The sequence below is a fragment of the Kitasatospora sp. NPDC059973 genome (assembly GCF_042737525.1).
Classification (GTDB): Bacteria; Actinomycetota; Actinomycetes; order Streptomycetales; family Streptomycetaceae; genus Kitasatospora.
The window spans coordinates 1-40916 of sequence record NZ_JBHWUI010000075.1; the positions used below are offsets into that span (position 1 = coordinate 1).

35 protein-coding genes, 2 tRNA genes and 1 pseudogene are annotated in these 40916 nt (G+C 73.9%); 22 read left to right on the plus strand and 16 right to left on the minus strand.

Translation table 11 applies throughout. The annotated features are described in order from the left end of the window. From ACFWA9_RS21080 to ACFWA9_RS21095, 4 genes and pseudogenes are all read left to right on the plus strand, one after another. Positions 1-384: pseudogene (locus ACFWA9_RS21080) on the plus strand (hypothetical protein); the annotation flags it as partial. Positions 385-596: 212 nt separating this feature from the next. Continuing rightward, positions 597-1202, plus strand: coding sequence for a bacterial proteasome activator family protein (locus tag ACFWA9_RS21085; RefSeq protein ID WP_380388862.1), 606 nt, complete (start codon positions 597-599; stop codon positions 1200-1202). Positions 1203-1524: 322 nt separating this feature from the next. Continuing rightward, on the plus strand, positions 1525-2898 hold the full coding sequence (locus tag ACFWA9_RS21090) for a protein kinase (protein WP_352288512.1): 1374 nt from the start codon (positions 1525-1527) through the stop codon (positions 2896-2898). Between the two features lie 111 nt (positions 2899-3009). After that, positions 3010-4830, plus strand: coding sequence for a protein kinase (locus ACFWA9_RS21095; RefSeq protein ID WP_380388863.1), 1821 nt, complete (start codon positions 3010-3012; stop codon positions 4828-4830). 23 nt (positions 4831-4853) lie between these two features. On the opposite strand, the gene ACFWA9_RS21100 is transcribed toward ACFWA9_RS21095, so the two are convergent. Next, positions 4854-5942, minus strand: coding sequence for a phosphotransferase (locus ACFWA9_RS21100; protein WP_352288507.1), 1089 nt, complete (start codon positions 5940-5942; stop codon positions 4854-4856). 67 nt (positions 5943-6009) lie between these two features. Continuing rightward, positions 6010-6669 carry a response regulator gene (locus tag ACFWA9_RS21105; protein ID WP_380388865.1) on the minus strand — a complete coding sequence of 220 codons (660 nt, stop codon included), beginning with the start codon at positions 6667-6669 and terminating at the stop codon, positions 6010-6012. Positions 6670-7048: 379 nt separating this feature from the next. Between ACFWA9_RS21105 and pdhA the strand changes: the two genes are divergently transcribed. Genes pdhA through ACFWA9_RS21120 form a run of 3 tightly spaced genes read left to right on the plus strand, consistent with a single transcriptional unit; the run spans position 7049 to position 10610 of the window. After that, on the plus strand, positions 7049-8203 hold the full coding sequence (gene pdhA / locus ACFWA9_RS21110; protein WP_380388867.1) for a pyruvate dehydrogenase (acetyl-transferring) E1 component subunit alpha: 1155 nt from the start codon (positions 7049-7051) through the stop codon (positions 8201-8203). Further along, positions 8203-9177, plus strand: coding sequence for an alpha-ketoacid dehydrogenase subunit beta (locus ACFWA9_RS21115; protein WP_329488754.1), 975 nt, complete (start codon positions 8203-8205; stop codon positions 9175-9177). The genes pdhA and ACFWA9_RS21115 overlap by 1 nt, the downstream gene beginning before the upstream one ends. Positions 9178-9191: 14 nt before the next feature. Beyond that, positions 9192-10610: a dihydrolipoamide acetyltransferase family protein gene (locus ACFWA9_RS21120; protein ID WP_380388869.1), complete on the plus strand. Its 1419-nt coding sequence runs from the start codon at positions 9192-9194 to the stop codon at positions 10608-10610. An 81-nt stretch (positions 10611-10691) separates the two neighbouring features. On the opposite strand, the gene ACFWA9_RS21125 is transcribed toward ACFWA9_RS21120, so the two are convergent. After that, the gene (locus ACFWA9_RS21125; RefSeq protein WP_380388871.1) at positions 10692-11081 is read right to left on the minus strand and encodes a hypothetical protein; all 390 of its coding nucleotides are present in this window, start codon (positions 11079-11081) and stop codon (positions 10692-10694) included. Between the two features lie 215 nt (positions 11082-11296). On the opposite strand from ACFWA9_RS21125, the gene ACFWA9_RS21130 reads away from it, so the two are divergent. The 3 genes from ACFWA9_RS21130 to ACFWA9_RS21140 all read left to right on the plus strand — a co-directional run bounded on the left by ACFWA9_RS21130 (position 11297) and on the right by ACFWA9_RS21140 (position 15572). Continuing rightward, positions 11297-12529, plus strand: coding sequence for a benzoate/H(+) symporter BenE family transporter (locus ACFWA9_RS21130; protein WP_380388873.1), 1233 nt, complete (start codon positions 11297-11299; stop codon positions 12527-12529). Positions 12530-12832: 303 nt separating this feature from the next. Further along, a complete protein-coding gene (locus ACFWA9_RS21135) occupies positions 12833-14065 on the plus strand; it encodes a M64 family metallopeptidase (RefSeq protein ID WP_380388875.1) in 1233 nt (410 codons plus the stop codon). A 61-nt stretch (positions 14066-14126) separates the two neighbouring features. Further along, entirely contained in the window at positions 14127-15572 is a 1446-nt protein-coding gene (locus ACFWA9_RS21140; RefSeq protein ID WP_380388877.1) for a nitrate/nitrite transporter, read from the plus strand. Positions 15573-15647: 75 nt separating this feature from the next. Here the strand turns inward: ACFWA9_RS21140 and ACFWA9_RS21145 are convergent, their stop codons facing one another. After that, positions 15648-16469: a maleylpyruvate isomerase family mycothiol-dependent enzyme gene (locus tag ACFWA9_RS21145; RefSeq protein WP_352288486.1), complete on the minus strand. Its 822-nt coding sequence runs from the start codon at positions 16467-16469 to the stop codon at positions 15648-15650. A 172-nt stretch (positions 16470-16641) separates the two neighbouring features. On the opposite strand from ACFWA9_RS21145, the gene ACFWA9_RS21150 reads away from it, so the two are divergent. The 3 genes from ACFWA9_RS21150 to ACFWA9_RS21160 all read left to right on the plus strand — a co-directional run bounded on the left by ACFWA9_RS21150 (position 16642) and on the right by ACFWA9_RS21160 (position 19433). Continuing rightward, a complete protein-coding gene (locus tag ACFWA9_RS21150; RefSeq protein ID WP_329488748.1) occupies positions 16642-17439 on the plus strand; it encodes a carbon-nitrogen family hydrolase in 798 nt (265 codons plus the stop codon). Between the two features lie 158 nt (positions 17440-17597). Then, positions 17598-18671 (plus strand): GntR family transcriptional regulator, encoded by a 1074-nt coding sequence (locus ACFWA9_RS21155; RefSeq protein ID WP_380388879.1) that lies wholly within the window; start codon positions 17598-17600, stop codon positions 18669-18671. Positions 18672-18785: 114 nt separating this feature from the next. Next, positions 18786-19433: a hypothetical protein gene (locus tag ACFWA9_RS21160; protein WP_329488746.1), complete on the plus strand. Its 648-nt coding sequence runs from the start codon at positions 18786-18788 to the stop codon at positions 19431-19433. A 127-nt stretch (positions 19434-19560) separates the two neighbouring features. Here the strand turns inward: ACFWA9_RS21160 and ACFWA9_RS21165 are convergent, their stop codons facing one another. Further along, entirely contained in the window at positions 19561-20346 is a 786-nt protein-coding gene (locus ACFWA9_RS21165; protein ID WP_380388881.1) for an SLATT domain-containing protein, read from the minus strand. A gap of 473 nt (positions 20347-20819) precedes the next feature. Here ACFWA9_RS21165 and purD point away from each other — a divergent pair, with 473 nt between their 5' ends. The 4 genes from purD (at position 20820) to ACFWA9_RS21185 (ending at position 26963) form a co-directional block, all read left to right on the plus strand. Continuing rightward, a complete protein-coding gene (gene purD, locus ACFWA9_RS21170) occupies positions 20820-22067 on the plus strand; it encodes a phosphoribosylamine--glycine ligase (protein WP_329488745.1) in 1248 nt (415 codons plus the stop codon). Between the two features lie 544 nt (positions 22068-22611). Then, on the plus strand, positions 22612-24195 hold the full coding sequence (locus ACFWA9_RS21175) for a hypothetical protein (RefSeq protein WP_380388883.1): 1584 nt from the start codon (positions 22612-22614) through the stop codon (positions 24193-24195). Positions 24196-24415: 220 nt separating this feature from the next. Beyond that, complete coding sequence (locus tag ACFWA9_RS21180; RefSeq protein ID WP_352288479.1) at positions 24416-25957, plus strand: N,N-dimethylformamidase beta subunit family domain-containing protein; 1542 nt, start codon at positions 24416-24418, stop codon at positions 25955-25957. Between the two features lie 106 nt (positions 25958-26063). Then, on the plus strand, positions 26064-26963 hold the full coding sequence (locus ACFWA9_RS21185; RefSeq protein WP_380388885.1) for a phosphoribosylaminoimidazolesuccinocarboxamide synthase: 900 nt from the start codon (positions 26064-26066) through the stop codon (positions 26961-26963). A gap of 33 nt (positions 26964-26996) precedes the next feature. Here the strand turns inward: ACFWA9_RS21185 and ACFWA9_RS21190 are convergent, their stop codons facing one another. The 7 genes from ACFWA9_RS21190 to ACFWA9_RS21220 form a co-directional block, all read right to left on the minus strand. After that, positions 26997-27617: a response regulator transcription factor gene (locus ACFWA9_RS21190; protein ID WP_329488741.1), complete on the minus strand. Its 621-nt coding sequence runs from the start codon at positions 27615-27617 to the stop codon at positions 26997-26999. Then, positions 27614-28891 (minus strand): sensor histidine kinase, encoded by a 1278-nt coding sequence (locus ACFWA9_RS21195; RefSeq protein WP_380388887.1) that lies wholly within the window; start codon positions 28889-28891, stop codon positions 27614-27616. Before ACFWA9_RS21195 ends, ACFWA9_RS21190 begins: the two co-directional genes overlap by 4 nt. An 83-nt stretch (positions 28892-28974) precedes the next feature. Further along, positions 28975-29805 (minus strand): ABC transporter permease, encoded by an 831-nt coding sequence (locus tag ACFWA9_RS21200; RefSeq protein ID WP_352288472.1) that lies wholly within the window; start codon positions 29803-29805, stop codon positions 28975-28977. Beyond that, the gene (locus tag ACFWA9_RS21205; RefSeq protein WP_380388889.1) at positions 29802-30806 is read right to left on the minus strand and encodes an ABC transporter ATP-binding protein; all 1005 of its coding nucleotides are present in this window, start codon (positions 30804-30806) and stop codon (positions 29802-29804) included. Before ACFWA9_RS21205 ends, ACFWA9_RS21200 begins: the two co-directional genes overlap by 4 nt. Before the next feature lie 206 nt (positions 30807-31012). Beyond that, positions 31013-31088, minus strand: a tRNA-Gly gene (locus ACFWA9_RS21210). A 39-nt stretch (positions 31089-31127) separates the two neighbouring features. Continuing rightward, positions 31128-31200: transfer RNA gene (locus ACFWA9_RS21215), tRNA-Gly, on the minus strand. Positions 31201-31330: 130 nt separating this feature from the next. Continuing rightward, a complete protein-coding gene (locus ACFWA9_RS21220; RefSeq protein WP_238860361.1) occupies positions 31331-31648 on the minus strand; it encodes an Lsr2 family protein in 318 nt (105 codons plus the stop codon). 467 nt (positions 31649-32115) lie between these two features. On the opposite strand from ACFWA9_RS21220, the gene purS reads away from it, so the two are divergent. The 4 genes from purS to ACFWA9_RS21240 all read left to right on the plus strand — a co-directional run bounded on the left by purS (position 32116) and on the right by ACFWA9_RS21240 (position 36192). Further along, positions 32116-32370 (plus strand): phosphoribosylformylglycinamidine synthase subunit PurS, encoded by a 255-nt coding sequence (gene purS / locus ACFWA9_RS21225; protein ID WP_033250393.1) that lies wholly within the window; start codon positions 32116-32118, stop codon positions 32368-32370. Next, entirely contained in the window at positions 32367-33044 is a 678-nt protein-coding gene (purQ, locus tag ACFWA9_RS21230) for a phosphoribosylformylglycinamidine synthase subunit PurQ (protein WP_329488736.1), read from the plus strand. Before purS ends, purQ begins: the two co-directional genes overlap by 4 nt. Next, positions 33044-35299 carry a phosphoribosylformylglycinamidine synthase subunit PurL gene (gene purL, locus ACFWA9_RS21235; protein WP_380388891.1) on the plus strand — a complete coding sequence of 752 codons (2256 nt, stop codon included), beginning with the start codon at positions 33044-33046 and terminating at the stop codon, positions 35297-35299. Before purQ ends, purL begins: the two co-directional genes overlap by 1 nt. A gap of 65 nt (positions 35300-35364) precedes the next feature. After that, a complete protein-coding gene (locus ACFWA9_RS21240; protein ID WP_380388893.1) occupies positions 35365-36192 on the plus strand; it encodes a sterol carrier family protein in 828 nt (275 codons plus the stop codon). Positions 36193-36215: 23 nt separating this feature from the next. On the opposite strand, the gene ACFWA9_RS21245 is transcribed toward ACFWA9_RS21240, so the two are convergent. The 4 genes from ACFWA9_RS21245 to fbaA form a co-directional block, all read right to left on the minus strand. Continuing rightward, positions 36216-36926: a hypothetical protein gene (locus ACFWA9_RS21245; protein ID WP_380388895.1), complete on the minus strand. Its 711-nt coding sequence runs from the start codon at positions 36924-36926 to the stop codon at positions 36216-36218. Between the two features lie 136 nt (positions 36927-37062). Next, the gene (locus ACFWA9_RS21250; RefSeq protein WP_380388897.1) at positions 37063-38025 is read right to left on the minus strand and encodes a DUF3152 domain-containing protein; all 963 of its coding nucleotides are present in this window, start codon (positions 38023-38025) and stop codon (positions 37063-37065) included. Positions 38026-38240: 215 nt separating this feature from the next. Continuing rightward, positions 38241-38654 carry a DUF3151 domain-containing protein gene (locus ACFWA9_RS21255; protein WP_352288463.1) on the minus strand — a complete coding sequence of 138 codons (414 nt, stop codon included), beginning with the start codon at positions 38652-38654 and terminating at the stop codon, positions 38241-38243. Positions 38655-38797: 143 nt separating this feature from the next. Further along, on the minus strand, positions 38798-39820 hold the full coding sequence (gene fbaA, locus ACFWA9_RS21260) for a class II fructose-bisphosphate aldolase (protein WP_329488730.1): 1023 nt from the start codon (positions 39818-39820) through the stop codon (positions 38798-38800). Positions 39821-40143: 323 nt separating this feature from the next. Between fbaA and ACFWA9_RS21265 the strand changes: the two genes are divergently transcribed. Beyond that, a complete protein-coding gene (locus tag ACFWA9_RS21265) occupies positions 40144-40863 on the plus strand; it encodes a VTT domain-containing protein (protein ID WP_329488729.1) in 720 nt (239 codons plus the stop codon). Positions 40864-40916 lie beyond the last annotated feature (53 nt).

Genomic DNA, 40916 nt, shown 5'->3' on the forward strand with positions numbered 1-40916 from the left:
TCGCACCAGGACTGGCACCCGCGGCCCGGCCCGGCGCCCGTCGGCCCCCGGGCCGGTCACCGGCACCGCCCGGCCTCGGCCCCCGAGCGTGCCGAGCGGGTGCCCGACCGGTCGCAGCGGGGGCCGGAGCAGTCCGTCGAGGCCACGCAGGCCGTCCCGGACGCGGACCCCGGCACGCCGGACGGCGCCGCACCGGCCGAGGACGCCGTGCCGGACGGCGCCACGGTGGCGGCCGGAGCGACCCAGCAGGCCGCCGGGGCCGTCCCGGCCGTACTGCCCGCCCGCTGGCGCGACGCCTCCACGCTCCAGCTGCCGCTGGGCGCCGGCCTCGGCCTGATCGGCTGCGGCCTCGGGCTGATCGGTCTGCGCCTGCGCAAGGGCTGAGCCGCGGCGGCCGGCGCCGGCCGCCGCGCCCCGCGCGGTCTGAGTATCCGTACGGATGCCGCGCCGCCGTGCGGGGGCGTAGCGTCGTCAGCGGAAGCGGGTGCGGTGACCGCGGTGCCGGTGACCGGTGACCGTGGTGCGGGGCGGCGGTGCGGTCGGGGGTTCCACCCGGCCAACCACCCGGCCAACCCCAGTGAGGAAGAATGTTGTTCATGACGAATCCGATGAACGAGCGCTCGCCGCAGGACCTGTACCAGGCCATGGGCGGGCAGTCGCAGGACGGCCAGAAGGTGCTGATCGTCGGACCGGACGGGCTGCCCGTGGGCCAGGGGTTCGCCGGCTCGACGCACGACGACGGTGAAGGGCCGCGCGAGCTCCCGGTGACCGAGATGGTGGAGCAGCCGGCCAAGGTCATGCGGATCGGCAGCATGATCAAGCAGCTGCTGGAGGAGGTCCGGGCGGCTCCTCTCGACGAGGCCAGCCGGGTCCGGCTGAAGGACATCCACGCCAGCTCCATCAAGGAGCTGGAGCTTGGCCTGGCGCCCGAGCTGGTCGCGGAGCTGGAGCGGCTCTCGCTGCCGTTCACCGAGGACACCATCCCGACCGAGGCCGAACTGCGGATCGCGCAGGCGCAGCTGGTGGGCTGGCTGGAGGGGCTGTTCCACGGCATCCAGACCGCGCTCTTCGCCCAGCAGATGGCCGCCCGGGCGCAGTTGGAGCAGATGCGGCGGGCGCTGCCGCCGGGTCTGCACGGCGCCGAGCAGGAGGACGACGAGCCCGGCGAGGGCCGCGGCATCCGCTCCGGCCCGTACCTGTAGGCCCGCCACCGGCCCGGCGCAGCCGCCCCGGTCGGCGCCGCGGACCCCGTGGTGACCGCCCGGTATCGGACGTACCGCCACGATCCGGTGCCGAACGCACGACCGACCCACTACCGTCCGGTAGTGGGTCGCGGCTCGGACACAGTGTCGGCCCTGCGCCGATCACTGTCGCCGTGAGCCGATACCCTGAGCCCCTGTCGCAGGCCGGGCGAGCGCCGCGACAGGGGTCGGGTGGGCCACCAAACCGGGCCCGACCACGCACGGACGAGACCGAACGTCACGGTTGCGGCGGCACGACCGCGCCGAGGGGGAGCAGAGGACCATGAGCGAGCACGGCAACGCGGCGGTCGAGGGCCACTCCCTGGGCAACGGCAGGTACGTGCTGCAGCGGGTGCTGGGCGAGGGCGGCATGGCCTCCGTGCACCTCGCCTACGACAACGTGCTCGGCCGCTCGGTCGCGCTGAAGAGCATGCACGCCGAGCTCGGCCGGGACGAGTCCTTCAAGGAGCGGTTCCGGCGCGAGGCGCAGGCCGTGGCCCGGCTGGAACACGCCAACATCGTCACCGTCTACGACAGCGGCGAGGACGTCGCCGCCGACGGCTCCACCACCCCGTACATCGTGATGCAGCTGGTCGACGGCAAGGGCCTGCGCGAGGCGATCAACGACGCGGTCGCGCAGTACGGCGCGATGCCCACCGAGGAGGCGCTGCGGGTCACCGTCGGCGTGCTGAACGCGCTGGAGGCTTCGCACGACCAGGGGCTGGTCCACCGCGACATCAAGCCCGGCAACGTGATGTTCGACCGCAAGGGCAACATCAAGGTCATGGACTTCGGCATCGCCCGCGCGCTGGAGTCCGGGGTCACCTCGATGACCCAGACCGGCATGGTGGTCGGCACTCCGCAGTACCTCTCGCCCGAGCAGGCGCTCGGCAAGCCGGTGGACGCCCGCTCCGACCTCTACTCGGTCGGCGTGATGCTCTTCGAGATGCTCACCGGCCAGCTGGTCTTCGACGGCGACTCGGCGTTCTCGATCGCCTACAAGCACGTCCAGGAGGAGCCCTCGGCGCCGTCCACCGTCAACCGGGCGGTCAGCCCGGCGGTGGACGCCTTCGTCGCCCAGGCGCTGCGCAAGGACCCGGCGCACCGCTTCCCGAGCGCGGCGGCGATGCGCGACGAGGCGGAGCGGCTGATCGCGGCGGAGAAGGGCGGCGGCAACGGCAACCAGCTGGCCGCGAGCTCGCCGCTGGTGATCACCGACGGTCCGCGCTCGGTGCACGCCGGGCCGCAGGCCCCGCAGACCCCGCCGCCGTTCCAGCAGCAGTACCGGACGCCGCCGCCGGCCTTCCAGACCCCGCCGCCGCAGCACCCGCAGACGCCGCAGCCCTTCCCGCAGCAGTACCAGACCCCGCCGCCGGCCTTCCAGGCCCCGCAGCACTTCCCGCCGCAGGCGCACACCCCGCCGCCCCAGCCGATGCCGATGCCGACGCAGTTCCAGCCGGCCCCCGCGTCGAACAGCGGCGGCTGCTCCACCGCGCTCGTGATCGTCGGCATCATCATCGGCGTGATCGTCCTCGCGATCATCATCATCGCCATCGTGGTGACCAAGGCGGAGAAGACCGGCACCTCCCGGTCCGTCGAGCGGCCCGCGACCGTCCTGCACCTGGACGACCTGCCCGACCGGAATGGCCTGCTCTGACGCGGTGCGCCCGGATCGGGCGTGCTACGGGGGAAGTCCGGAGGCGGTAGCGTTCGGGGACACGAAGCGACAGGGCACCGCGATCCGAGCGAAGGCCCGGGGCGAGGAGCGATGGCACAGACGCAGCGGCCGGACGACGACGAGGGTGCCCGGGCGGCCGGTTCGACCGGCGGGGCCCGGAGGGTGCCCGAGCCCGGCAGCGACAGCGCCGCCACCTCCGCACTCCCGCCGTACGGCGGCGGCCCGCAGACCCCCGGCCGCGGCACCGCGGCCCCGCTCGGCACGGTGGGTGACGGCCGCTACCGGCTGACCCACCGGCTCGGCCGCGGCGGCATGGCCGAGGTGTTCGCCGCCCAGGACGTCCGGCTCGGCCGGACCGTCGCCGTCAAGCTGCTGCGCCCCGAACTCGCCCAGGACGACATCGCCCGGCTGCGCTTCACCCGCGAGGCACACGCCGTCGCGGCGCTCAACCACCACTCGATCGTCGCGGTCTACGACACCGGCGAGGAGTACGTCGGCGACGAGTCGACGCCCTACATCGTGATGGAGCTGGTCGAGGGCCGGACCGTCCGCGAGCTGCTGGTGGACGAGGAGGAGCCGCCGGTCGACCAGGCGCTCATCATCATCGCCGGGGTGCTGGAGGCGCTCGCCTACAGCCACCGGCACGGCATCGTGCACCGGGACATCAAGCCCGCCAACGTCATCATCACCACCACCGGCGCGGTCAAGGTGATGGACTTCGGCATCGCCCGCGCGCTGACCGGCACCGCCAGCACCATGACCCAGACCGGCATGGTCATGGGCACCCCGCAGTACCTCTCGCCCGAGCAGGCCCTCGGCAAGCCGGTCGACCACCGCTCCGACCTGTACGCGGCCGGCTGCATGCTCTACGAGCTGCTCACGCTGCGCCCGCCGTTCACCGGCGACACCCCGCTCTCGGTGGTCTACCAGCACGTGCAGGACCCGCCGGTGCCGCCCGCGCAGGTCAACGCGCGGGTCCCGGCGGCGCTCGACCCGCTGGTGCTGCGCTCGCTCGCCAAGAACCCGGACGACCGCTTCCAGGACGCCGACGAGTTCCGCGCCCACCTCCAGCACGCCCTGCGCGAGATGCACGGCGGGGCCTGGGCGACGGGTGCCGCGGCGGCCGGGCTGGCGGCGGCCGGCCAGGGGCACAGCGGTGCCACCCCCATGCCCGGGGCGGACGGCGAGACGGCCGTCACCGCGCCGTTCGGGCTGGGCGGCCCGAGCGATTCGACGACGGTGCTGCCGTACCAGGTGCCCGGCGGCCCGCACACGCCGTCCTCGCCCTACCCCGGGGCCGGCGGCCCGTACGGCGGCGGCTCGTACGACGGTGGCTCGTACGACGGCGGTCACGGCGGCCCGGGCGGCGACGGCGGCGACGGCGGCGACGACCGCCGCCGGCGGCGCGGGCCCTGGGCCTGGGTGGCCGGCGCCGCGGCGGTGTTCGTCGCGTCCGGTGTCGGGATCGCGCTCGCGCTCAGCGGCGGCGGTGGCGGCGGCGGGACGAAGGACCCCGGCCAGACGCCCGCCCCGTCCGTCTCGGTGGTCTCCTCCTCCGACGCCGGTACGCCCACCGGCGGGGGGATCTCCCCGACCACGGGGGTGCCCAGCCAGACCAGCCGGAAGCCGAACCAGCCGACCGACACGAACAACAACAACAACAACCAGAGCCCGCCGGCCACCGTGCCCAAGCACTCGCCGAGCATGACCCCGACGCCCACCGGTACCAAGCCGTCGTCGACGACGACCCCGTCGTCCACCGGCACGCCGACCGGCGGGGGCTCCGGGACGCCGACCGGCGGCGCGAGCGGGACGCCGACCAACGGCGCGACGGGCACCCAGCCGCCGCCGACCAAGCCGGCCACCCAGCCGACGGGGGCCCCGACCACCGCGCCCGGGGCCGGCGGCTGACCGGCGGCGCCGACCGGTGACGGTCAGTTGGCGAAGGCGTCCAGGACCTGCTCGTACTCCTGGCACCACCACGCCAGCTGGCCGGCCGAGGCGGGGTAGAGCGGGTCGGCCCGGTGGTCGGCCCGCTGGTAGCGCCACTGGAGCATCCAGAAGTCGTTGAGCCGCTCCCACCAGACCCGGTGGACGGCCGCCGCCAGGTGTTCCGCGGTGGCCGCCCCGGTGGCCCGGTACGCCTGCGAGTAGGTCCGGACCCGGACGAGGTCGAGCGTGCCCGACGTCCGGTCGTTGAAGACCAGGGTGGCGGACCGGACCGCCTCCTCGGCGCGCGGCTGCGGGCCGAGCTTGTCCCAGTCCAGGACGGCCGCGATCCGGTCGCCCGCGTGCAGCAGGTTGAGCCCGTGGAAGTCGCCGTGCGTCCAGCCGGTGGGCGGGGCGGCCTGCGGGACGGGCCGGCGGTGGGCGTACTCGGCGAGCAGGTCGAGCCGTTCGGTGAGGCGCCGCTCGACCAGCGCGTCCAGCGCGCCGTACGGGCGCTGCTCGCGGGCGCTGAGCCGGAGTTCGCGGGCCAGCCGGGCGCTGTCCAGCGGGTCGGCACTGTGGTAGCCGGCGGGTTGTGCGAGGGGGGCGCAGACGTCGTCGAGCGCGCCGTGCAGCCGGCCGAGCAGCGCTCCGAGCGCGCCGCACTGCGTCAGGGAGAGGTCGCTGCCGTGCCGGTGCCGGCCATCCACCCAGGGGAAGAGCGCGAACAGCCGGCTGCCGAAGGAGGCCACCGTGCCGGAGCGTTCGGCACACGCCAGCGGGGGAGCGACGGGCAGTCCGAGGGTCTCCAGCGCGGCCATCGCGCGGTGGTGCCCGGCGATCGATTCGCGGTGTGCGGTGGCGGCGTCGACGTAGCACTTCAGGAAGTACGTCCCGGCCTCGGTGGTGACCCGGTAGCCCCGGTTCAACAGGCCCTCGGCGACCGGCTCGGCGGTGAGCAGCCGCCCCACCCGGTAGCGGCGCAGGACCTCGGTCAGGACGAGGTGGGGAACGGGCGGGCTGAGGGTCCCTATCGGGGGTGCGGTGAGATCGGGGCGGGCCGGGGCACAGGCGAGGGTCTGGCTGAAAGTCACAGGCTGAGGTTAGGGCCCCCTGGCGGGGGTCCTTGACAAACCGTCAGAACTGTGATTCCCGATGCTTTCAGTGCTGCTGGTCGGCCTGGTGCCGTGCCACGAAGGCGGCTGCCTGGGTGCGCCGCTCCATGCCCATCTTGGCGAGCAGACTGGAGACGTAGTTCTTGACCGTTTTCTCGGCCAGGTGCAGCTCGTTGCCGATCTGACGGTTGGTCATCCCCTCGCCGATCAGATCGAGGATCCGCCGCTCCTGCTTGGTGAGCTGGGACAGTCGCTCGTCCTCCTTCTCGCCGCCGTCGCGCAGCCGGGCCAGCACCCGGCTGGTGGCCACCGGGTCGAGCAGCGACTTGCCGGCCGCGACGTCCCGGACGGCGGTGATCAGGTCGGTGCCGCGGATCGCCTTCAGGACGTAGCCGGAGGCGCCCGCCATGATCGAGTCGAACAGCGCCTCGTCGTCCGAGAACGAGGTCAGCATCAGGCACTTGATCTCCGGCAGCCGGGAGCGGACCTCCCGGCAGACCTCGACGCCGTTCCCGTCCGGCAGCCGGACGTCGAGGACCGCGACGTCGGGGTGCACGGCGGTGATCCGGGTGATCGCCTCGGCGGCCGTCCCGGCCTCGCCGACCACCTCGATGTCGTCCTCGACCGAGAGGAGATCGTGGACGCCCCGCCGGACCACCTCGTGATCGTCGAGCAGAAATACCCTGATTTGTCCGTTATTAGTCACGTGTAAAGCCTCCCATATCGCCGCAGGGGCGACCTATTGCCCGCACCGCCCCCGGAACGCTATCCGGCCAGATCAGTCGAAAGCGATGCCGGTAACCCCCTTACGAACGGGGCTCCGCCCGGATAACGTGCGCAGGTGTCCTGAAGGCGACCGAATTGAGAGCTGCGCCACACCCGCAGTTGTAGGCCCTGAACAAGTAGGACGTCCTAGCGCAAGCGCGCCAAGGGCTGCCGCTGGGTAACGTTCTCGTGAGGGACGCCGTCGGAACAGGATCACCACCTGCCTTGCAGCCGGTGCGCACACCCACGCGCGCCCCGCGAGGCGGTGACCGGACCGGTCACCGGCGACCCCGGGCGGCCGGACAGACCGAGGAGTGAACGTGACCGTCAAAAGCACGGCGAGGGCCCGCAAGAAGGCGGCCCCCGGCGTCCCTGACACCCTCCGCGCCACGGGTACGGACGCCCAGCCGGAGCTCGTACAGCTGCTCACCCCGGAAGGCGAGCGGATCGAGCACCCGGACTACCCGCTCACCACCACCCCGGACGAGCTGCGCGCCCTCTACCGCGACCTGGTGCTGGTGCGCCGGTTCGACGCCGAGGCCACCGCGCTGCAGCGCCAGGGCGAGCTGGGCCTGTGGGCCTCGCTGCTCGGCCAGGAGGCCGCCCAGGTCGGCTCCGGGCGGGCCATGCGCACCGGTGACTACGCCTTCCCCACCTACCGCGAGCACGGCGTGGCCTGGTGCCGCGACGTGGACCCGCTGAACCTGCTCGGCATGTTCCGCGGCGTGAACCACGGCGGCTGGGACCCGAACGAGAAGAACTTCCACCTGTACACCATCGTGATCGGCGCGCAGACCCTGCACGCCACCGGCTACGCGATGGGCATCACCAAGGACGGCGCGGACGACGCGGTGATCGCCTACTTCGGCGACGGAGCCTCCAGCCAGGGCGACGTCAACGAGGCCTTCACCTTCGCCTCGGTCTACAACGCCCCGGTGGTCTTCTTCTGCCAGAACAACCAGTGGGCGATCTCCGAGCCCACCACCACCCAGACCAAGATCCCGCTGTACCGCCGCGCCTCCGGCTTCGGCTTCCCCGGCGTCCGGGTCGACGGCAACGACGTGCTGGCCTGCCTGGCGGTCACCCGCTGGGCGCTCGACCACGCCCGCAGCGGCAACGGTCCGGTGCTGATCGAGGCGTTCACCTACCGGATGGGCGCGCACACCACCTCCGACGACCCCACCCGCTACCGCCCCTCCGAGGAGACCGAGGCCTGGAAGGCCAAGGACCCGATCACCCGGCTCCGGGCGCTCCTGGAGAAGGAGGGCCTGGCCGAGGAGGAGTTCTTCGCCTCGATCGAGGCCGAGAGCGAGCAGCTGGGGCTGCGGGTGCGCGAGGGCGTGCGCACCATGCCGGACCCGGACCCGACCCTGATCTTCGACCACGTCTACGCCGAGCCGCACACACTGGTCGATGAGGAACGGGCCGAGTACGTCGAGTACGCGGCCTCCTTCGAGGCGGGGGAGAACCTCTGATGGCCGCTCAGCTCAGCATCGCGAAGGCGCTCAACGAGGCGCTGCGCAAGTCGCTGGAGAACGACCCGAAGACGCTCCTGATGGGCGAGGACATCGGCAAGCTCGGTGGCGTCTTCCGGATCACCGACGGCCTGCAGAAGGACTTCGGCGACAGCCGGGTGATCGACTCCCCGCTCGCCGAGTCCGGCATCGTCGGCACCGCGATCGGCCTCGCGCTGCGCGGCTACCGCCCGGTGGTGGAGATCCAGTTCGACGGGTTCGTCTACCCGGCCTTCGACCAGATCGTCTCCCAGCTGGCCAAGATGCACGCCCGTGCGCTCGGGCACGTCAAGATGCCGGTCACCATCCGCATCCCGTACGCGGGCGGCATCGGCGCGGTCGAGCACCACAGCGAGTCGCACGAGGCGTACTTCGCGCACACCGCCGGTCTGCGGGTGGTCTCGCCGTCCAGCGCGCACGACGCGCACTGGATGCTGCGCCAGGCCATCGAGTCGGACGACCCGGTGATCTTCCTGGAGCCCAAGCGCCGCTACTGGGACAAGGGCGAGGTCGGCGACGCCGCCGACCTGGGCCTGTACGACGCCCGGATCGTGCGCCCCGGCACGGACGCGACGCTGATCGCCTACGGCCCGATGGTCAAGGTCTGCCTGGAGGCCGCCGCGGCCGCCGAGGAGGACGGCCGCCGGCTGGAGGTCGTCGACCTGCGCTCGCTCTCCCCGGTGGACTTCGCCGCCCTGGAGGAGTCGGTCAAGCGGACCGGCCGCGGCATCGTGGTGCACGAGGCGCCGGTCTTCCTGGGCATGGGCGCCGAGCTGGCCGCCCGGCTGACGGAGCGGTGCTTCTACCACCTGGAGGCGCCGATCCTGCGGGTCGGCGGCTACCACGCGCCGTACCCGCCGTCCCGGGTCGAGGAAGCCTTCCTGCCGGACCTGGACCGCGTGCTCGACGCCGTCGACCGCGCGCTCGCGTACTGAACCGGGGAGCGAAGATGACCACCGAAGTTCGCTCGCTCCGCGAGTTCAAGATGCCCGACGTGGGCGAGGGCCTCACCGAGGCCGAGATCCTCAGCTGGTCCGTGAAGCCCGGCGACACCGTGACGGACGGCCAGGTCGTCTGCGAGGTGGAGACCGCCAAGGCCGCCGTGGAGCTGCCGATCCCGTTCAACGGGGTGGTGGAGCGGCTGTTCTTCCCCGAGGGCGCGACGGTCGACGTCGGCACCGTGATCATCTCGGTCGCGGTGGCGGGGGAGGCGGGCGCCGCCGCTCCGGCCGCGGCCGCCCCGGTGGCCGCTCCCGCCGAGGCCGAGCCGGCCCGGCGCGAGGTGCTGGTCGGCTACGGTCCGCGGACCGGCGGCACCCAGCGCCGGGCCCGCCGGACCACCACGACCACCGTGGTCGCCCCGGCTCCGGCTCCGGCTCCGGCCGCTCCCGCGCCGGCCCCCGTGGCCGCCGCGCCGGTGGCTGCCGCGCCGGTGGTACTGGCCCAGCCCACCGGTGACCGGCCGTTGGCCAAGCCGCCGGTGCGCAAGCTCGCCAAGGACCTCGGCGTCGACCTGCGGGCCGTCACACCGACCGGCCCGGACGGCGTGGTCACCCGCGAGGACGTGCACGCGCACGTCGCCGCGGCGGCCGCCGTCGCGGCGCCCCCGGCCGAGCCGGCCGCGGTGGCACCGGTGGAACCGGTGGTCGTGGCGACCGCCGGCACCGGGGACGTCCGGGTGCCGATCAAGGGCGTCCGCAAGGCGACCGCGCAGGCGATGGTGGCCTCGGCCTTCACCGCCCCGCACGTCACCGAGTTCGTCCAGGTCGACGTCACCCGCACGATGAAGTTCGTCCGCCGGCTCAAGGAGAGCGGCGAGCTGGGCCGGGACATCCGGGTCAGCCCGCTGCTGCTGGTCGCCAAGGCGCTGCTGACCGCGATCAAGCGGCACCCCGAGATCAACGCCCAGTGGGACGAGGCGGCCCAGGAGATCGTCATCAGGGGCCAGGTGAACCTCGGCATCGCCGCGGCCACCCCGCGCGGCCTGATCGTCCCCAACATCAAGGACGCGGGCGGCCGCACGCTGTCCGGTCTGGCGGCCGCGCTCGGCGAGCTGATCGACACCGCCCGGCTGGGCAAGACCTCGCCGAACGACATGCAGGGCGGCACCGTCACCATCACCAACGTCGGCGTCTTCGGCGTCGACACCGGCACCCCGATCCTCAACCCGGGCGAGGCCGCGATCCTCGCCTTCGGCGCGGTCCGGGAGCTGCCGTGGGTGCACAAGGGCAAGGTGGTGCCGCGCCAGGTCACCACGCTGGCCCTCTCCTTCGACCACCGCCTGGTGGACGGCGAGCTGGGCTCCAGGGTGCTGGCCGACGTCGCCGCGCTGCTGGAGCACCCCAAGCGCCTGATCACCTGGGGCTGACCGGCCGGACCGAGGAAGGGCCCTGCTCCGCACGACAGTGCGGAGCAGGGCCCTTCGGCATTTCCGGACACCGGACAAGCCTTAGCGCGCGCCGCGCAGCCGGCGCCCGGCGTACCGGACGCCCAGGCCGAGCACGAGCAGCACGGCGCCGAGACCGGCCGTCAGGATCCCGACGGCGGTGCCGGTCGGGGCCTGCTCCGGCATGCCGGTCGGCCCGCCGGCGGTGGGGCCGAAGGCGGGCGCGCCGACGGCGGCCCCGGGAGCGCCGAGGGTCGCCGTCGGGGCGGGCGGTCCGGACACCTGCCGGGCGGCCGACGTCCCGGGGCCGGACCCGTGGGCCGAGGCGGTGTCGGTGGCGAGCAGCTGCACGGAGCCGGCCAGGACGACGGCGACGGCGACGGTCGCGAGCCGGCCGCGGGTGGAGCGCGGGTGGGCGTTCTTCGCAGAAGTGGAGAAAACAGGCATGCGCACGACGTGACTCCCCGCAGTCATGAAGCCGGTGGTGGGTGGAGGTGGCCGGTCCTGCCCCCGTCGGCCGGTAGCGCCCCCCGGCGCTTCCCGGCTCGCTCTCCAGCCCTCCACTTCCAAGGACGCGCGGCCCCGCCGGAGGTTGCGGGTGGATCCGGAAGTCCTCCGGGATTCTTCGAAAGGCCCGCCGCCGGTGCCCGCTCCGCGATACTGCCGCCATGGCAGAGGAGCTGATAACCCGTTCGGCGGACAGTCGGACCGACCCCGAGGAGCGCCGCTCGCTGCGGCGGGACGTCTCCCTCCCCGCCCTCCTGGCCGGGCTGGTGTGCATCGCGGTGTCGTTCTCCGGCCCGCTGGTGGTGGTGCTCGCGGCGGCCTCGGCCGGGCGGCTGGACGAGGCGCACACGGCCTCCTGGATCTGGGCGGTGGCCATCGGCAGCGGGCTGCCCGGTCTGCTGCTCAGCTGGTGGACCAGGACGCCGGTGATCACCGCCTGGTCCACGCCGGGCGCCGCGCTGCTGGTCACCAGCCTCGGCGCGTACCCCTACCGGGAGGCGGTCGGCGCCTTCCTGGTGAGCGGGGTGCTGGTGACCCTGTTCGGTGTCACCGGGCTGTTCGGCCGGCTGATCGCCGCGATCCCGGCCGGGATCGTCAACGCGATGCTGGCGGGCATCCTGTTCTCCTTCGGCGCCGGCATCTTCGGCGCCGTCCACGGCGCGCCCGCCCTGGTGCTCGGCAGCTTCGCGGCCTTCCTGCTGGCGAAGCGGCTGGCGCCGCGGTACGCCGTACCGGTCGCGCTGCTGGCCGGCGGGGTGCTGGCGGCGGTCACCGTCGGGCTGCCGGTGCACCTCGGGTCCGGCGGGCCGACCACGCCGGTGTTCACCGTGCCGGCCTTCTCCGGGCCGGCCATGGTGGGGCTGGCGCTGCCGCTCACCATCGTGGCGCTGGCCTCGCAGAACGCCCCCGGCCTGGGGGTGATGCGGGCCTTCGGCTACCAGCCGGACGACCGGCTGCTGATCGGGGCCACCGGCGGCGTCTCCGTCCTGCTGGCGCCGTTCGGCTCGCCCGGGGTGAACCTGGCCGCGATCACCGCGGCGATCTGCGCCGGGCCGGAGAGCCACCCCGATCCGCGGCGCCGCTACGTCGCCGGGATGTCGGCGGGTCTGCTCTACGTGCTGGTGGGCAGTTTCGGTGGGCTGCTGGTGAGCCTGTTCATCGGTCTGCCGAAGGAGCTGATCGCGGTGATCGCCGGGGTCGCCCTGCTGGCCTCGCTCCAGGGCAGCCTGGCCGCGGCCGTCGCCGACGAGGGCGGCCGGGACGCGGCGGTGGTGACCTTCCTGGCCTCGGCCTCCGGGATGAGTCTGCTCGGCATCGGCTCGGCGTTCTGGGGGCTGCTGCTCGGGCTGGGCACCCATCTGGTGCTCCGGGCGGGGCCGAAGCGGCGCGGCTGAGGCGTTGCGGCTGAGGCGTTGCGCGGCCGGGGCGCCCCAGGCCGGTGGTGCGCTCGGCCGGTGGTGTGCTCGGCCGGGGGCGACGGGGTGGGCCGGCTCCGCCGGAGGTGGCGCTGGTGGGTCACGGGCCATCCGGATCATCCACCTGATCGGACTCATAGGTATGACCGGGGTGATCCGGGTCGTTCGGCCAGGGCGGTGACATTTTCGCCGGACGGTGAGGGTGACACGCCGGTCCGGGTACGTCTTCGCGTCCACCACCCGGGCGACGCCGGGTGACCGGATCCCCGAGGACGCACCCGTATGCCGCCTGGCAACCCTGGCCGGCTCGTCCGGAGTCTGGCCGCGCTCGTGCTGGTGTCCACCGCCGTACTGCCCGCCGCCCTGGAGCTGGCCGGTCCCTCGCCCTTCGGGGTGATCGGGCCGGGTGCCCCCGCCGACCGGGCGGTGCCGCCGCACACCGCCCAGCGGGCCGACCTCCGCGCGGCCGGCGCCGCCCCGACCGTCGACATAAGGCGGACCGGGGACCCGGCGAACCGGATCACGCTGGTGCTGCTCGGCGACGGCTACAGCGCGGACGAGCAGGAGCTCTTCCGCGCCCAGGCCGACCGGGCCTGGCGGGCACTGATGGAGATCGAGCCGTTCCGCAGCTACCAGGGGTTCTTCAACATAAGGCGGGTCGAGGTCGTCTCGGCGGACTCCGGCATCGCCGAGACCGAGAGCCGGGGCCGCAACCCCGGGACCCCGCTCGGCATGCACTTCTGGTGCGAGGGCACCGCCCGGCTGCTCTGCGCCGACGAGGCCGCCACCGCGCGCTACGCCGGCGAGGGCGACGGCCCGCAGTACCTGATCGCGCTGGCCAACTCCAGCGAGTACGGGGGTGCCGGCGGCACCGGGGTGACCACCCTGGCCGGCGGCAGCCCGGACGCGGGGCGGATCATCCAGCACGAGATAGGGCACACCGTGGGCGACCTCGGCGACGAGTACGACAGCGCGCCGGACGACGCCGACTACCCCAACCTCGCCACCGATAACGCCGACGACATGCGCCGCAAGCAGACCAAGTGGTGGCGCTGGCTGGGCGCGGAGTCCCCGGACGGCGGCGGCACGATCGGCGCCTACCGCAGCGCCAACGGGATCTACCGGCCCACCCAGGACTCGGTGATGCGCACCCTCGGCGGGGCCTACAACCTGCCCTCGCGGGAGGCGATCATCGAGGAGATCTACCGCCGGATCCGGCCGACCGACACACCCGTGCCCGCCCCGGGCGAGGTGACCGGCCGCCCCCGGCTGGAGGTCCGGCCGCTGCCGCTGGTCGGGACCCGCGCGCTGCAGGTGGACTGGAAGGTGGACGGCGCCGCGGTGGAGCCGCAGGCGCCGGACCGCAGCTGGCTGGACACCGCCGCGTTGAACCTGTTCCCGGGGCAGAGCGCCACCGTCACGGCCACCGTCCGGGACACCACCGACTGGGTCCGGGACGAGGCCTTCCGCGACCGCTACATGACCAGGACGGTCTCCTGGACGGTCACCGGCTGAGCCGGGCCCGCCCCGCCCCGGACCGAGGGTCGAATGATGGGATGACTAATCTGGGGACACTATGTCCGTGGAGCCCGCCAGTTCAGCCCGCCCCCTGTCCGTTCCCGCTCCCCCGGCCACCGCCGGGCCGACGCCCCCGGCGGCCCCCGTGCCCCCGGCGGCCCTCGTGCCCCCGGCCACCGGGATCCCGGCGCCGCCCGGCGGCCGGGCCGCCTGGCTGGCCTGGTCCATCGGCGTCAGCGTGTACGTCCTCGCGGTGATCCACCGGACCAGTCTCGGGGTGGCCGGGCTGGACGCCGCCGACCGCTTCGCGATCGGCGCCTCCGCGCTCTCCACCTTCTCGATCCTCCAGGTGCTGGTCTACGCGGCGATGCAGATACCGGTCGGCCTGCTGGTCGACCGGTTCGGCCCGCGCCGGGTGCTGCTGCTCGGCGTCCTGCTGCTGAGCGCCGGGCAGCTCGCCTTCGCGTTCTCCTCCTCCTTCGGGCCGGCGCTGGCCTCCCGGGCGGTGCTCGGCTGCGGTGACGCGATGACCTTCATCAGCGTGCTGCGGATCGCCGCGCGCTGGTTCCCGGCCGCGAAGAACCCGTTCGTCGCCCAGCTGACCGGCCTCGCCGGGATGGGCGGGAACCTGGTCACCACCGTCGTCCTCGCCGACGCCCTGCACCGGGAGGGCTGGACCCCGACCTTCACCGCGATCGCGCTGCTCGGAGTGGCGGTGTTCGCGCTGGTCGCGCTCTTCCTGCGGGAGGCTCCGGCGGGCGCGCCGCAGCGGGCCGCGGCCGCCGGGCCGGGGGGCGTCGGGCCGGGGAGCGCCGGGCCGGGGGGCGCGCCGCTCCGGCCGGGCGTGGGCCGGCAGGTCCGGCTGGCGTGGTCGGAGCCCGGCACCAGGCTCGGCCTCTGGGTGCACTTCACCACCCAGTTCCCCGGCAACGCCTTCGGCCTGCTCTGGGGGATGCCCTACCTGGTGGAGGCCCAGGGCATGTCGCGCACCGCGGCGGGCGGGCTGCTGACCCTGCTGGTGCTCGCCAACATGTCCTTCGGCCTCCTCTTCGGCCGGGTGCTCTCGCGCACCGCCCGGGCCCGGATGCCGATCGTGCTCACCGTGATCACCGCCACCGCGGTCGGCTGGGCGCTGGTGCTGGCCTGGCCGGGCGGGCACCCGCCGCTCTGGCTGCTGGTCGGGATCATCCTGGTGATGGGCAGCAACGGCCCGGCCTCGCTGGTCGGTCTGGACTACGCCCGTGCGCGCAACCCGGTGGAGCGGCTCGGCACCGCCTCCGGGATCGTCAACATGGGCGGCTTCATCGGCACGATGATCACCCTGTTCGGCATCGGCGTCCTCCTGGACGCCCTCACCCCGGCCGGCACCGGAGGCTACTCCGCCGACGCCTTCCGCTGGGCCTTCTGCTGGCTCTACGTGCCGCTCGCGGCGGGCACCCTGATGATCCTGCGGCTGCGGCGCAAGGTCGCCGAGCGGGAGCGGGGCGCGGCGGCGGGCGTCTGACGGCCCGCCTCCGACAGCCGGCCGGCCGTTCGGCACGGCCCGCGCGGCCGGGGCCGTGCGGGCCGCGCCGGGTCGTCAGACCGTGACGGCGAAGTTGGCCAGCACCCGGGAGGCCAGCTCCTGGTCGCCCTCCACGGTGACCGGGCCCGGGCGGCCGCGGCCGCAGGCGAGCCGGGCGTACGTCTCCCAGTCCATCGTGAGCTGTACGTCGGGGGCGAGGCTGATCGACTCGTCGACCGTGCCGCGGCCGGCGGCGTCGACCCGGACGGTGCGCAGGAACTCGACCGGGCCGGTGACGTCCAGCACCAGGGCCGTCCCGGCCGGGGCGCCGGCCCGGTGGGCGACGGCCTTGGGCAGCGACTCCAGCAGCACGTCCCGGGCGAGCAGCGCGGCCGGGGAGGCCAGGTTGCCCGGCACCGCGAGGGCCCGGCGGAGGTCCTGCTCGTGCACCCAGACGTCGAAGGCCCGGTGGCGCAGCAGCTCGTGGTACGGCACGTCGCGGCTGAGCGGGCCGCCCGGGAAGCGGACCGGCTCGGACGGGGTCTGCCGGGCGTTGCGCAGTGCCCGGGAGCGGCGGATGATCGTGTACTCCAGCTCGCCGGTCATCTCCAGCGCGGTGTGGCAGCGGCGCTTGTCGACCGGCAGCTCGATGTAGCGGGCGAACTCGGTGGTGACGTGGCGCAGGTCGCGGGGGAGCGAGTGGATCGGGCGCGGGTCGCCGAGCAGCTCGGACTCGACGGCGATGACGTGCGAGACGATGTCCCGGACCGACCAGCCGGGGCACTCGGTGGCCCGGTTCCAGGAGCCCTCCGGGAGAGGGGCCACCAGCTCCGATATCGATTCGATGGACTGCGTCCACGCCTCGGTGTAAGCCTGCACGGTCTGGTTGTCCGTCACGGGAATCTCCGGCCCTCCGTCAGCTGCCTTGCCACGCGCGCGCTGTTTTCGGGTCGGACGGGAAAGTCCGGCTTCCGGGCGCACACGCTAACCGCACGTTACGCTGCCGGGTGAGAACAGGGCAGCGCTTTCGAGTGACGATCGTAGGACTCTTGCCGTGGACGGTGGTACTGTGCGCGCTTCATTGATCCAACTCGCGGTCTCCGACGCCGAGCCGCCCGCCGAGCGGCGGGCCCGCGCGGCGGCCCTGGTCCGTGCCCAGCAGGGCGCCGACCTGGTGGTCCTGCCGGAGCTGTGGGCGCTGGGCGGTTTCGCGTACGACCTCTGGTCGGACGGCGCCGAGGCGCTGGACGGGCCCACCTCGGACGCGATGGCCGCCGCCGCGAAGGCGGCCGGGGTCTGGCTGCACGCCGGTTCTATCGTCGAGCGCGACCCGGACGGGCCGATCTACAACACCTCGCTGCTGTTCGCCCCGGACGGCGAGCTGGTGCACACCTACCGCAAGATCCACCGCTTCGGCTTCGACAGCGGCGAGGCGGTGGTGATGGGCGCCGGGCAGGAGATCGTCACCGCCGCCACCGACTTCGCCACGCTCGGCCTGGCGACCTGCTACGACCTGCGGTTCCCCGAGCTGTTCCGGGCGCTGCTGGACGCAGGCGCCCAGCTGATGGTGGTGCCGGCGGCCTGGCCGGCGCGGCGGCGCGAGCACTGGACGCTGCTGAGCCGGGCCCGCGCGGTCGAGGAGCAGGCCTACGTCCTGGCCTGCAACACCGCCGGGACGCACGGCGGGGTCGAGCAGGCCGGCCACAGCATCGTGGTGGACCCGTGGGGCCGGGTGCTGGCCGAGGCGGGTGCCGGCGAGGAGGTGCTGACCGTGGACTTCGACCCCGCGGAGGTGGGCAAGGCCCGCGCCGAGTTCCCGGTCCACCGGGACCGGCTGCTGGGCATCCCGGCCCCCGTCCAGCGGTGACGCCCCCGGCCGGGTGAGCGGGGCTTTCCGGGGCATACGGGAGGCTTGTACGGGGCGGCGGCATTTTTGAGAAGATGAGCCTTCGTCGTGTTACCCGCCGTTCTTCAGCCGGCCTGTCCCGAGGCAGACCGTCGAGCCTGCCCGAGGAGGTCGCGCGCATGTACGGCACCGGCGCAGGCGACACCAGCACCGTGATCCAGCGCAACAGCCTGCGCGAGCAGATCGCCGGCGCGCTGCGCGAGGAGATGATGGCCGGCCGGCTGGCGGCCGGCCGCAACTTCACCGTCAAGGAGATCGCCGAGCTGTACGGCGTCTCCGCGACCCCGGCCCGCGAGGCGCTGGTGGACCTCGGCGCGCAGGGGCTGCTCCGGGCCGAGCACCACCGCGGCTTCACGGTGCCCGAGTTCGGCTGGGCCGACTTCCTGGAGATCTTCGAGTCCCGGGTGCTGCTCACCGACAGCTGCTTCCGCCAGCTCGCGGTCCGCCCGGCGACGCCGGACGCCGCCCGGCTGCCCTCGCTGCGCCGCCGGGCGGACGCGGCGGTCGGTGCGGTCCGGGCGGGCAACCTGGACGTCATGGTGGGCTGCGACCGCCGGTTCTGGCGAGAGGTCGCCGGACTGCTCGGCAACCGCCGGATCGGGGACTACCTGGACTGGCTCCGGGTGCAGTCCTGGATGTTCGCCGCGCCGTACCTGCGGGCGATGCCGACGCTGGGCGGGTTCTGCTGGGACCGCCACGTCGAGCTGGTCGAGGCGATCGAGCGGGAGGACCTCGCGGGCGCGCACCGGATCGTCTGCGAGTACAACCTGTTCACCGTGCGGGCGCTGGCCGGGCTGACCGGGGAGTCGGAGGAGTCGGTGGGAGTGCTGCCGCTGCTGACCGCCGGGCTCGACGCGGCGCCGGTGGCCGCGCCGCCGGCCGTCCGGTCGGGTGGGCCGTCCGGACCGGCTCCCTCCCCGGTGCCGGCCGGCAGCGCGAGGTCCTCGGTCCCTTCGCCGGTGTCGGCGGGTCCGGAGGCGGGCCGCAGGCCGGAGCCGCAGCGGGCGGAGGGCGGCCGCGGCCGCGAACGGGAGCTGGGCCGGGAGCTCGGCCGCGAGCTGGGGCTGGGCCTCGGCCTGGTGCCGCAGCCGCGTTCGGTGCCGTACGGGCGCTTCGGCCGCCGGCCGGCCGACCCGTCGGCCGGCCAACTGTCCGAGGGGCGGCCCGGCCCGCACCGCGCGCCGGGCCGGTAGGGTGGGCGGTCGTCGCCCCGGGCGGTCCCCGTACCGACCGTCCGGACCCCGACCCGCCCATCCGTCGCCCGCTCGCGCGGGCGACTCCGCCGCCCCGAGAGGAAGAGCCGGCCCATGGCCTGCGACCTCTGGCTCGTCCCGCTCGTGGACGTGCTGAGCCACAGCCCCGACAACCCCTTCCGGGACGATCTCGCGCTGTACAACGCCGTGTTGACCGCGCACGGGCTGCCCGAGGTGCCGGTCTACCAGTTCGTCCCGGGGATAAGCGGGGCGGTCGAGCCGATAGCCGCCTTCGACTACGACTCGCTGCACTTCCTGCGCCGCGCCTACCTGCTGGGCCTGACCGGCCTGGACATCACGCCGGTGGACGCGCTCGGCGGCGACTACGAGCAGCTGCTGGAGATGTTCGAGAGCAGCGCGGAACACTCGCACCTGGTCTGGCACTTCGACCACGCCGGGGCCTACGTGCCGATCGAGTTCGCGGCTCCGCTGGTGGACGACGCGCTGCTCGCCTCCGGCGGTCCGCTGGGCTCCAGCCACGGGCTGCTGCGCGAACTCCAGGCCATCGCCCCGGCGCTGGACATCGACCCGGCCGACCCGCCGGACCCGACCCGGCCGCTCGGCCCGACCGGCCTGGAGCAGCCGTTCGGCCCGCCGCTGGACGACCTGCACCCCTTCGCCCGGGAGCGGCACGCCTGGGCGGGCCTGTACGCGGCGGCCACCCGCAGCCTCACCCAGGGCTCGATGATCGTCTTCGCCTGAGCCGACGGGCCCGCAAGCCGCCCGGCTCCGCGGGCCCGTCGGCCTGCGGGCCCGCCAACGTCCGGGCCCGCCGAGAACGTCCTGCCCGCGAGCGTCCGGGCTCGAAGGCCTCCGCGCGCCGCCCCCGCTACCGCAGCGGGCCCTCCGGCGGCCGCTGGCGCGGCATGGTGGGCCGGGTGCCCGGCGGGGGCAGGATCCGCACCTGGGCGCCGATCCCCGACTCGCTGCGGCCGCCCCAGCTGCCGGAGGCCTGGGTGGGCAGCTGGGTCATGCCCGCGCGGAACTCCAGCATCCACTCCGAGGTCTCGGTGCGGACCATGTCCGAGACGTCCTCGCAGAACCGCCGCAGCACCCCGAGGCAGCGTTCGGCCGCCTCGCCCGCGGTGCCCTCGGTGGGGCCGAGCACCTCCCGCACGCACTCCGAGGCCCAGTCGAACTGGAAGGCCTCCAGGCGGCGTTGCAGCGCCTGCGCGGTGGAGACGTCCCGCATCCAGCCGGAGGTCAGCCCGAACGCCCGGTCGGCGCCGTAGCAGGCCGCGGCGAGCGCCAGGCCGACGTAGCCCCAGCTGGTGGCGTTCGCGACGGTGCCGGTGAGGTCCACCAGCGGCGCGGTGACGCCGCCCACCACGAAGCCGGCCGTGCCGAACCTCAGCAGACGTGCCCAGCGGCGCTTCCAGACCCGGTCCCGGCGGTACCAGTCGATCGCCTCGACCGCCCGCTCCTCGGACCAGCGGTAGAGCTCCTCCAGCCGCTCGGCGGGCTCGCCCCAGTCCCCGAGGGGGAACTGGCGGGCGCTCAGATCGGCCCGGCGACGCGTGTCGGCCCGGGGCGCGACTGCGGCGGGGGGCGGGTCCTCCTCGCCGATCTCCTTGCCCCAGGCACTCTCCTCGGGCTGCATTTCCGGCTGGCTCACCTGTGGGGCTCCCTGTGGCGGGCGGACTGCTGGGTCTGACATCGCGTCCTCCAACGCGTCCTCCTGACAAGTCATCGACCTGATGGGCCGTGAAACGCCGGACGACGGATCGGAACACACGGCGCCCCCGGGCGAGTGTGGGTGCCCCGGGACGGCGTACCGGCCGGTGGCCGGCGGTTGTCCATCAGCACTTCTTACCGCCAAATGGCTGACCATGGGGGCGCTTCACCAATGATCGTTACCGGATTCGGGGCCCGGATGCCGAGGTGAGGGGGTTGCGGCGGTCGGCGAGATTTCACCCGTCCGAGCGAGCCCCCGGTGACCCGCTGTCCTGACCCGGGCACCCCGGGTGCACCGCTTCCGCCCCGGCTTGGATGATCCTCCGAGCCCGGCGGCGTACGGACGGCTCCGCCTGGAGGTTCCGACGGGACCGGACGGCGGCGCGAACCGGCCACCGACTACCCTTGCCAACCGTGAAGGTCCTCGTCATCGGCGGCGGCGCCCGCGAACACGCCCTGTGCCGCTCCCTGTCCCAAGATTCCGCCGTCACCGAGCTGCACTGTGCCCCGGGTAACGCCGGGATCGCGCAGGTGGCGACGGTCCACCCCGTCGACCAGCTGGACGGCGCGCAGGTCGCTGCGCTCGCCCGGCGGCTCGACGCCGACCTGGTCGTGGTCGGCCCGGAGGCCCCGCTCGTCGCGGGCGTCGCCGACGCCGTGCGCGCGGCCGGCATCCCGGTCTTCGGCCCGTCCGGCGAGGCCGCCCGGCTGGAGGGCTCCAAGGCGTTCGCCAAGGACGTCATGGCCGCCGCCGGGGTGCCCACCGCCCGCTCCTACCTCTGCACCACCCCCGCCGAGGCCGCCGAGGCGCTGGACGCCTTCGGCGCGCCGTACGTGGTCAAGGACGACGGCCTGGCCGCCGGCAAGGGCGTCGTGGTCACCTCCGACCGCGAGGCCGCGCTGGCCCACGCCGCCTCCTGCGAGCGCGTGGTCATCGAGGAGTACCTGGACGGCCCCGAGGTCTCGCTGTTCGCGATCACCGACGGCACCACCGTCCTCCCGCTCCAGCCCGCGCAGGACTTCAAGCGCGCGCTGGACGGCGACGAGGGCCCGAACACCGGCGGCATGGGCGCCTACTCGCCGCTGCCGTGGGCGCCCGAGGGCCTGGTCGAGGAGGTCCTGGAGACCGTCCTGCAGCCCACCGTGGACGAGCTGCGCCGCCGGGGCACCGAGTTCTCCGGCCTGCTCTACGCAGGCCTGGCGCTGACCTCGCGCGGCACCCGGGTGATCGAGTTCAACGCCCGCTTCGGCGACCCGGAGACCCAGGTCGTGCTGGCCCGCCTGCGCACGCCGCTGGCGGCCGTCCTGCACGGCGCGGCCACCGGCGCGCTGGACCAGCTGGAGCCGCTGCGCTGGGACGACGGCGCCGCCGTCACCGTGGTGATCGCCTCCGAGGGCTACCCGGCGGCGCCGCGCACCGGCGACGTGATCGAGGGCCTGGCGGAGGCCGAGGCCGCCGACGGCACCGCGTTCGTCCTGCACGCCGGCACCGCGGCGGACGAGGACGGCCGGGTGCTCAGCGCCGGTGGCCGGGTCCTCTCCGTCACCGCCACCGGCGTCGACCTCGCCGAGGCGCGCGGCCGGGCGTACGCGGCGGTCGACCGGATCAGCCTCAAGGGTGGTCAGCACCGCACCGACATCGCGCTCAAGGCCGCCCAGTAGCAGGCCTTTTCGCCGCGTTCCGGGGCGCTGCGTCCGAGGGGAAACAACCCCCATGGACGCAGCGCCCCGCGGCGTTTCCGGGCCGGGTGGCACGGGAGCGGTTCCGGGGCCGCCGCACCGTTCGGCGGCCGGAATCCAGCCCATCGAGTGACAGCGGCCGCATCCGGCTGACGCAACCGGCCGCCCGGCCTTATGGTGCGCTGGTCCGCGGTCCCGGGGGCCGCGTCGTGCGCGGCCGCACCGGGTAGCGGCGGTCGCGCGGGGGGATGCTGGACGGCGTCCGGCCGGACCGAGCGCGCCCGGGCCGCATTGCACGGCGCGCGGCGCGGTCGTCCGGAATCCGGGCACCGTCACCGGGACGAGTGGAAACCGGGGCGATCCGGAACACCCACCCGGGCAAGGGCGTCAAGAATGTCAGAAGCGCCACGCAGCATGTACTACCGGGATCGGACGCCGCCGATTCCCGGTCGGAACTGATCGTTTCGAGTCGGCTCAGGGCCCCGTCGCCGGGTGCCCGAGGGCTCCGAAGGGGGTGCCGCACCGTATGGCCGCTGTCGACACCGCGCGCGCTCACGCCCAAGCGGTCCTGCGGGTCCGGGGGATCGCCCTGGCCACCGCCGTACTGCCCGCCGCCGCGGCGGTGGTCCTGCTCGCGGGCCGGTTCACCGGCCGGCTCGGTGCGCCGGGCTCCGCCGACGCCGCCGCCTGGGACGCCGTCCGCTGGGTGGTCTGCGCGGTGGCCGCCGCCACCCTGCTGGTCGCGGGCCTGGCCGCCCGCGCCCACCGCAGGGCCGTCCCGCCGCAGACCCCGGTCGTCCCGCTCGACCGGGCCCAGGCCCCCGAGCTGTACCGGCTGATCGACGAGCTGGCCGACCGGCTGGCGGTCCCCGCCCCCTCGGCGATCGCCCTCACCCCGGACTGCGACAGCTGGCTGGAGGACGTCCCGCCGGCCCGACCGGCCGGCACCGGCCGCTCGTCGCGCCACTCGCCGCGCCACGAGCAGGACCCGCCCGCGCCGGTGCTGGTGATCGGCTCGCCGTTCCTCTGGTGGATGCGGGCCGGCGAGCTGCGGGCCCTGCTCGCCCCGGTGGTGGCCGGTACCGGGGCCGCCGCCGACCCGGACATCGCCGCCGCCCGCCGCTTCCTGCGCGGTCTGGACGCCAGCCTGGACGCCGCCCCCGGGCCCGGCGTGGTCGGCGCCCCCGCGCCCGCCGCCCCGCGCGGGCGCCGCGGCCCGGCCGCGCTGACCGACCGGATCACCCGCCGGCTGCTCCGCGCCTGCCGGGCGCACTCCGCCGAACTCGAGCGGGCCGTCGCCGGCTGGGCCTCCGAGCAGGCCCGGGCGGTCGACTACGGCCTGCGGATCGCCGCCCAGGAGCAGGTCGGCCTGGCCTACGCCGGCTGGGACCGGCTGCTCACCCGGGTCGCGCTGCCCGCCTGGCGGCTCGGCCGGCACCCCGCGCACCTCAACGCCGGGGTGGTCGCCGCGCTCACCGAGCTGTCCCGGCGCGACCGGCTGGCCGACGGGTACGGCAGCCGCCTCGGCGACCGCCCCGCCTGCGACCTGCTGGAGGAGCCGGGCACGGTGGACGAGGCGGTCTCGCTGCTCGCCGCCGAGCTGTTCTTCGGCCGCCCCGCCTCCGGCGCCTGGCGCGAGGTCGAGTGGACCGACTACCCGGCCGAGGTGGTGGACGCCGGCTGGCGGGCCCGCGCCACCGCGCTGCAGTCCGCGCTGGACCGGCTGGCCCCGCAGGCCCGCCCCGGCGCCCCAACGGTGACCAGGCTGCTCGGCCGGCTCGCCGAGGGCGGCGGCGAGCAGCTGGCGGCCGCGCTCACCGCCGAGCTGGCCCGGACCACGGCGCCCGCCCCGCTGCTCGAACCCGTCCGCACCGGGCGGGACCTGCTGGTCGACCACGTCACCGCGATGGTCTGCTGCGCCGCCGTCGACACCGCCGGGGCCACCCCGGGCCTGGACTGGCTGGACGGGCCGGTGCTGCTGATCGGCGGGGTGCGCCGCACCGATCTGGCCGGGCCGATCGCCCAGGCCGTCGAGCAGGGCCAGGACGGCCCGCTGCGGGCCTGGCTGGACGCCGCCGACGTCCGGCTGGAGAAGCCGGTCCGACTCTGAGCCCGGAGGGCGCTCGCTACCGGGGCTCGCGCCCCCGGGCCGGTCACCGGCGGCAGGTCTTCGCAGGCCGGAGCCCCTCCACCGGCGGACCGGAAGATTCCCGGACACCAGTTGCTACCGATGGGTGACGCAGCGCCAGCACTCTGTGGTGTATTTGACCGCACGCACATCCGGGAGGCACATGCCGACCGGCGGAGGGTGCACCTTGTGGGAGGGGCGCGTGGGGACGGAACTCAACCGCCGCTGGGAGTCCGGAACGCACGCGTACAGCGTCTCCGACCCCTTCGGCCAGGGCCCGCTGCCCTGGCTCCGCAGCCCGGACCAGTACCTGGCCGGGGCCGAGGGCGCCGTCCCCTGGTACGTCTCGGTGGACGCACCGGGCCAGCAGCCGCTGGCCGGCGGCGCCAGACCGAAGCCGCCGGTCGGCACCCCGCAGGGCGCCAACGACGTGGTCCAGCAGATCAAGGGGTTCGCCTCGGCGGGCGTGGTCCGCCCCGGCGGCTCGGTGGACTTCCGGGTCACCGTCAACCCGCCCCGCGAGTTCACCGTCGACGTCTACCGGATCGGCCACTACGGCGGCGACGGTGCCCACCACATGACGTCCAGCCCGCTGATCGCCGGACTGGCCCAGCCGGCCCCGCTGGTGGCCGGGCGGACGGTCTCCTGCCACCACTGGTGGCACTCCTGGCGGCTGCAGATCCCGACCCACTGGCGCCCCGGCGCCTACGTCGCCGTCCTGACCACCGCGGACATGCTGCACCGCAGCCACATCCCGTTCACCGTGCGGGACTTCGAGGACCAGGCGCACGCCGCCGAGCTGCTCCTGGTGATCCCGGACGTGACCTGGCAGGCCTACAACCTCTTCCCCGAGGACGGCCGCAGCGGCGCCAGCCTGTACCACGCCTGGGACGACCGGGGCCGGCTGGTCGGCGAGCGGGAGGCGGCCGTCACCGTCTCCTTCGACCGCCCGCACGCCACCGCGGGCCTGCCGCTGCACGTCGGCCACGCCTACGACTTCATCCGCTGGGCCGAGCGCTACGGCTACGACCTCTCCTACGCCACCGCCACCGACCTGCACGCCGGCCTGGTCGACCCGGCCCGGCACCGGGCGCTGGTCTTCCCCGGCCACGACGAGTACTGGTCGGAGCCGATGCGCCGGACGGTCGAGCGGGCCCGCGACGGCGGCACCTCGCTGGTCTTCCTCTCCGCCAACACCATGTACTGGCGGGTCGAGCTGAGCCCCGCGCCGTCCGGCGAGCCCAACCGGCTGCTCAACTGCCGCAAGCGGCAGAAGGTCGAGCCCGGCAGCCCGGCCACCGGGGTGGGCGGCGCCGCCAGCGCGCTCTGGCGGGACGCCGGCGAACCGGAGCAGCACCTGCTCGGCCTGCAGTACTCCGGCCGGGTCGCCTCCCCCGTCCCGCTCGTCGCCCGGCACACCGCGCACTGGCTCTGGGACGGCACCGGCGTCCAGGAGGGCGACGAGCTGCCCGGGCTGGTCGCCGGCGAGGCCGACCGGTACTACCCCAAGGTGGCGCTGCCCCGGCACACCGAGCGGGTGCTGCTCGCGCACTCCCCGTACCGGGACCTCGCCGGCCGCACCCGGTACCAGGAGACCTCGCTGTACCGGGCGCCGAGCGGCGCGTACGTCTTCGCCGCCGGGACGTTCGCGTGGTCGCCCGCGCTGGACCGGCCCGGACTCACCGACGAGCGGATCCAGCGGGCCACCGCCAACCTGCTGGACCGCCTCTGCAAGAACGCCTGAGGGCGCCCGGCCGGGGCCCCGACGGGCGTTCGTGACAGACTCGGGTCCACTGACCTCCCCTTTCGCGCCGCACGCCCGCGAACGACCCCTGAGGACTGAGACAACCTTGAGCGGATTTGTCACCAAGCCCGAGCCGGTCCAGGTGCCCGGCCTGGTCCACCTGCACACCGGCAAGGTGCGCGACCTCTACCGCGCCGAGTCGGGCGACCTCGTGATGGTCGCCAGCGACCGCATGTCGGCCCACGACTGGGTCCTGCCCAACGAGATCCCCGACAAGGGCCGCATCCTCACCCAGCTCTCGCTGTGGTGGTTCGAGCGGATCGCCGACATCGTGCCCAACCACGTGATCTCCACCGAGGTCCCGGCCGGCGCCCCCGCCGACTGGAAGGGCCGCACGCTGGTCTGCCGCAGCCTGGAGATGATCCCGGTCGAGTGCGTGGCCCGCGGCTACCTGGCCGGCTCCGGCCTGACGGAGTACGAGGCGGACCGCACGGTCTGCGGCATCGCGCTGCCCGAGGGCCTGGTGAACAGCTCCGAGCTGCCCGCCCCGATCTACACCCCCGCCCTCAAGGCCGACGTCGGCGAGCACGACGAGAACGTCTCCTACGAGGAGACCGCCCGCCGGATCGGCGCGGAACTCGCCTCCCAGCTGCGCCGCACCACCCTGGACGTCTACGCCCGGGCCCGGGACATCGCCCGGTCGCGCGGCATCATCCTGGCGGACACCAAGTTCGAGTTCGGCCTGGCCGACGGCGAGCTGGTGATCGGCGACGAGGTGCTCACCCCGGACTCCTCCCGCTTCTGGCCCGCCGACGAGTGGCAGCCCGGCCGCTCGCAGCCGTCCTTCGACAAGCAGCTCATCCGCGACTGGCTGGTCTCGCCGGCCTCCGGCTGGGACCGCGCCAGTGAGCTGCCGCCGCCGGAGCTCCCGGCCGAGGTCGTCGAGCAGACCAGGGCCAAGTACATCGAGGTCTACGAGCGGCTGACCAGTACCTCCTGGGCCTAGGGGGTAGCCGTCCGCGCGGGCACGGCCGGGTCCTCAGATCCAGCCGTGCTCGCGCGCGATCCGCACCGCCGCGTGGCGGTTCTCGGCGCCCAGCTTGCCGGCGGCCGAGGAGAGGTAGTTGCGGACGGTGCCCTGGGAGAGTGCCGCGCGCTCGGCGATCCCGGCGATCGAGGTGCCGTCGGCGGCCAGTTCGAGGACGTCGGTCTCGCGCGGGGTCAGCGGGGTCTCGCCCGCGCTGATCGCGTCCGCCGCCAGCTCCGGGTCCACGTAGCGGCCGCCCGCGCGCACCGTGCGGATGATCCCGGCGAGGTCCGCCGCCGAGACGGTCTTCGGCAGGAAGCCCCGCACGCCGACCTCCAGCGCCCGCTTCAGGTAGCCGGGTCGGCCGTGCCCGGTGACGATCATGGAGCGGCAGTCCGGCAGCAGTCGGCGCAGTTCGGTGGCCACCTCGATGCCGTCCAGCCCGGGCATCTGGAGGTCCAGCACCGCGATGTCCGGGCGGTGCGCCTGCGCCATCGCCACCGCCTCCGGGCCGGAGGCGGCCTGAGCGACCACGGTGATGTCGTCCTCCAGGGAGAGCAGCGCGGCCAGCGCCCCCCGGATCAGGTGCTCGTCGTCCGCGAGCAGCACGCGCACGGGGTCGGTCTCGGTCATCGGGGCCTTCTTCCGGACGGGAGCGGTGCGGTGGCGGACGGGGGCCGGAGCGGGACGCTGGCGAGCACCCGGAACCGGCCCGGCCCGGCCTCCGGGAGGGTCAGCTCGCCGTCGTGGGCGGCGAGGCGCTCGCGCAGCCCGTGCAGGCCCGTCCCGCTGCCCTGGGACGGGATCGGCACGGCCGGCACCCCGTCATTCTCCAGCTCCAGCACCACCCGGCCGTCCTCGCGGCGCAGCCGGATCGAGCAGTGCGCGGCCTCGCTGTGGCGCAGCGTGTTGGTGGTGGCCTCGCGGATCACCCAGCCGAGCACCGACTGCACCGGCAGCGGCAGTTCGTGCGGCTCCTCGCCCAGGTCGATCTCGCAGGCCACGTCGGCGGCGCGCAGCACGGCGCGGGCGCCGATCGCCTCGGCGTGCAGGTCCGCTGTGCGGTAGCCGCGGACGACGTCGCGGACCTCGCGCTGGGACTCCTGGGCGATCCGCTGCACCTCGGCCATCTGGTCGGCGGCCTCCGGCCGGCCGCGGCGGGCCAGTTGGGCGGCGAGTTCGCTCTTCAGCGCGATGGTGGTGAGGTTGCGGCCCATCACGTCGTGCAGGTCCCGGGAGAACCGCAGCCGCTCCTCGGCCACGGCCAGCCTGGACTGGGCCTCGCGGGCGGCGTCCAGCTCCCAGACCACGGACTGCAGCCAGGCGAAGCTGCGGCAGCTGGACCCGACGCAGGTGAGCGCGATCAGGTTGCCGACCAGCAGACCGGCCGTGGTCGCGCCGTCGAGCCCGGCGAGCAGGGCCGCGGGGGCGACCAGGAGCTGGGCCGTCACCCCGGTGAGGCAGGCCCGGCGCACCGGCAGGCCGACGCTCACCGGGCAGAAGGCGGCGGCCAGCAGGAGGGAGACGACCACGACGGTGAACGGCGGTGCGCCCGGGCTGTCCGGTCCGCCGTCGGCCGGGCCGAGTAGCAGGATCGCCCAGGAGCCGGCGATCGTCACGACGCCGAGGGTGAGGAGCCGGCGCAGGTGGTCGGTCGGCCGGTTCAGGTAGTGGTCGAGCGAGGCGCGCAGGGCCCGCAGGGTCAGCAGGGTGGTGGCCAGGCCGACGACCACGCTGACCTGGGCGCTGCCGCGGGTGTCCTCCCGGCCGGTGGGGGCGGCGATGGCCAGCACGATCATCGGGAGCAGGATCAGCGGGATGAAGTAGAGCGACCAGCGGAGGTACAGCTCGGTGCGCTGGGGTTTGCTGGACCCCTTCCAGCGCCGTCTCGGCGTCAGGACGCTCATCTCTCCCGCTCCCCCTTCGATCATGATCGTGCTGTGCCCTTCCTATCAGGTGGGGAGCGGGCGCCGGGGCGGGCCGGCTCCGGTCAGCGGCGGGGCTCCCAGCGGAACCAGCGGACGGCGCCCCAGGCGGCCAGGGCGAGCCAGACCATGCCGGTGACCAGGTGCGGGGCGGCGGGGGACCAGGTGCCGGCGAAGCCGGTGGCGGCGGCGGAGCCGTCGGTGCCGAACCAGCCGAGGCGGATCAGCTGGAAGGCCGGGGTGGTCGGGAGCAGCCGGCAGACGTCGGCCATCCGGTCGGGCATGACCTCCAGCGGGATGAACAGGCCGGAGCCGAACTGGGAGACCAGCAGGACCGGCATGGTGGTGATGCCGGCGCTCTCGACCGTCCTGGTGAAGGCGCTGGAGAGGGCGGCCAGCGCCATCAGGGTGCCGATCACCAGGACCAGCCCGGCGGCCATCAGCAGCGGGTTGACCGGCGCGCTGAGGTCCAGGGCGACGCCGCCGCCGACGGCGACCACGAGGCACATCAGCAGGGCCAGGGCGACCGAGGGCACCGCGGTGCCGGCCAGGATCTCGACGTCCCGCGCCTCGCCGGTGCGCAGCCGCTTGAGCACCAGCTCGCCGCGGCGGGCCACGTAGGCGGCGGTCAGGTTGTAGTAGACGACGAAGGCGAGCACCATCCCGATCGCCCCGTTGACCAGCAGCGAGTCGACGTCGAGGCCGGGGTGGGTCTCGGCCTGCTGTTCGAGCACGCCCCGCAGGGCGCCGATGAGCATCAGCGGCAGCAGCAGGGCCGTGAACATCGCGGTCCGGTTGCGCAGCAGCAGGGTGGCCTCGGCCCGGCCGAGGGCGAGCAGCCGGCGGACGGCGGTGGTCCGCGGGCCGGCGGCGGGACGGGCGGTGGCGGTGGTCATCGGGAGAGTCCCATCAGGCGGCGGAGGGTGGTGGGGGCGGCCGGGGCGTCGGCCGGGGGCTGGTGCGCGGCCTCGGAGGCGATGGCGAGGAAGGCCTCCTCCAGCGAGGCGCTGCGGGCGTCGAGGGCGCCGAGCGCGATGCCGTGCCGGGCGGCCCAGCCGAGCAGGTCGGTGAGGGTGGCCTGGAGCTGCCCGGTCTGCACGGTGATCCGGCGGCCGTCGGCGACCAGGGTGGCCCCGGTCAGCGGCGGGAGCGAGGCTCCGGTGAACTCCGGGAGCTCGAAGGAGATCCGGGCGGGCCGGCCGGCGATGACCTCGGCGACGGTTCCGGTGGTGACGATCCGGCCGCGGTGCATGATCGCCAGGCGGTCGGCCAGCTCCTCGGCCTCCTCCAGGTAGTGCGTGGTGAGCAGCACGGTGGTGCCCTGGGCGCGCAGGTCGCGGACCAGCCGCCAGACGGCGGCCCGGGCCTCGGGGTCGAGGCCGGTGCTCGGCTCGTCCAGGAAGAGCACCTCGGGCCGGCCGAGCAGGGCCATCGCGAGGTCGAGCCGGCGCCGCTCGCCGCCGGACAGCTGCTTGACCCGGACGCCCCGGCGGTCGGCGAGGCCGACCAGCTCCAGCGCCTCCTCCAGCGGGCGGGCGCCGCTGGTCATCCCGGCCCAGCTGCGGCCGGTCTCGGCGACGGTGAGGTCGCCGGGGAAGCCGCCCTCCTGGAGCATGATGCCGATCCGGGGGCGGAGCGCGGCGCGCTCGCGGTAGGGGTCGTGGCCGAGCACCCGGACCGTACCGGCGGTGGGGGCGGCGAGGCCCTCGATCAGCTCCATGGCGGAGGTCTTGCCGGCCCCGTTGGTACCGAGCAGAGCGAAGAGCTCACCGCGGCCGACGGTCAGGTCGACCCCGCGCACGGCGTGGAAGTCGGTGGCGCCGGAGCCGTAGTGGCGGTGGAGGTCGGTGACCTCGATCACAGGGTCGCTCGCGGTGCGCGGCTGGCTCGTTTCCATGGCTCAAGCCTTCCGCCGCCGGGGCGCCCCGGGCAGTGCGGGCTCTCATGAGAAGGCGGTGCGGATCCACGGGTCGGCGGTGACAAATGTCATCGGCGCTCCGGCGGCGGGGCGGGCCGGGAATGCGGGGACGGCTGCTCGGGCGGGGCCCGGCACAACCGCGGGGAATGCCGAAGGGCCCCCTCGATCGAGGGGGCCCTTCGTACTGGAGCGGACGACGAGATTCGAACTCGCGACCCTCACCTTGGCAAGGTGATGCTCTACCAACTGAGCCACGTCCGCAGGTCAAGATATTGAGTTGTGCTGTGCTCGCGCACTGCGAGCGGACGACGAGATTCGAACTCGCGACCCTCACCTTGGCAAGGTGATGCTCTACCAACTGAGCCACGTCCGCACGGTGCCTGGTGGGGCACCGGCCGCCTCTTCGGATCTCTCCGTTGCGGCGACGAGGAATACTCTACCCCATCGGTCGGGGTGGTCGCCCCACCCTTTCGGGGCAGGTGGGACGACCGGGTCCGGCGGGGTCAGTTCGCCTCGGCGAACGCCTCGTACACGTGCTTGGGGATGCGCCCCCGGGCGGGCAGCTCCATGCCGCGCGACTGGGCCCAGGCGCGCACGGCGGCCGGGTCCGGGGTGAGCGCGGTGCGGCGGAAGGACTTACCGGTACGGCTCTGGCGGCGGCCGGCCGCGACGAACGGAGCGAGGGCCTCCCGCAGCTTTTCCGCGTTGTCCAGGGACAGGTCGATCTCGTACGACTTCCCGTCGACGCCGAAGTGGACGGTTTCCGCGGCTGCGCCGCCGTCCAGGTCGTCGGAGAGCGTGACGACTACACGCTGAGCCATGGGTGTCAATCCTCTCGGGCAATTCGGCCGAAGGGCGCGGGGTGCGCTCCCGTGGCCTGATGTGCACCACTCGCGCAAGCGCATACGGGCAGGCCCGATGGCGTGCCGGATACGCAGCACTTGCCGCGACAGGTGGCCCTATTCTGCACCCGAAGCGGGTCGAAATCGAAGAGTCCGGCTTTCTTTTCCGTATATTCACGTGTCTTCGGCGGGTGCCGGATACCCGGTGCACTCGGCTGGCCGATCTGTCCGGAGTGCCGGTATTCGGGTGCTCTTCGGCCGTTCTCGCTCGGGCCGTCGAATCCGGTGAAAAGGGGTGCCCGCCGGGGGGTGTCGGGGAGTCGGAGCCCTTGTGGCGTAAGGGTCGTGGGTCTACGCGCGTCACCCTCCCCGGCCAGCAAAGTCGCCCGAAACCCCCGGTAGTCTGGAGTTCCCCCGCCTTCACGAAGACACCACCGGGAGTGCCAGTGGCACGCGTCGTAGTCGACGTCATGCTCAAGCCGGAGATCCTCGACCCCCAGGGACAGGCGGTGCAACGCGCACTGCCCCGTCTCGGATTCGCCGGGATCGCCGACGTCCGCCAGGGCAAGCGCTTCGAGCTGGAGCTGGAGGGCCCGGTCGACGACGCCGCGCTCGCCCGTATCCGCGAAGCAGCCGAGACCTTTCTCGCCAACACCGTGATCGAGGACTTCACCGTCCGCGTCGAGGAGGAGGGCAAGTGACCACCCGAGTCGGCGTCGTCACTTTCCCTGGTTCCCTCGACGACCGCGACGCCCAGCGCGCGGTCCGCCTGGCCGGCGCGGAGCCGGTCGCCCTCTGGCACCGTGACAAGGATCTCCACCAGGTCGACGCCGTCGTCCTGCCCGGCGGATTCAGTTACGGCGACTATCTGCGCTGCGGCGCCATCTCCCGCTTCTCGCCGGTGATGGACACCATCATCGAGCAGGCGAAGCTGGGAATGCCGGTTCTCGGTATCTGCAACGGCTTCCAGGTGCTGTGCGAATCGCACCTGCTGCCCGGCGCGCTCACCCGCAACGACTCGCTGCACTTCGTCTGCCGCGACCAGAAGCTGCGGATCGAGAACGCCGGCACCGCCTGGACCCGGGATTACTCGGCCGGCCAGGAAATCGTCGTCCCGCTGAAGAACGGCGAGGGCCGGTTCGTCGCCGACGAGCACGTCCTGGACGCGCTGGAGGCCGAGGGCCGGGTGGTCGCCCGCTACGTCGACGTCAACCCGAACGGTTCGTACCGCGACATCGCCGGCATCACCAACGCCGCCGGCAATGTCGTCGGTCTGATGCCGCACCCGGAGCACGCCGTGGAGCCGCTCACCGGTCCGAGCACCGAGGGCCTGGGCTTCTTCACTTCCGTCCTGAAGCAGCTGGTGAACGCCTGATGAGCCTCGACACCGTCAAGAACGCCGAGCAGACCCCGGACTCCGCCCAGCCGTGGTCCGAACTCGGCCTCAAGGAGGACGAGTACGCCCGCATCCGCGAGATCCTCGGCCGCCGCCCGACCGGCGCCGAGCTCGCGATGTACTCGGTCATGTGGTCGGAGCACTGCTCCTACAAGAGCTCCAAGGTGCACCTGAAGCAGTTCGGCGAGAAGGTTCCGCCGAACGACGCGATGCTCGTCGGCATCGGCGAGAACGCCGGTGTGGTCGACGTCGGCCAGGGCTACGCGGTCACCTTCAAGGTCGAGTCGCACAACCACCCCTCGTACATCGAGCCGTACCAGGGCGCGGCCACCGGCATCGGCGGCATCGTGCGCGACATCCTCGCGATGGGCGCCCGCCCGGTCGCCGTGATGGACCCGCTGCGGTTCGGCGCCGCCGACCACCCGGACACCCGGCGCGTGCTGCCCGGGATCGTCGCGGGCATCGGCGGCTACGGCAACTGCCTGGGCCTGCCCAACATCGGCGGCGAGGTCGTCTTCGACTCCTGCTACCAGGGCAACCCGCTGGTCAACGCGCTCTGCGTGGGCGTGATGAAGCACGAGGACATCCACCTCGCGCAGGCCTCCGGCGCCGGCAACAAGGTCATCCTGTACGGAGCCCGCACCGGTGGCGACGGCATCGGCGGCGTCTCGGTGCTCGCCTCGGAGACCTTCGACGCGACCGGGCCCGCCAAGCGCCCGGCCGTCCAGGTCGGTGACCCGTTCCAGGAGAAGCTCCTCATCGAGTGCACCCTGGAGATCTTCTCCGAGAAGCTCGTCAAGGGCATCCAGGACCTCGGCGGCGCCGGTCTCTCCTGCGCCACCTCCGAGCTGGCCTCGGCCGGTTCGGGCGGCATGCGGATCGAGCTCGACACCGTGCCGCTGCGCGACAAGACGCTCTCGCCGGAGGAGATCCTCATGAGCGAGTCGCAGGAGCGCATGTGCGCCATCGTCGAGCCCGGCAAGGTCGACCGCTTCCTGGAGATCTGCGAGAAGTGGGACGTCATCGCCACCGTCATCGGTGAGGTGACGGAGGGCGAGCGGCTGGAGATCTACTGGCACGGCGAGCTGGTGGTCGACGTGCCGCCGCGCACCGTCGCCCACGAGGGCCCGACCTACCAGCGCCCGTACGCCCGCCCGAGCTGGCAGGACGCGCTGCAGGCCGACGCCCCGAGTGCCGAGCGGCTCGCCCGCCCGACCACCGGCGAGGGCCTGAAGGCCGACCTGCTCAAGGTCGCCGGCAGCCCGAACCAGGCCTCCAAGTCCTGGATCACCGACCAGTACGACCGCTACGTGCTCGGCAACACCGTCCTCTCGGTGCCCGAGGACTCCGGCATGATCCGGATCGACGAGGAGACCAACCTCGGCGTCTCGGTCGCCACCGACGGCAACGGCCGCTACACCAAGCTGGACCCGTACACCGGCGCCCAGCTGGCCCTCGCCGAGGCGTACCGCAACGTCGCCGCCGGCGGTGCCAAGCCGCTCGCGATCTCCGACTGCCTCAACTTCGGCTCCCCCGAGGACCCGGACGTGATGTGGCAGTTCGCCGAGGCCACCCGCGGCCTGGCCGACGCCTGCCTGGCGCTCGGCACCCCGGTCACCGGCGGCAACGTCTCGCTGTACAACCAGACCGGCGAGACCGCCATCCACCCGACCCCCGTGGTCGCGGTGCTCGGCGTGATCGACGACGTCACCCGCCGCACCCCGATCGGCTTCGCCGAGGAGGGCCAGCTGCTCTACCTGCTCGGTGACACCGAGGACGAGCTGGGTGGCTCGGCCTGGACGCAGGTGGTCCACGACCACCTCGGCGGCCTGCCGCCCAAGGTCGACCTGGACCGCGAGAAGCTGCTCGGCGACATCCTGATCGCCGCCTCGCGCGACGGCATGATCGACGCCGCGCACGACCTCTCCGACGGCGGCCTGGGCCAGGCCCTCGTGGAGAGCTGCCTCAAGGGCGGCCACGGCGCCCGGATCATCGTGCCCGAGGGCCAGGACCCGTTCGTGTTCCTGTTCTCCGAGTCGGCCGGCCGCGCGGTCGTCGCGGTGCCGCGCAGCGAGGAGCTCCGGTTCAACGACATGTGCACCGCGCGTGGCCTGCCGGCCACCCGGATCGGTGTGGTCGACGGTGATGTCCTGGACGTCCAGGGCCAGTTCACCGTCTCGCTGGCCGAGCTGAAGGACGCCCACACCGGCGTCATCGAGGCCCTGCTCGCCTGATCCGCGTGCTCCGAGGGGCGGACGGTTCCACGGAACCGTCCGCCCCTCGGCGTATGTTGGGGCGCATGCCCGCCAAGTCCCGTACGTACCAGCCCGCCAAGGTCCAGGCCGCGCTGGTGGAGCAGACCACAGCGCTGCGCGACACCGTCCGGGCGCTCTGCGCCCGCCCGGACGCCGCCGACCTGCTCGCCCGGCCCACCCGGCTGGGCACGTGGACGGTGCGCGAGCTGATCGCCCACCTCGGCGTCCAGGTCGACTGGGTGCCCGCACACCTGGACGACCCGCTGGAGGGCCGGCCGCCGCTGGACCTGCCGCAGTGGGTGCGGCGGGTCGGTACGCTCGCCCCGCTGCTGGACGAGCAGGCCAGGACGCGGGCGGCGGGGGAGTACGGCGGGGACCCGGCCTCGGTGGCGGAGGCCTTCGGGCGGGCGGCCGACGGGCTGATCGCCGTCCTGGCGGACGCCGGCACGGCCGACCCGGGCCGGCGGTTCGAGATCCGGCTGGGCTCGATGACGCTCACCGACATGCTGGTGACCAGGCTGGTGGAGACGGTGGTGCACGCCGACGACCTGGCCGACGCGGTGGGCACGGCGGCCTTCCCGCACGCCCGGCAGGCGCTGGCCGCCGTCACCCGGCTGCTGGCCGACGCCCTCGCCGACCAGGCGCCCGGCGGCGCGGTCGAGCTGCGGATCCCGCCGTACGCCGTGGTGCAGGCCGTCGAGGGCCCCCGGCACACCCGGGGCACCCCGCCGAACGTGGTCGAGACCGACCCGCTGACCTGGATCCGGCTTGCCACCGGCCGGACGGACTGGGACGCCGCGGTGGAGGCCGCCGCGCTCTCGGCCAGCGGTGAGCGCAGCGACCTGCGGGCCCATCTGCCGGTCCTCGGGTAGGACGCCCGGGACCGGCCGGGGCCCTACGGGCGCAGCTGGGCGGCGAGCCGCTCGGTGGCCTTGCGGAGCGCCTCCCCGGTCAGGGCCTGCTCCGGCCCGGCGTCCGAGGAGCTCTGGGAGAGGGTGAGCGCGATGTCGCCCTTGCCGTTGGCCGCGACCCGGGCGACGCCCACCGACTCCGCGCCCGGGGTGAGCTTGGTCTGGCCGGCCGTCGGCTGCGCTTCGGCGAACCGGGTCAGCTGGTCGACGCCGATGCCCCCGGCCTTCTGGATGTACGGCAGCATCATGTTGATCGCGACCCCGTTCTCCGGGACGGCCAGCAGGTCGATCTGGACCGGGGCCGAGCCGACCGTGTAGGCGCAGGTCACCCAGGCGGTCGGGGGAGTGGCCGGGACCGAGGCCATCGAGGGCGGCGCGGAGAAGCCGGAGGGCCAGGGCTCGGCCGGCCTGCCGTTGCCGAGGTCGGTGGTGACCGCCGGCCCGCCGTTGGACCCGGGGGTCACCGGGCGGTCGATCCCGGCCGCCTTCAGCGCCGCCGGGAGGTCCAGACCGAACGGGCACGGGCCGGTCCCGGCGAGCCCCTGGGCGGTCGACCGGACGTGGTCGTAGGAGAGGCTGCCGGTGCCGGTGACGCCTCCGGAGGAGGAACAGGCGGCCGTGCCGAGGAGGATACCGGCGGTGCCGGCCACGGTGAGGAGGCGGCGGCGCCCTGCTGCGGTGCGGTCTGCGGTCATGCGATCAGCCTAGAACGGCCTTGTACCGGTGGGTCGGTGAACGGGTATCGGATCCGTTCCGACGTGGGCGGGCTCCGGGCGGGCTCCGGTCGGGCGCGCTCTCCGGGCGCTCGGCCTGCCGCTCAGGACCTGCGGCTCAGAGCACCGACGGGCCGCTGAGGTAGCTGCCGTCCGCCGAGTACGGCCAGGCGTTGGGTTCGCAGCCCTTGAGGCCGTAGATCTGCTGCATCATCGCGGGCGCCGGCTTGCCCTTGCCCGGGCAGGTCTCGTGCCCGTGGCCGATCCGGTGGCCGACCTCGTGGTTGACGATCAGTGCCCGGTACTCGTCGATCGGTCCGCTGAACTGGGGTGAACCGGTGTTCCAGCGCTTGACGTTGACCAGCACCTGGTTGCCGACGTTGCAGTTCACCTCGCCGTGGGTGTCCAGTCCGGCGGCCCCGCAGATCCGGTCCACGGCGGCCGGCGACGCGATCTTCACGGTGAAGTCGTAGGCACCGCTCGACACCAGCTGGAAGCCGTTCCTGCGGTCGTTGGTCCAGCCCCGGGGGTCGGCGAGGATGCTCTGGACCTGGGCGGCGGCCGCGGCCGGGTCGATCCCGATGCCGTCCTCGACCTCGACCCGGTAGCGGCGGACGGTGCCCTTGCCGACCGCCGCGGCCGCGCCCGGGGCGACGGTGAAGGTGCCCGCGCCCTGGGCCGGGCCCGGGTCCGGGGTGCCCGGCGAGGACGGTCCGGGCGTCGGACCGGGAGCCGGTGGCGGGGGCGAGCTCGGGGTGGGCGCCGGGGTCGGGGTCAGGGCCGGGGCGGCGGGCGCGGCGGCGGGCGGGGTGCTCGCCTCGGGCGGGGCGATCCGGCCCTGCGCGGTCGGCCCGGTGGTCGGTCGCGGCTCGGGGCGGTCGAGCATGAGCAGTGCCCCGCCGAGGACGGCCAGCGCCGCCACCAGCGCGGTGATCATGCCGGGGCGGATCCGGCGGCGCCTGCGCCGGCCACCGGTGGCGCGGGCGCGGGGGCGGCCGGTGCGGGAGCCGCCGGTGCGTTCGCCGGCCGGGCCGGAGCTGCGCGCGCGGGAGCGGCGTCGGTCGGGTCTGGCTGCGGGCACGTCTGGGCTTCCTGTCGGACCTGTGGGGTCGCCAAAGCCGTTCGAACCTCTGTGCGCCCCCCTCGCACGGACCACCCTGACACGGAGACCCGACGGCTGTCCACGTACCGGATACGCGTCCCGGCATGCGGCCGCCCCCGTACGGGCCGGAGGGCGCGTACGGGGGCGGCCGGGCCGGGCGGGTCGGCCCGGGGCGCTACCTGGGGGCGGGCGGGTCAGCCCAGCGTGGCGGCGGCGGTCGGCGAGCTGTCCCGGAGGAACTGGGCGCAGCGCTCGGCCTCCTCCTTCTCGTCGATGGCGGCGGCGGCCCGGCCGAGGCCGTGCAGCGCCCGCAGGAAGCCGCGGTTCGGCTCGTGCTCCCACGGCACCGGGCCATGGCCCTTCCAGCCCGCCCGGCGCAGCGAGTCCAGCCCGCGGTGGTAGCCGGTGCGGGCGTACGCGTAGGACTCGACGGTGCGGCCGGCGGCGAAGGCGTCGTCGGCGAGCTGAGCCCAGGCCAGCGAGGAGGTCGGGTACTTCGCCGCGACCTCGGCCGGGGAGGCGCCGCCGGCCAGCAGCTCCAGAGGAGCGGGCTCGGCGGGGAGGTGCGTCGGGGGCGGACCCCCGAGGAGGTTCTGGTGAATGCTCATGGCCCCCAGTGAACCACTGGGGGCCATGAGCCGGGGACCGGCCCGGGGAAAGCGCCGGGACTCCGGTGGTGCCTCGCGTCGGGCGGGTGCCCTGCTCCGGGCGGGTGCCCTGCTTCGGGCCCGCCTTACTTCGGGCGGGTGCCTTACTTCAGGCGGGTGCCGGCCGAGCGCAGCTGCTGGGCGGCCTCCAGCACGCGGGCGGCCATGCCGGCCTCGGCCAGCTTGCCCCAGGTGCGCGGGTCGTAGGTGTTCTTCTTGCCGACCTCGCCGTCGACCTTCAGCACACCGTCGTAGTTGCGGAACATGTGGTCCACGACCGGACGGGTGAAGGCGTACTGGGTGTCGGTGTCCAGGTTCATCTTCACGACGCCGTTCTCCAGCGCGGTGGCGATCTCCTCGGCGGTGGAGCCCGAGCCGCCGTGGAAGACGAAGTCGAACGGGTCGGTCTTGCCGTACTGCTTGCCGATCGCGTCCTGCAGCTCGCGCAGCAGCTCCGGCTTCAGGACGACGTTGCCCGGCTTGTAGACGCCGTGCACGTTGCCGAACGAGGCGGCCAGCAGGTAGCGGCCCTTCTCGCCCAGGCCCAGCGCCTCGGCGGTGCGGACCGCGTCGTTGACGGTGGTGTACAGCTCGTCGTTGATCTCGTGCGTGACACCGTCCTCCTCGCCGCCGGTCGGGGTGATCTCGACCTCAAGGATGATCTTGGCGGCGACGGCCTGGGCAAGCAGCTCCTCGGCGATGGACAGGTTGTCGTTCAGGGTCTCGGCGGAGCCGTCCCACATGTGCGACTGGAACAGCGGGTTGAGGCCCTTGGCCACGCGCTCGGCGGAGATCGCCAGCAGCGGGCGGACGTAGCCGTCCAGCTTGTCCTTGGGGCAGTGGTCGGTGTGCAGCGCGACGGTGATGTCGTACTTGGCGGCGACCACGTGCGCGAACTCGGCGAGCGCGACGGCGCCGGTCACCATGTCCTTGTTGTGCTGACCCCCCAGGAACTCCGCACCACCGGTCGAGATCTGGATGATGCCGTCGCTCTCGGCCTCGGCGAAGCCGCGCAGCGCGGCGTGCAGGGTCTGGGACGAGGTGACGTTGATGGCCGGGTAGGCGAACTTGCCCGCCTTGGCCCGGTCGAGCATCTCGTTGTAGACCTCGGGAGTTGCGATGGGCATGCGAATCCGCTCCTGTCGGGTTGCGGCGTACGGACGGTGCTGTCCGACGCTGTGTACGCCTGTTACGACTCCGGGGTACCGGGGCCGACGCGCGGCTCTGCGGGGCGGCCACCAGTACCAAGGTTCGAGGCGGCCACCGCGGTACGACAATGAGGGTGTTGCGACCGCGGTCCGGACGCCGGGAGCCATCTTCCCATCCCGGGCCCCGGCGCCACCATGTGGCCCGCCTGTCGGGACGGCCGCGCACGTGCGACGAAGGGATGACCACCGTCTCGCCCCCCGGGCGGAAGCCCGCGTCAAGACGGGCCCGCTATCCTGCGCCCGTGGACTACAACCAGCTGGCCGTCAACTTGCTCGACGCCAAATCACTGATCTCGTCCCTCGGTGCCATCGGGCTGATCGCGATCATCTTCGCCGAGACCGGCCTGCTGGTCGGGTTCTTCTTCCCGGGCGACTCACTGCTGATCATCGCCGGGGTCGCCTCCTCGAACGCCGCGTCGTCGGTGCTCGGGGAGGGCACGAAGCTGCCGATCGCGGCCCTGCTGATCGGCGCCCCACTGGCCGCCGTCGCGGGTGCCCAGCTCGGGCACCTGATCGGGGTGAAGGTCGGACCGAAGATGTTCGACAAGCCGGAGTCGAAGATCTTCCGGCGCGAGTACGTGCTGAAGGCGGAGGAGTACTTCAACAAGTTCGGGCCCGGCAAGGCCGTGGTGCTGGCCCGCTTCATGCCGATCGTCCGGACCTTCCTGAACCCGGTCGCGGGCACCCTGGAGATGCCGGCCCGGACGTTCTTCCTCTGGAACGTGATCGGCGGCGTGCTGTGGACCGAGTCCATGCTGCTGATCGGCTACTTCTTCGGTGACGCGCTCGCCCCGGTGATCGACAAGTACCTGATCCCCGCGGTGCTGCTGATCGTGCTGCTCTCGGTGTCGCCGATCCTCGTCGAGGTGGTGCGCGAGCGCCGGAAGAAGAAGGCCGGCGGTGCCGAGGCCGCCGACGCCGAGACCGCCCAGGCGGGTGCCGGGCGCCACCGCCGCGGCTGAGCGCCCCACGACGAACGGCCGGGGCCGGGTCCTGTTTCACGTGAAACAGGACC

Excerpts from the sequence above, each read along its gene's own strand:
- ACFWA9_RS21085 (WP_380388862.1), top strand. The coding sequence starts at position 597 with ATGACGAATCCGATGAACGAGCGCTCGCCGCAGGACCTGTACCAGGCC.
- ACFWA9_RS21090 (WP_352288512.1), top strand. The coding sequence starts at position 1,525 with ATGAGCGAGCACGGCAACGCGGCGGTCGAGGGCCACTCCCTGGGCAAC.
- ACFWA9_RS21095 (WP_380388863.1), top strand. The coding sequence starts at position 3,010 with ATGGCACAGACGCAGCGGCCGGACGACGACGAGGGTGCCCGGGCGGCC.
- ACFWA9_RS21115 (WP_329488754.1), top strand. The coding sequence starts at position 8,203 with ATGGCCGCTCAGCTCAGCATCGCGAAGGCGCTCAACGAGGCGCTGCGC.
- ACFWA9_RS21120 (WP_380388869.1), top strand. The coding sequence starts at position 9,192 with ATGACCACCGAAGTTCGCTCGCTCCGCGAGTTCAAGATGCCCGACGTG.
- ACFWA9_RS21130 (WP_380388873.1), top strand. The coding sequence starts at position 11,297 with ATGGCAGAGGAGCTGATAACCCGTTCGGCGGACAGTCGGACCGACCCC.
- ACFWA9_RS21135 (WP_380388875.1), top strand. The coding sequence starts at position 12,833 with ATGCCGCCTGGCAACCCTGGCCGGCTCGTCCGGAGTCTGGCCGCGCTC.
- ACFWA9_RS21140 (WP_380388877.1), top strand. The coding sequence starts at position 14,127 with ATGTCCGTGGAGCCCGCCAGTTCAGCCCGCCCCCTGTCCGTTCCCGCT.
- ACFWA9_RS21155 (WP_380388879.1), top strand. The coding sequence starts at position 17,598 with ATGTACGGCACCGGCGCAGGCGACACCAGCACCGTGATCCAGCGCAAC.
- ACFWA9_RS21160 (WP_329488746.1), top strand. The coding sequence starts at position 18,786 with ATGGCCTGCGACCTCTGGCTCGTCCCGCTCGTGGACGTGCTGAGCCAC.
- ACFWA9_RS21175 (WP_380388883.1), top strand. The coding sequence starts at position 22,612 with ATGGCCGCTGTCGACACCGCGCGCGCTCACGCCCAAGCGGTCCTGCGG.
- ACFWA9_RS21190 (WP_329488741.1), bottom strand. The coding sequence starts at position 27,617 with ATGACCGAGACCGACCCCGTGCGCGTGCTGCTCGCGGACGACGAGCAC.
- ACFWA9_RS21195 (WP_380388887.1), bottom strand. The coding sequence starts at position 28,891 with ATGAGCGTCCTGACGCCGAGACGGCGCTGGAAGGGGTCCAGCAAACCC.
- ACFWA9_RS21200 (WP_352288472.1), bottom strand. The coding sequence starts at position 29,805 with ATGACCACCGCCACCGCCCGTCCCGCCGCCGGCCCGCGGACCACCGCC.
- ACFWA9_RS21205 (WP_380388889.1), bottom strand. The coding sequence starts at position 30,806 with ATGGAAACGAGCCAGCCGCGCACCGCGAGCGACCCTGTGATCGAGGTC.
- ACFWA9_RS21220 (WP_238860361.1), bottom strand. The coding sequence starts at position 31,648 with ATGGCTCAGCGTGTAGTCGTCACGCTCTCCGACGACCTGGACGGCGGC.
- purL (WP_380388891.1), top strand. The coding sequence starts at position 33,044 with ATGAGCCTCGACACCGTCAAGAACGCCGAGCAGACCCCGGACTCCGCC.
- ACFWA9_RS21240 (WP_380388893.1), top strand. The coding sequence starts at position 35,365 with ATGCCCGCCAAGTCCCGTACGTACCAGCCCGCCAAGGTCCAGGCCGCG.
- ACFWA9_RS21245 (WP_380388895.1), bottom strand. The coding sequence starts at position 36,926 with ATGACCGCAGACCGCACCGCAGCAGGGCGCCGCCGCCTCCTCACCGTG.
- ACFWA9_RS21255 (WP_352288463.1), bottom strand. The coding sequence starts at position 38,654 with ATGAGCATTCACCAGAACCTCCTCGGGGGTCCGCCCCCGACGCACCTC.
- fbaA (WP_329488730.1), bottom strand. The coding sequence starts at position 39,820 with ATGCCCATCGCAACTCCCGAGGTCTACAACGAGATGCTCGACCGGGCC.